General features: G+C 73.8%; 39 protein-coding genes, 1 tRNA gene and 1 pseudogene (1 of these 41 only partly in view). 18 read left to right on the top strand and 23 right to left on the bottom strand.

Features of this window, described 5'->3' with window-relative positions; all coding sequences use genetic code 11:
* Positions 1-263: 263 nt before the first annotated feature.
* Both ABZ404_RS19715 and ABZ404_RS19710 read left to right on the top strand, forming a co-directional pair.
* Complete coding sequence (locus ABZ404_RS19715) at positions 264-752, top strand: alpha/beta hydrolase (protein WP_358832190.1); 489 nt, start codon at positions 264-266, stop codon at positions 750-752.
* A 73-nt stretch (positions 753-825) separates the two neighbouring features.
* Positions 826-1,425, top strand: a complete 600-nt coding sequence (locus tag ABZ404_RS19710; RefSeq protein ID WP_358990627.1) for a hypothetical protein — start codon at positions 826-828, stop codon at positions 1,423-1,425.
* A gap of 808 nt (positions 1,426-2,233) precedes the next feature.
* Here ABZ404_RS19710 and ABZ404_RS19705 read toward each other — a convergent pair.
* A tRNA-Arg gene (locus ABZ404_RS19705) sits at positions 2,234-2,309 on the bottom strand.
* Between the two features lie 331 nt (positions 2,310-2,640).
* Here ABZ404_RS19705 and ABZ404_RS19700 point away from each other — a divergent pair.
* From ABZ404_RS19700 to ABZ404_RS19670, 7 genes are all read left to right on the top strand, one after another.
* Complete coding sequence (locus tag ABZ404_RS19700; RefSeq protein WP_358832192.1) at positions 2,641-4,239, top strand: dynamin family protein; 1,599 nt, start codon at positions 2,641-2,643, stop codon at positions 4,237-4,239.
* 1,457 nt (positions 4,240-5,696) lie between these two features.
* Positions 5,697-7,769 carry a GTPase gene (locus tag ABZ404_RS19695; protein WP_358832200.1) on the top strand — a complete coding sequence of 691 codons (2,073 nt, stop codon included), beginning with the start codon at positions 5,697-5,699 and terminating at the stop codon, positions 7,767-7,769.
* 396 nt (positions 7,770-8,165) lie between these two features.
* The gene (locus ABZ404_RS19690) at positions 8,166-8,777 is read left to right on the top strand and encodes a single-stranded DNA-binding protein (protein WP_358832193.1); all 612 of its coding nucleotides are present in this window, start codon (positions 8,166-8,168) and stop codon (positions 8,775-8,777) included.
* A 273-nt stretch (positions 8,778-9,050) separates the two neighbouring features.
* On the top strand, positions 9,051-10,451 hold the full coding sequence (locus tag ABZ404_RS19685) for an LAETG motif-containing sortase-dependent surface protein (RefSeq protein WP_358832194.1): 1,401 nt from the start codon (positions 9,051-9,053) through the stop codon (positions 10,449-10,451).
* 188 nt (positions 10,452-10,639) lie between these two features.
* Entirely contained in the window at positions 10,640-12,304 is a 1,665-nt protein-coding gene (gene ettA / locus ABZ404_RS19680) for an energy-dependent translational throttle protein EttA (protein ID WP_358832195.1), read from the top strand.
* Between the two features lie 5 nt (positions 12,305-12,309).
* Positions 12,310-12,798 carry a thioesterase family protein gene (locus ABZ404_RS19675; RefSeq protein WP_358832196.1) on the top strand — a complete coding sequence of 163 codons (489 nt, stop codon included), beginning with the start codon at positions 12,310-12,312 and terminating at the stop codon, positions 12,796-12,798.
* Positions 12,795-13,493, top strand: a complete 699-nt coding sequence (locus ABZ404_RS19670) for a hypothetical protein (RefSeq protein WP_358832197.1) — start codon at positions 12,795-12,797, stop codon at positions 13,491-13,493. Before ABZ404_RS19675 ends, ABZ404_RS19670 begins: the two co-directional genes overlap by 4 nt.
* A 466-nt stretch (positions 13,494-13,959) precedes the next feature.
* Here the strand turns inward: ABZ404_RS19670 and ABZ404_RS19665 are convergent, their stop codons facing one another.
* The 4 genes from ABZ404_RS19665 to ABZ404_RS19650 all read right to left on the bottom strand — a co-directional run bounded on the left by ABZ404_RS19665 (position 13,960) and on the right by ABZ404_RS19650 (position 21,628).
* The gene (locus ABZ404_RS19665; protein WP_358832198.1) at positions 13,960-14,898 is read right to left on the bottom strand and encodes an ABC transporter ATP-binding protein; all 939 of its coding nucleotides are present in this window, start codon (positions 14,896-14,898) and stop codon (positions 13,960-13,962) included.
* A gap of 113 nt (positions 14,899-15,011) precedes the next feature.
* Entirely contained in the window at positions 15,012-17,747 is a 2,736-nt protein-coding gene (locus ABZ404_RS19660; RefSeq protein WP_358990610.1) for an FtsX-like permease family protein, read from the bottom strand.
* A gap of 1 nt (position 17,748) precedes the next feature.
* Positions 17,749-21,057 carry an FtsX-like permease family protein gene (locus tag ABZ404_RS19655; RefSeq protein WP_358990607.1) on the bottom strand — a complete coding sequence of 1,103 codons (3,309 nt, stop codon included), beginning with the start codon at positions 21,055-21,057 and terminating at the stop codon, positions 17,749-17,751.
* 166 nt (positions 21,058-21,223) lie between these two features.
* Entirely contained in the window at positions 21,224-21,628 is a 405-nt protein-coding gene (locus ABZ404_RS19650) for a globin (RefSeq protein ID WP_358836506.1), read from the bottom strand.
* A gap of 117 nt (positions 21,629-21,745) precedes the next feature.
* Between ABZ404_RS19650 and ABZ404_RS19645 the strand changes: the two genes are divergently transcribed.
* Positions 21,746-22,726 carry a methyltransferase domain-containing protein gene (locus ABZ404_RS19645; protein ID WP_358836507.1) on the top strand — a complete coding sequence of 327 codons (981 nt, stop codon included), beginning with the start codon at positions 21,746-21,748 and terminating at the stop codon, positions 22,724-22,726.
* A 13-nt stretch (positions 22,727-22,739) separates the two neighbouring features.
* On the opposite strand, the gene ABZ404_RS19640 is transcribed toward ABZ404_RS19645, so the two are convergent.
* The 14 genes from ABZ404_RS19640 to ABZ404_RS19575 all read right to left on the bottom strand — a co-directional run bounded on the left by ABZ404_RS19640 (position 22,740) and on the right by ABZ404_RS19575 (position 41,680).
* Complete coding sequence (locus ABZ404_RS19640; RefSeq protein ID WP_358836508.1) at positions 22,740-23,918, bottom strand: FHA domain-containing protein; 1,179 nt, start codon at positions 23,916-23,918, stop codon at positions 22,740-22,742.
* Positions 23,919-24,036: 118 nt separating this feature from the next.
* Positions 24,037-25,395, bottom strand: coding sequence for a VWA domain-containing protein (locus ABZ404_RS19635; RefSeq protein WP_358836509.1), 1,359 nt, complete (start codon positions 25,393-25,395; stop codon positions 24,037-24,039).
* 66 nt (positions 25,396-25,461) lie between these two features.
* Positions 25,462-26,778, bottom strand: a complete 1,317-nt coding sequence (locus tag ABZ404_RS19630; protein ID WP_358836510.1) for a PP2C family serine/threonine-protein phosphatase — start codon at positions 26,776-26,778, stop codon at positions 25,462-25,464.
* A 3-nt stretch (positions 26,779-26,781) separates the two neighbouring features.
* Positions 26,782-29,448, bottom strand: a complete 2,667-nt coding sequence (locus ABZ404_RS19625) for a tetratricopeptide repeat protein (protein WP_358990624.1) — start codon at positions 29,446-29,448, stop codon at positions 26,782-26,784.
* Between the two features lie 50 nt (positions 29,449-29,498).
* The gene (locus ABZ404_RS19620; RefSeq protein ID WP_358831487.1) at positions 29,499-30,827 is read right to left on the bottom strand and encodes a hypothetical protein; all 1,329 of its coding nucleotides are present in this window, start codon (positions 30,825-30,827) and stop codon (positions 29,499-29,501) included.
* Between the two features lie 58 nt (positions 30,828-30,885).
* Positions 30,886-31,863, bottom strand: coding sequence for a glutamate ABC transporter substrate-binding protein (locus tag ABZ404_RS19615; protein ID WP_358831486.1), 978 nt, complete (start codon positions 31,861-31,863; stop codon positions 30,886-30,888).
* Between the two features lie 61 nt (positions 31,864-31,924).
* Positions 31,925-33,337 carry a hypothetical protein gene (locus ABZ404_RS19610; RefSeq protein ID WP_358990604.1) on the bottom strand — a complete coding sequence of 471 codons (1,413 nt, stop codon included), beginning with the start codon at positions 33,335-33,337 and terminating at the stop codon, positions 31,925-31,927.
* Positions 33,338-33,616: 279 nt separating this feature from the next.
* Positions 33,617-34,603: a BadF/BadG/BcrA/BcrD ATPase family protein gene (locus ABZ404_RS19605; RefSeq protein ID WP_358831484.1), complete on the bottom strand. Its 987-nt coding sequence runs from the start codon at positions 34,601-34,603 to the stop codon at positions 33,617-33,619.
* On the bottom strand, positions 34,594-35,859 hold the full coding sequence (locus ABZ404_RS19600) for a 6-phospho-beta-glucosidase (protein ID WP_358831483.1): 1,266 nt from the start codon (positions 35,857-35,859) through the stop codon (positions 34,594-34,596). The genes ABZ404_RS19605 and ABZ404_RS19600 overlap by 10 nt, the downstream gene beginning before the upstream one ends.
* Before the next feature lie 4 nt (positions 35,860-35,863).
* Positions 35,864-36,754, bottom strand: a complete 891-nt coding sequence (locus ABZ404_RS19595) for a carbohydrate ABC transporter permease (protein WP_358831482.1) — start codon at positions 36,752-36,754, stop codon at positions 35,864-35,866.
* A gap of 3 nt (positions 36,755-36,757) precedes the next feature.
* A complete protein-coding gene (locus ABZ404_RS19590; RefSeq protein WP_358831481.1) occupies positions 36,758-37,699 on the bottom strand; it encodes a sugar ABC transporter permease in 942 nt (313 codons plus the stop codon).
* Between the two features lie 31 nt (positions 37,700-37,730).
* The gene (locus tag ABZ404_RS19585; protein ID WP_358831480.1) at positions 37,731-39,077 is read right to left on the bottom strand and encodes an ABC transporter substrate-binding protein; all 1,347 of its coding nucleotides are present in this window, start codon (positions 39,075-39,077) and stop codon (positions 37,731-37,733) included.
* Between the two features lie 99 nt (positions 39,078-39,176).
* Positions 39,177-40,394 carry an ROK family transcriptional regulator gene (locus ABZ404_RS19580; RefSeq protein ID WP_358831479.1) on the bottom strand — a complete coding sequence of 406 codons (1,218 nt, stop codon included), beginning with the start codon at positions 40,392-40,394 and terminating at the stop codon, positions 39,177-39,179.
* Between the two features lie 224 nt (positions 40,395-40,618).
* Positions 40,619-41,680: a mechanosensitive ion channel family protein gene (locus ABZ404_RS19575; protein WP_358831489.1), complete on the bottom strand. Its 1,062-nt coding sequence runs from the start codon at positions 41,678-41,680 to the stop codon at positions 40,619-40,621.
* A gap of 272 nt (positions 41,681-41,952) precedes the next feature.
* On the opposite strand from ABZ404_RS19575, the gene ABZ404_RS19570 reads away from it, so the two are divergent.
* Positions 41,953-42,489, top strand: a complete 537-nt coding sequence (locus ABZ404_RS19570) for an HNH endonuclease (RefSeq protein ID WP_283143448.1) — start codon at positions 41,953-41,955, stop codon at positions 42,487-42,489.
* A gap of 68 nt (positions 42,490-42,557) precedes the next feature.
* On the opposite strand, the gene ABZ404_RS19565 is transcribed toward ABZ404_RS19570, so the two are convergent.
* On the bottom strand, positions 42,558-45,638 hold the full coding sequence (locus ABZ404_RS19565) for a beta-N-acetylglucosaminidase domain-containing protein (RefSeq protein ID WP_358831478.1): 3,081 nt from the start codon (positions 45,636-45,638) through the stop codon (positions 42,558-42,560).
* Positions 45,639-45,907: 269 nt separating this feature from the next.
* Here ABZ404_RS19565 and ABZ404_RS19560 point away from each other — a divergent pair, with 269 nt between their 5' ends.
* The 3 genes from ABZ404_RS19560 to ABZ404_RS19550 are packed head-to-tail and all read left to right on the top strand — an operon-like array spanning position 45,908 to position 48,421.
* Positions 45,908-46,051 (top strand): hypothetical protein, encoded by a 144-nt coding sequence (locus tag ABZ404_RS19560; protein ID WP_358831491.1) that lies wholly within the window; start codon positions 45,908-45,910, stop codon positions 46,049-46,051.
* Between the two features lie 4 nt (positions 46,052-46,055).
* Positions 46,056-48,173, top strand: a complete 2,118-nt coding sequence (gene malQ, locus ABZ404_RS19555; RefSeq protein WP_358831477.1) for a 4-alpha-glucanotransferase — start codon at positions 46,056-46,058, stop codon at positions 48,171-48,173.
* 20 nt (positions 48,174-48,193) lie between these two features.
* Positions 48,194-48,421 (top strand): hypothetical protein, encoded by a 228-nt coding sequence (locus ABZ404_RS19550; RefSeq protein ID WP_101388341.1) that lies wholly within the window; start codon positions 48,194-48,196, stop codon positions 48,419-48,421.
* A gap of 90 nt (positions 48,422-48,511) precedes the next feature.
* Here ABZ404_RS19550 and ABZ404_RS19545 read toward each other — a convergent pair whose 3' ends face one another.
* Positions 48,512-49,009 carry a MarR family transcriptional regulator gene (locus ABZ404_RS19545; protein ID WP_358831476.1) on the bottom strand — a complete coding sequence of 166 codons (498 nt, stop codon included), beginning with the start codon at positions 49,007-49,009 and terminating at the stop codon, positions 48,512-48,514.
* A 79-nt stretch (positions 49,010-49,088) separates the two neighbouring features.
* Here ABZ404_RS19545 and ABZ404_RS19540 point away from each other — a divergent pair, with 79 nt between their 5' ends.
* Together ABZ404_RS19540 and ABZ404_RS19535 are read left to right on the top strand one after the other, a co-directional pair.
* Positions 49,089-50,087, top strand: coding sequence for an EamA family transporter (locus ABZ404_RS19540; protein ID WP_358831475.1), 999 nt, complete (start codon positions 49,089-49,091; stop codon positions 50,085-50,087).
* A gap of 76 nt (positions 50,088-50,163) precedes the next feature.
* Positions 50,164-50,424, top strand: a pseudogene (locus ABZ404_RS19535) (EamA family transporter); the annotation flags it as partial.
* Between the two features lie 425 nt (positions 50,425-50,849).
* On the opposite strand, the gene pepN reads toward ABZ404_RS19535, so the two are convergent.
* A complete protein-coding gene (gene pepN / locus ABZ404_RS19530; RefSeq protein ID WP_358831474.1) occupies positions 50,850-53,417 on the bottom strand; it encodes an aminopeptidase N in 2,568 nt (855 codons plus the stop codon).
* A gap of 223 nt (positions 53,418-53,640) precedes the next feature.
* Between pepN and ABZ404_RS19525 the strand changes: the two genes are divergently transcribed.
* Entirely contained in the window at positions 53,641-54,171 is a 531-nt protein-coding gene (locus ABZ404_RS19525) for a DUF1203 domain-containing protein (RefSeq protein WP_358831488.1), read from the top strand.
* An 833-nt stretch (positions 54,172-55,004) separates the two neighbouring features.
* Here ABZ404_RS19525 and ABZ404_RS19520 read toward each other — a convergent pair.
* Positions 55,005-56,033 (bottom strand): aspartate-semialdehyde dehydrogenase, encoded by a 1,029-nt coding sequence (locus ABZ404_RS19520; protein WP_358831473.1) that lies wholly within the window; start codon positions 56,031-56,033, stop codon positions 55,005-55,007.
* Positions 56,034-56,300: 267 nt separating this feature from the next.
* Between ABZ404_RS19520 and ABZ404_RS19515 the strand changes: the two genes are divergently transcribed.
* Positions 56,301-57,671: the 5' portion of a M28 family peptidase gene (locus ABZ404_RS19515; protein WP_358831472.1), read on the top strand. Its footprint extends 120 nt past the window's final position; only the first 1,371 of its 1,491 coding nucleotides appear in the window; it begins with the start codon at positions 56,301-56,303; the stop codon falls past the right edge of the window.

Below are 57,671 nucleotides of genomic sequence, written 5' to 3'. Positions count from 1 at the left end.
CGCGTACTCATGGCCGAGGTCGAGCCGCCCGGTAGCCTGCCGCGAGGAAGATCAGCGAGTGAGGGGACGGCGGTATGTCCACGCCGGTCGGCGGCGGTACGCGGGGGTTCCGGACCGGACCGGGTGACGTCCGGCGGGCGGGAGAAGCTGCGCGCAACGTGGCTCGAGACATGGACTCCTGTACGCCGGGCGTAGCCGCCCCATCCGGCCCGTACGCTGCGGGGGCACCCCTTCCGTTCGACGTGAACGGGGGGCGCTGACGCATGCGGGTCGCGCAACTTCGTGACGCCAAGCCGCTGCTGCTCACGGACGCCGCCAAACTCGCGCACCGGAACTACCCCGACACCACCACGGCGTCCATCGCCTGGCTCGGCTACGACGCACCCCAGCTCGACGGCTTCACGTGGTCGGCCACCGACGTCATGAGGGACGACGACGCCAAGGCGGGTGCCCCGGCGTACAACCGTTTCCTGAGCGGCATCCGGGTCACCCACGAGTCAGGTTCCCCGCATGTGACGGCCATCGGGCATTCCTACGGCTCCTTGACCCTGGGCCAGGCCACCCAGCGGCCCGGTGGCATCCCGGCCGACCACGTGGTGCTCGTCGGCAGCCCGGGAACCGGCGTCGACAAGGCCTCCGACCTCGGCGTGGGCGCCGACCACGTCTGGCGGGGCTCGTCACCGGAGACCTTCCGGCCCATTCGCTCTACTTCGATCCTCGTGAGGGTGGAGATTCCCTGGAGTACATCGTGAAGGTCGTCGCCGGTCGGGGCAACAAGATCACAAAGGCGGCGCCGCGATGAGGCGCCGACGCCGGGCAGTGCGGATGCTGACCGGGATGCTCCTGGTGGCATCGCTTGCCGGCTGCGGGGCCGTTGGCGGGCAGAGCGGCACGAAGGACCAGGGGAAGAAGGAAGAGAAGGTACCGACGATGGACATGCAACGGGCCGGTGAGCGCGCGGAGGCGATCCTCGACGCCACGCTGGCGGCCATTCAGCCGCCCGTGAAATGGTCCTACGGCTATCCCATGCGGGAGGCCTGCAGCAACGGCCTCAACGAGCCGACCGGCACTACGACCATCAACCGCACCCGTCATGTCCTCACCGTGATCTCAGCGCAACGGCGCGGGAACCTGCTGGGCGTCGTACAGCGCTACTGGGAACAGCAGGGCTTCACCGTCGAAAGCGTCAACCCCGACAAGGACATGCCCTCCATCCGGGCCAAGAGCCCCGACGGGTTCGGAGTCGACCTGGGCGTCGGCAGCATCGGCAACGTCCATATCAGCGCGGGCTTCGGCTGCGCCAAGGACTCGGCGATGACATACCCGCCGGGAACACCGGGGCAGCCGGGCGGACCGAAGGAAGAGGAACTCAGGCCACGGGATCACTCGGATTTCTGGTCCTCCACCGAGCCGCTCCAGCAGTAGGCGTTCGCCTGCGGCCCCGGCTCTCCATTTGCGGTACTTCACGTGGCATAAACGGGGCAACTGCATAAAGAAGCATGTTCGCCATGAGGTATTCGGTACGTGCTTCGAGGGCGGGTGAACTTATCGGCTCAAAGTCAGCCACACCCCCTGACGTGCAAATAAATGCATCCCATTTCTGCGACAATTGCGGCCTCGCTTCTCGCTCGCCGGATGCGCTTGACATCTGTTCGTTCCAGGCGGCGTACCGCCTCCTCTGTGCTTGGGGGTGGGCGCAGTTGGCTCAGTTGGGTGGCGTCTTACCTCAACAGGTAAAACGTTGTGAGAGCCTCTTCTGCCCTTGCTCGGCGGGCGTCTTTTTCCTGTCCGCTCATGAGTGAAGCGGCTTTGTCCGCCTTTCGTTTTGGGCGGTCCATAATGATCGGCAAATCGCGCGATGATCTCGGCAGCAGTAAGTGCGCCGAGAACTGCCTCGTATGCCGAGCGCCCTCGTCGACTGGCCATAGCCATTGGCTGAGCCGACGCGTAACCATCCCCGTGAAGGGTGGATCTTGAGCCGTGTCCGCGCCCGAGATGTTGCCGCCGATCGGGGGCCAGTGCGCCGAGGGATGAGGGCGATATTCGTTGGACTGGGGCCGGTTGCGGGCACGCGGCCACTTGAGAACCCGGGGACGGCGGTGCGGCCGACGCCGGGACGCCTCGGGCCGGCTGCTGCCGAAGGGGGCTTACGCGGCCTGTACGGCCCCCTCGCTACGGTGCTGCCGAGCAGCAAAAAGGCCCTCCCGGAGGAGGGCCCGACACCGCACAGCAGTGGCGCCCCCGGCAGGACTCGAACCTGCGGCCAAGCGCTTAGAAGGCGCCTGCTCTATCCACTGAGCTACGGGGGCCGGATGGCCTGGAGCCCCCGGGCGGGCAAGGCTGTGATCCGGAGTTCGGCTCCGGGCCGTGACCTTGCCGGGGACAAGGATAGGGCTCCTCTCACCTCGCCCCGGTTGCTTCACCTGCGTGGCACGATGTGGAGGTTCGGTGAAGCGAACCGATAATCGCAGGCGAGCGCGGAACATGCAGCGCTTTTGACGCTCGCGGGGCCGGGTGTTGTGCACTCGTTATGCCTGCGTCCCACTCCTCCCGTCTGTCCCATGTGTCCGATCGGCGCGCGAAGGCCTCCATACGCTTCAAAAAGCCGCCAAAATTGGGCATTCTTCGCATGTGGTGACCTTGGACGTACGGCCTCAGCTGATTGACGCACTCTCCGCCCTGCGCGACAGGGTCGCGGCCGTGCGTCTTCCGCTGCCCCTCCCGGGGGCGGCGCGCGCACGGCAGACCCGGGGCGAACTCCTCGCACAGCTCGACGACTATCTGCTGCCCCGGCTCAGAGATCCCGAGGCGCCGCTGCTCGCCGTCGTCGGCGGGTCCACCGGCGCCGGAAAGTCCACCCTCGTCAACTCCCTTGTGGGGCGACGGGTCAGCGAGGCCGGTGTGCTGCGGCCTACGACCCGCACCCCCGTACTCGTCTGCCACCCCGACGACCACCACTGGTTCACCGAGATCCGCGTCCTGCCCCAGCTCACCCGCGTCTGGCTGCCCCAGCAGAACGACGAGGCGGACATCGACGAGGGCATCGGGGGCAACGACGAGGAGAACTCGCTGCGCGTCGAGACCTCGCGGAACCTGCCCGTCGGGCTCGCTCTGCTCGACGCGCCCGACATCGACTCACTGATCGTCAGCAACCGTCTGCTCGCGGCCCGGCTGATCTGCGCCGCCGACATCTGGGTGATGGTCACGACCGCCTCGCGGTACGCGGACGCCGTCCCGTGGCACCTGCTGCGGACCGCCAAGGAGTACGACGCCATGCTGATCACCGTCCTCGACCGGGTGCCGCACCAGGTCATCGGCGAGGTGTCCCGGCAGTACGCGGCGCTCCTGACCAAGGCCGGGCTCGGTGACGTGCCCCGCTTCACCATCCCCGAGCTGCCCGAATCGGCCGGGGGCGGGAGTGGATTGCTGCCCGCTACGGCGGTGGCCGCGCTCGGCCAGTGGCTCGCCCACCGGGCTCAGGACCCGGCCGCCCGCCAGCAGGCCGTCTTCCGTACCGCCGTCGGGGTCATCGACTCGCTCAACGCCCGTATGCCCGAGCTCGCCTCCGCCGTCGCCGCCCAGTACGCCGCCGCCGTACGGATGACGAGCGCGGTGGAGGAGGCGTACGAGCGGGAAGGGGCGCGCGTGCGGCGCAGGCTCCAGGCGGGGGGAGTGCTCGCCGGGGACGCGCTGACCCGCTGGCGGGCGTACCCCCGGGACGCCAGCTCCGTCGAGCTCCTCGACGCCCTCTGCGAGAGCCTCACCGAACTCCTCACCTGCGCGGCAGCCGCCGCCGACGAACGGGTGCGCGAGGCCTGGGGCCGTGAACCGGCCGCCGCCGAGCTGGTCCGGCGCGTACGGGACCGGGAGGCCGGGGACCGCATCGGGCTCGCCCTACGGCGCTGGCGGCGGGTCCTGGAGGAGCTGGCCGAGGAAGAGGTACGGGAGATGGACCGTGCCGTCGCCCCCTCCGCCGAGGCCGTGGCGGCCCTGCTGGCGGCCTCGCTCCTCGGCGGACGCCGCGCCCGCAGGGCCGGGGAACGGCTGGCCGAACGCATCGGCGCCAAGCGCGCGCTGCGCCTGCGCGACCAGGGCGGAGAGCTCGTCACCTCGTACATCGACCGCGTCCTGCACGCCGAACGCGACCGCCGGCTCGCCCCGCTGGACGCGCTCCGGGTGACCCCGGAGCCCCAGGCCGCGCTGATCGCCGCGCTGTCCCTACTGCAGAAGGAGAGGTGAGCGGGGTGACCGCTCTGACGGACCGGCAGGGGGCCGACCAGCCCGAGTCCGGGGGGCCGGAACCGGACGCGGCGGAGTCGCGGGCCGGTGCCGACGCCAAGGCCGGGTCTTCTGCTCCTGTGAACTCTGTGGCTTCTGCGGACTCTGTGACCTCTGAGGCCTCTGAGACCCCTAAGGCCACTGAGAAAGTCGCAGCGGAGGGGGAGGGGGCGTCCGGCGAGGGGCACGGGGACGGGCCCGCCCCGGTGGTGCCGGTCGCGTCCGTGACGGTCGAGGTCCGCATCCCCGGGAGGTCGCCGAGCGGCGGGCTGGAGACCGTCCGGCCCACCTCCGGGTGGCTCGGCTTCGACCGTCCGTGGGCCGAACGGCCGCCTTCCCGCAGGTCGGAGCCGGGTGAGAACACGGCGGGGGCCAAGGGGTCTCCCGCTGGGGAGTCGGGGAAGGAAGTGCCCGCCGAGGAAGCCGACACGCCCGACGCCGACACAATCGGAGGAACTCCGTCCGGCGGCGGTACGCCCCCGGCCGAGGTGTCGACGTCGAAGCGGGGCACTCCTGCTCCTGGGCCCGACCAGCCCAAGCCGGTCGGGCTGGAGCCCGAGAAGTCCAGGCCGGCCGGGCGGGAGTCCGAGAAGTCCAAGCCGGTCGCGGCCCGGGCTGACGAGTCCGAGCGTGTCGTGCCGGAGGCCCACAAGCCCGGGCGCGTCGCGCCCAAGCAGGAGAAGTCCAGGCCGGGAGTGGCGAAGCCGGAGGCTTCCAGGCCGGTCGCGACCAAGGCCGATGCGCCCACGGCGGACGCCACCAAGCCCGACAAGTCCGGGCCGGTGAAACCCGAGCAGGACGAACCCAAGACGGTGACGCCGCAACGCGAGGGTTCGGAGCCGGTCGGGGCCAAGCCCGACGCACCCAAGGCGGATCCCGTCCAGGCTGGCAAGTCCGGGCCGGTCACGCCGCCCGAGCAGGGCAAGCCTGAGCCGGACGCGCCCCGACCCGATGCTTCCAGGCCGATCGCCGCCCATCCCGGCAAGCCCGAGCCAGTCGCGTCCGAGCAGGCCAAGCCCAAGCCGGACGCGCAGCAACCCGGAACATCCCAGCCGGGCACGCCCGAACAGGGCAACCCCAAGCCGGACGCGCCCCAACCCGACGCGTCCAAGCCGGTCGCGCCCGAGCAGGGCAAGCCCCAGCCGGTCGCGGCCGGACCCGATGCGGCCAAGCCGGTCACGCCTCAACCCGGCGCCTCCAAGCCCAGCACCGCCAAATCCGACAAGCCCAGCCCCGCCTCTCCCAAGCCGCCGACCCCCAAGCCGATCGTTCCTTTGCCGGAGAAGCCCAGGCCAGGGGTGTCCAGGCCGCTCGCCTCGACGCCGATCGTGTCCCGGCCCGTCACGTTCAAGTCCGTCACCTTCAAGCCCGCCACCCCCAGATCCGACACGCCCGGGCCCAAAACGACAGAAGTCGATATGTCGACCGCCAGCACCGCCGGCTCTGCCCGCACCGCCAGCACCGCCAGTACCGCAATGACGCAACCCGCCGAGGCTCCCAGGAACCCCCGCCCCGCCCGGGACATCCCCAGCAGCGCCCGCACCAAGACACCCCCGCGTCCCGAGACACCCCCGAAGACCTCGACGCAGACCCCCGCCCGAAAGGCACCCGCGCCCACACTCGCGCCCGCGCCCGCCCCGCCCCGGGCGAGCCGCCTCCCGTACCGCCGCGCCCGGGCCAACTCGGCGCAAGCCGCACAAGCCGCGCAGGTCGCACAACCCGCACAGGCCTCGCGGGCCGTCCTCGCCGCGGAGTCGGAGTCGGAGTCGGAGCTCGGCTGGGACGACGGGCTGATCGCTCGACGGGTCAACGAAGCGGCCGAGGACGAGGTTCCCGTGGAGGAGCCCGAGCCGGTCGAGGCGTACGTACCCATCGGCGGGCCCTACGGAGCCGAGCTGCGCGGGCGGCTGGAGGCGCTGCGGGAGCTCGTGGGGCTGTCGCGGACGCGGCTCGACGGGAAGACGCTCGCCGAGGCGGGCCGCGTGCTCGACGAGGCCGCCGCACGGCAGCGGCTGTCCGCGCGGCACACGGTCGTCGCCATCGCCGGGGCCACCGGCAGCGGCAAGTCGACCCTGTTCAACGCCCTCGCCGGTACGCACATCTCGGAGACCGGGCTGCGCCGCCCCACCACCGCCGCGCCCATCGCGTGCAGTTGGACCGACGGCGCCGCGGGCCTGCTGGACCGGCTCGGGCTGCCGGGCAGGCTGCGCCGCAGGCCCCTGCCCACCGACCCGCACGCCGAGGCCCTCCAGGGGCTGGTCCTCGTCGACCTGCCGGACCTCGACTCGGCGCTCGTCGAACACCGGCGCCAGGCCGACCGGGTCCTGGCGCTCGTCGACGCGGTCGTCTGGGTCGTCGACCCGGAGAAGTACGCGGACGCCGTGCTCCACGAGCGGTACCTGCGGCCGCTGGCCGGGCACGCCGAGGTCACCTTCGTCGTACTGAACCAGGTCGACCGGCTCCCCGGCGACGCCGCCGACCAGGTGCTCGACGATCTGCGCCGCCTTCTCGACGAGGACGGCATGGCGCTCGGCGAGCACGGCGAACCCGGCGCCACCGTCGTCTCCCTCTCCGCCCTCACCGGCCAGGGGGTCGGCGAACTGCGCGACCTGCTCAGCCGGTTCGTGCAGGAACGCGGCGCTCCGGAACGCCGCGTCTCGGCCGACCTGGACGCCGCCGCCGCCGAACTGCGGCCGGTGTACGTCGCGGACGGCCGTACGGGGCTCGACGAGCGGGCCCGCGAGGCGTTCACCGACCGCCTCGCGGCCGCCGTGGGCGCCGCCGCCGCGGGGGAGGCCGCCGAGCGGGAGTGGCGGCGCAACGCGGGCCGCGCCTGCGGTACCCCCTGGCTGCGGCTCTGGCGCTGGTACGAGGGGTTGCGCGTCCCGGGCCGGGAGTCGCCGCAGCCCGCTCCTCCTCCGGAGGAGGAGGTGACGGCGCGCCAGCGGGTCGAACAGGCGGTACGCCTGGTCGCGGAGGAGGCGGCCACCGGACTGCCCGCCCCCTGGGCGCAGGCGGTACGGGAGGCGGCGGTGCGCGGCGCCGAGGGGCTGCCGGAGGCCCTGGACGAACTCGCGGTACGGGCCGAGCTGGAACGGGGCACCTCGCCCCGCCCCGCGTGGTGGCCCGCGGCGGTCGTGGTGCAGGCGGCCATGACGCTGGTGCAGATCGTGGGCGGTGTGTGGCTCGCCGGGCAGATCGTGGGGGTGTTCCCGCCCGGGCTGCTGGTGCCGGCGCTGGTGATGCTGGCCGGGATCGTCGGGGGTCCGCTGGTCGAGTGGGCCTGCGGGGTCGCGGCGCGCGGACCCGGCCGGCGGTACGGGCAGGAGGCCGAGCGGCGGTTGCGGGAAGCGGCGGCCGGGTGCGGCCGGGCGCAGGTCCTGGACCCGGTCGCGGCGGAGCTGATGCGCTATCGCGAGGTGCGCGAGCAGTACGTGGCGGTGCGCGGGGGGACGGCGGCGGGGTCGGGGGTGCGGGTCGGGGTGTCGTGACGGGCTGTGGTGGCGGGGGCGGGCCCCCGGCTCGCCGAGCACCGCACGGACGCCCCGACACCACCCTCCACCCGCTGCCCTCCACCCGCTGCCCTCCACCCGCTGCCCTCCACCCGCTGCCCACCACCCGCTGCCCACCACCCGCCGCCCTCCACCCTGCGTCCTCCCCCCCACCGACCCCGCCTCCGCCCGACCCCGACAACCCCCGTTCGGGTGACGAGGTTTTCCACAATCGCCGGGTGGTCCACAGGCCCCGGCACAAGGTCCTCCGTCCGGTCCAGCATGGTCATCGACAGCGCAAGGGTTCGATCGGCCGACTGGGCCGGACGGAGCCGCGACGGGGACGCCGTGGGCGCGACGGGCGCGCACGGCAGGCAGGACGGGGGAGTGGTGGGGATGAACGACACGCTGGTGACACTGGTGGGGAACGCCGCGACGCGGGTGGAGTTCCGGGAGACGGCGACGGGCGGGGTGGCCCGGTTCCGGCTCGCGGTGACCCCGCGCCGGTTCGACCGGCAGAAGAACGCCTGGGTGGACGGGCACTCCAGTTTCTACACGGTCTGGGCCTGGCGGACGCTGGGCCTGAACCTGGCGAGTTCGGTCGCCGTGGGCGAACCACTCGTGGTGCACGGCAGGTTGCGGGTGCGTGACGAGGACCTGGACGGCCAGCGCCGGTTCTCGGCGGATGTCGAGGCAATCGCGGTGGGCCACGATCTGACGCGGGGGACGTCCGCGTTCCGGCGCGTGGTGAAAGCGGACCCCCCGCTGACCGGGCCGCCCAAGGACCCTGCGGGAGAAGCCGGTTCGGGAGCTCCGGGCGCGTGGAAACCGGACCCGCAACCGGTTTCCGCGGCCTCTCCGCCCTGGACGGGAACGGGCGGTGCGGAAGTGGTCGCTGGGGGTGACGAGGCGGTTGGGGAGCGCGCCGGGCAAGTTGGGGAAAGCGCAGGTGGGGGGGGTGTTGAGGCTTCCGTGAGGGCTGTCGAGGAGGCCGTCGCGGCGCCCTGAAAGTCCGTTTCCGCACTGGAGATTTGTCGATAACCCCAGGTGGGGACGGGTAACGGCGATAACGATTCCGATTCGGAATGGTTATCTGATCGCATGACAGGGGATCAGGCGGCCCGATCTCCATAGGATTTCCGTTACTCACGGGGCACTTGAGTCAGCAGGCGAGGCACTTCCCCCACGCGCACGTACGCGAAAGCTCCTCGCCCGAAGGGGAATTCTGTGTTTTCAGTCGTTCACGGGCTTTCTGTACCCAAGTCTGTACGCAAGCGCGGCGTGGCACGCCTCGCTGCCGCCGTCGCGGTCTCGGGTCTGGTCGCCGGCGGCGCCATAGCCGGGGCGGGCACGGCGGTCGCCGACACGCCCGGTCAGCAGCACCAGGGTGGCGCGGTCGCCACCATCAAGGGCCTGGACCCGGACGCCTCCGGCAAGGCCGTCATCCACCAGCAGGGCGGCGACCGCCCGGTCTCGGCCGGCCTCTTCCAGATGGTCGTCGACGGCGGCGGCACCCTGCGTACGTACTGCATCGACATCCACAACCCGACGCAGCCCGCCGCGAAGTACCAGGAGACCCCCTGGAGCGGCACGTCGCTCAGCGGCAACCCGGACGCGGGCAAGATCCGCTGGATCCTCGAGCACTCGTACCCGCAGGTGAACGACCTGACGGCGCTCGCCAAGTCGGCCGGCCTCAAGGGCCAGCTGACCAATGGCACGGCTGCCGCGGCCACCCAGGTCGCCATCTGGCGCTACTCCGACCACGCCCAGGTCGACGCGGTGGACGCGCAGGCCAAGGACCTCGCGGACTGGCTGACCAAGTCCGCGAAGAACGTCGCCGAGCCCAAGGCGTCCCTGACCCTCGACAACGCGGCCGTCTCCGGCAAGGCGGGCTCCAAGCTCGGCCCGGTGACCGTCCACACCAACGCCGACAAGGTCACGGTGACCCCGTCCGAGGAGCTCAAGGCCGCGGGCGTCAAGGTCCTCGACAAGGGCGGCAAGGCCGCCGCGGTCGCCAGGAACGGCACCCAGCTCTACTTCGACGTGCCCGCGGGCGCCCAGCCGGGCTCCGGCTCGCTGACCGTCCAGGCCACCACCCAGGTGCCGGTCGGCCGCGCGTTCGCCAGTGAGTCCAAGAGCCAGACGCAGATCCTCGCCGGCTCCAGCGACTCCACGGTGACCGCCGTCGCCAAGGCGACCTGGGCCAAGCAGGGCGCCATTCCGGCCCTGACGGCCGCGAAGAACTGCGCCAAGGGCGGCGTGGACGTCACGGCGACCAACAAGGGCGACGAGGCGTTCACCTTCAAGCTCGCCGGCCTCTCGTACACGATCGACGCCGGCAAGTCGAAGACCATCACGGTGCCGGTCGCCGAGGACCAGGCCTACGACTTCGTGATCACCGGGCCGAACGGCTTCAAGCAGGAGTTCAAGGGCGTCCTGGACTGCAAGACCGCCGGCACCCCCAGCACCACCAAGCCGTCGTCGCAGCCCAGCCCCGCCTCCGCGGGCGGCACCTCGTCGGGCTCCTCGTCCGGCGGCTCCACCACCGGTGGTGACCTCGCCGAGACGGGTTCCTCCAGCTCCACGCCGATGATCGCGGGCGTCGCTGTCGCCCTGGTCGCCATAGGCGGCGGCGCGGTGTTCTTCCTCCGCCGCAAGAAGGCCGGGACCGCCGGGCACTGACCCAGCGGCTCCGATCCACCAAACCGTGGACTCGGAGTGACCACCTCGTGACAGTGGCCCCGGTGAGCGCAGGCGCACCGGGGCCACTGGCGTCCCCCGGGAAGTACCCGTTTCCGCCAGGGGGTGGCGGTACGGCAAGATGGGGTGTATCTGCCCACAGCCCGATTCACACTGCCGGACGGTTTCTCTTGGCTGAGTACATCTACACCATGCGCAAGACGCGCAAGGCGCACGGCGACAAGGTGATCCTTGACGACGTCACGCTGAGCTTCCTGCCCGGCGCGAAGATCGGTGTGGTCGGTCCCAACGGTGCCGGTAAGTCCACCGTTCTCAAGATCATGGCGGGCCTCGAGCAGCCCTCCAACGGCGACGCGTTCCTGTCGCCGGGCTACAGCGTCGGCATCCTCATGCAGGAGCCGCAGCTGGACGAGTCGAAGACGGTCCTGGAGAACGTCCAGGACGGCGCCGCCGAGATCATGGGCAAGCTCAAGCGCTTCAACGAGGTCGCCGAGCTCATGGCGACCGACTACTCGGACGCGCTCCTCGAGGAGATGGGCAAGCTCCAGGAGGACCTCGACCACGCCAACGCCTGGGACCTCGACGCCCAGCTGGAGCAGGCCATGGACGCGCTGGGCTGCCCGCCCGGCGACTGGCCCGTGGTCAACCTCTCCGGTGGCGAGAAGCGCCGGGTGGCGCTCTGCAAGCTGCTGATCGAGGCGCCCGACCTGCTCCTCCTCGACGAGCCCACCAACCACCTCGACGCCGAGTCGGTGAACTGGCTGGAGCAGCACCTCTCGAAGTACGCGGGCGCCGTGGTCGCCGTCACCCACGACCGGTACTTCCTGAACAACGTCGCCGAGTGGATCCTGGAGCTCGACCGCGGCCGGGCGATCCCGTACGAGGGCAACTACTCCACGTACCTGGACAAGAAGGCGTCCCGCCTCAAGGTCGAGGGCCGCAAGGACGAGAAGCGCGCCAAGCGCCTCAAGGAAGAACTGGAGTGGGTCCGCTCCAACGCCAAGGGCCGGCAGACCAAGTCCAAGGCGCGCCTCGCCCGTTACGAGGAGATGGCCGCCGAGGCCGACAAGATGCGGAAGCTGGACTTCGAGGAGATCCAGATCCCGCCGGGCCCGCGTCTGGGCTCGATCGTCGTCGAGGTCGAGAACCTCTCCAAGGCCTTCGGCGACAAGGTCCTCATCGACGACCTGTCCTTCACGCTGCCGCGCAACGGCATCGTGGGCGTCATCGGTCCGAACGGCGCGGGCAAGACCACGCTGTTCAAGATGATCCAGGGCCTGGAGACCCCCGACACGGGCTCCATCCGCGTCGGCGAGACCGTCAAGATCTCGTACGTCGACCAGAGCCGCGCCAACATCGACCCCAAGAAGACCCTCTGGGCGGTCGTGTCGGACGAGCTGGACTACATCAACGTCGGCCAGGTCGAGATGCCCTCGCGCGCTTACGTCAGCGCGTTCGGCTTCAAGGGCCCGGACCAGCAGAAGCCGGCCGGGGTGCTCTCCGGTGGTGAGCGCAACCGCCTCAACCTGGCCCTGACGCTCAAGGAGGGCGGCAACCTGCTGCTCCTCGACGAGCCCACCAACGACCTCGACGTCGAGACGCTCTCCTCGCTGGAGAACGCGCTCCTGGAGTTCCCGGGTGCCGCTGTCGTGATCTCCCACGACCGCTGGTTCCTGGACCGGGTCGCGACGCACATCCTGGCGTACGAGGGCGACTCGAAGTGGTACTGGTTCGAGGGCAACTTCGAGTCGTACGAGAAGAACAAGATCGAGCGGCTCGGGGCCGACGCGGCGCGTCCGCACCGCGCCACCTACAAGAAGCTCACCCGGGGCTGATCTTCTTGGCTCGCCACATCTACAGCTGCCCGCTCCGCTGGTCGGACATGGACGCCTTCGGGCACGTCAACAACGTGGTCTTCCTCCGCTATCTGGAGGAGGCCCGGATCGACTTCATGTTCCGGCTGGCGCCGGGGGACGGCTCGCCGTCGTTCTCGGGCGGGTCCGTCGTGGCCCGGCACGAGATCGACTACGTACGGCCGCTGGTGCACCGCCACGAGCCGGTGACCGTCGAGTCGTGGGTCACGAAGATCGGCGCGGCGTCGCTGACGATCGCGTACGAGATCAAGGACCCCGAGCAGGTGTATGTGCGGGCGTCCACGGTCGTGGTGCCGTACGACCTGGCGGCGGGGCGGCCCCGGCGGATCTCCGCGGAGGAGAAGGCGTTCCTCCAGGAGTACGTCGAGGGCCCGGCCGGTGCGGGCGGTGCTGCGCGCGGCGCTGCGGGCGGCGGTGCGGGGAAGCCCGCGGGGTCGGAGCGGGCCGCGGCATGACCGTGAAGCTGGGCTTCGCCGACGCCGGGGAGGTGGCGGATCTCGCCGCCTTCCTGGCCCGGCTGATCCACTACGACCGGTCGGCGGCCGTGCGGCTGCAGGCCGGGGCCGGGGCGCTGGCGGTGTTCGGGCGCCCGCCGGCGTTCGAGGTGCTGGCGATTCGTACGGTGCGGCTGGACGCGGTGGTGGAGCTCGACGTCACCGTGTCGGCGGGTGAGCTCCTGGAGGCCCTCGACGAGCCCGCGTCGGCGGTGGTGGTCCCGGCCGCGGTGACCGGGCCGCCGTGGGCCGGAGTGCTCCCGCCGCGCGGCGGCTGGCGCCGGCTGCCCGGGCTGCCCTCGCCCGAGGAGATGCGGGGCGCGGTCGCGGCCGCGGTGGCGGAGTTCCGTGCGCGGGACGAGGCGCTGCCGGAGGAGTCGCGTACGCGGGCCGAGCGGGAGCGGATCGGGCGGGAGATCTGGTCGCGGACGCTGGGGGAGACCGGGGTGCCGCTGCGGGTGGTGCATGCGGCGCAGTCCCTGGGGTTCCTGCGGGCCGGTGCGTCCTCATCCTCGTCCTCGTCCTCGTCCCCGTCCGGGGGTGGGGCGGAGGTGGCCTTGCTGGGGGCGGGGCCGTGGTTGCGGCTTCGTACGGCGTATGGGTCTGTGGCGGTTCGGAGGGCGGGGGTCGGGGCCCTGCCGTTGTCCCCGCGCTGACGTTTCCCCGGGGCTGGGCTCCGCGCCGGGCCCTGTCCCACGTTTCCCCGAGGGCTTCGCCCCCGGGCCCCGTCCTTTGTCAGCGGACCGTGCTGGGCCACTCGCGCAGTTCCCCGCGCCCCTTATTGGGCCGGGACTTCGGCTGCGGGCCGGTGGTGGGTTGCTCGCGCAGTTCCCCGCGCCCCTCAAGAACTGGGGCTGAGCCGGCTGTTCCGCGTGCCTTCGGACCCCTTGGGGGCGCGGGGAACTGCGCGCTCAGCCCAAGTCAACCGGCAGCCGAACTCCGGGCCTTGAAGGGGCGCGGGGAACTGCGCGACCAGCCCACGACAACCGGCAGCCGGACACCGAACCGATCAGGGGCGCGGGGAACTGCGCGCTCAGTCACAGTCAGCCCGCAGACGCGCTCCGGGCCGCAACCCGCACCCCCGCACACGCGCCCCACCCCGCACCCGCACCCCCGCACTCTTTACTCCCCACCCCCGTCCGGCCACACCTGGATGTGGTCCTGTTCCAGTTCCAGGAGTACTCGGCGTTCCATCGCCAGTGCTTCCGTGTACTCCGCGGGGAGTTGGAGGCGGCCCGCTCGGTCGAGCATCGCGTATTCGCGGGAGATCACGGACTCCTCGCCCGTCTGCTCGTTCAGGTGCGTGCGGCGCAGGACCTCCGTCGAGGTGCGGCCGTCGCGGATCGCCACCGTGCGGCGGACCTCCGTCGCGACCGTCTGGTCGTGGGTGACGATGACGATCGTCGTGCCCAGCTCCTCGTTGGCCGTGCGGAACGCCGCGAAGATCTGTTCCGCCGTGGCGGAGTCGAGTTCGCCCGTCGGCTCGTCCGCCAGCAGGACCGCCGGGTTGTTGGCGAGGGCGACGGCGATCGCCACCCGCTGCTGTTCGCCGCCGGACATCTGGTGGGGGCGGCGGTCGCGGCAGTGGGCCACGTCCAGGAGCGTGAGGAGGTCGTCCGCGCGCGTCGACCTGTTCTTCGCGCGGCGGCCGCGCAGCTGGAGCGGGAGGGAGACGTTCTGGGCCGCCGTCAGATACGGCAGGAGGTTCCTCGCCGTCTGCTGCCAGACGAAGCCGACCACCTCCCTGCGGTAGTCCAGCCTCGCCTTCGCGTCCATCGACAGCAGGTCCCGGCCCGCCACCTTCGCCTGGCCCGCGGTGGGCACGTCCAGGCCGGCCAGGATGTTCATCAGCGTGGACTTCCCGCTGCCGGACGCCCCCACCAGGGCCATCAGCTCGCCCTCGGCGACCAGCAGGTCCAGACCCTGCAACGCCTGGACCTCCACGCCGTCCGTGGTGAAGATCCGGACCAGGCGGTCGCAGGCGATCAGGGCGTCATGGCCGTACGCGGGGCGGTCGCGCCGCGCCGCCGCCCGCTCCTCCAGCTCCGACAGCGTGCGCACCCGCGACCCGGACCCCGCCCGCGGTCCCGGCCCCGCACCCGGCCCGGACCCCGGCCCCGCGCCCGGTCCCGCACCCGCCCCGGCGCCCTCGCTCGTCTCCGTCTCCGGCCCCGTCATCTCGCGTCTCCCGCCCTCAGCTCCGTGACCGAGCCACGCCGGCTCGTCCACCACGCCTGTGCCGCCGCCACTCCCGCCGCCAGTGCCACCACGCACACCGCCGGGACCAGGAGCGACAGCGGATCCGTGCGCAGTCCGCCCCCGGCCGCGGCCGCCGCCGCCGACGGCGACGCCGCCAGGGCCAGGCCGGTCAGGTCCACGCCGGGGGCCAGCAGCTCCGTCGCCGCCCAGCCGGTGAGCGCGCCGCCGAGCGCGGCCAGGGCCGCCTGCGGCAGCGCCTCCAGGATCAGCAGCCGGCGGCCCTGGCGGCGGGTGAGACCCATCGTCCGCAGCCTCGCGAGCAGCGCCGACCGTTCCGGCGCGCCCCGCAGCAGCGAGAGCAGCAGCGCCAGCACCGCGTACCCGGCGCCCGCCGCCACCGCCGCCCCGTAGACGCCTTCCGCCCCCGACTGGAGCGGGGAGTCGACCAGCTTGTGCCGGGCCTCCGAGCGGAGCTGGACCGTGGGGGCGTCGGCGGCGCGGGAGGGCTCGACCGTGCGGCGCAGGGCCGCCGCGTCCAGGCCCGTCCCCGCCACCAGCAGCGTCGTCGGCTCCCGCGCGCCCAGTCCCGCCAGGTCCACCAGCAGGTAGTCGCCGCGCGGGACGGCCGGGGTGCGCTCGCGCACCGCGACCACCTCGACCTGGAGGCGGTAGCCCGCCACCCGCACCTCGCGCGGCCCCCGGCCCAGGTCGGCGGCCACCTTCGGTGAGGCGATCGCCGCCAGCGCCCCGCCGTGGCGGGTCCTGAGGTCGTCGGCCCGGATCGCGCCGAGGCCGGTGCCCGCGGTGAGACGGGCGTACGGGGACGGGTCCGCGCCGATCACCGCGGCCTTGTCGCCGGACGGCAGCCCCACGCCGTACTCGACGCGCGCCGCGGCCACCCGTGCCACCCCGCCGACCTTGGCGACCCGGTCCGCGAGGCCCGGCGGCAGCGGTCCCTGGCTGTCGATCCGCGCGTCCGCGCCCGTCGTGTAGAGCGCCGCCCGGTCGCGCGCGTCCGCCACCCCGGCGAGCACCGAGCCGCCGAACGCGGCCGTGGTCAGCGCGGTGAGCAGGGCGAGCAGCGGGAGGACCCCGCCGCCGGGGGCGCGGCCCGCGCGGGCCAGCGAGAGGAAGCCGACCGTGCCGCGCAGCCGTGCGGCCGGGCGGGCCGCCCAGCGCAGGGGCAGCGGATACAGCCGGACGAGGAGCAGCGCCGCCATCACGCCGATCAGCACCGGCGCCGAGCTGACCAGTGTGTCGGAGCCCGCCGCCGTGCTGCGCCGGCGCAGGGCGTACACCGCGCCCGCGGCCAGGACCAGCAGCGTCAGTTCGGCCACCGTGCGGCGCCGGGAGGGTCTGGCGCGTACCAGGTCGTCGCGGTCGGCGGCGGTGCGGACCGTACGGTGGGCGGCCATCGCCCGTACCGGCAGGGCCAGACACGCCACCGCCGCCACCGCGGCCGCGGCGAGCAGCGCGGGGCCGAGCCGTCCGCCGCGTACGGTCAGGACCGCCAGGGCCAGGCCCAGGGCCGCCGACGGGAGCGCCACCACCGCCGTCTCGGCGGCCAGCCGGGCGCCGATGCCGGGCAGTGAGCCGCCCCGGGCGCGCAGCAGGGTGAGTTCGGTGGTGCGGCGGGCCGCCGCGAGGCCGCCCGCCATCAGCAGGACCACCGCGGCGACCGTTCCCGTGCCGAAGGTGGCGACGGCGACGACCGGGGTGATCGAGTCGCGTACGGAGGCGTACTGCGTGAGGACCGCGTCGAGTTCGGTGGCGACCGTGGTGCCGGGGCCGGCCGACTGGCGCAGCGCGGCGAGCGCCGGGCCGCCCTCCAGGGAAGCCACCGAGGTGGACAGGCCGGGGAGGCGGCGGGCGTTCATGGCGGCGGCGGCCGGGGCGATGTCCGTGTACAGCTCGGCGTTTCCGTCCGCGCCGAGGAGCACGGGCGCCGAGCCGTCGCCGAGCAGCAGTCCCGCGTACCAGTAGTGCGGCGCGTCCGGCTCCGGGGACATGGGGGTGAACGCGGGGTCGCGCAGGACCGACGCGGTGGCCCAGTAGCTCGCCTCCGGCTTCAGCGGCCGCACGATCCCGGTGATCCGGATCGCCAGCGGTTCGCTCCCGGCGCCGGGCACGTGGACGACCGAACCGGGGGAGATGTGCAGCGCCTTGGCGGTCGTGACGGTCACCGCGGCCTCCGCCGTGACGGAGCCCGCCTTCGCCGTCGCGGTGGGCAGCCGTCCGGCGACCAGGCGGCCGTGGTCGGCCAGGGAGGACCGGGAGGCGATCAGCAGCCGTACCGGCAGGCTCTCGGGCCGGGGCAGCCACGGGTCCAGCCGGGGGTCCGTGACCACCTTCTGGGTGGTGCGCACCCCGTACGCCGTCTGGGCCTCGTCCGGCCGCAGCGGTGCCGGGACCGCCGCCATCCGCTCGCGGAAGCCGCGCTCCATGGCCCGCGGACCGAGCGCGGTGCCGGGGTCGGGGTGCTCGGGGTCGTTGGTGACGGGCAGCGCGCCGGCCAGCCGCAGCACCGTGTTCTCCGGGGCGGCCGACGCGACCGCGTGGCGCAGGCCCCGGTCCTCGTACCCGTCGACGCCGCGCGGCAGCGCGCCCGCGAGGAACGCGGTGAGCGCCACCAGCAGGGCGAGCGCGCCCGCGGCGCCCGGCGCGGTCCGCAGCCGGGTGCGCACCCAGGGGGCAACGGCCTTGGTCCTCACGTCAGTTGTCCCCCTGGTGGCGCAGCGAGACCGCCGGGTCGGTGCGCCGCAGCGCCAGGGTCGCGACGATCAGCAGTGGTACGGCGGCGACTCCCGCGAAGAGCACGGCGAGCCGCCCGGCGGGCAGCTCCACCAGCACCTTCGGTACCGGCTGGGTGGCCTGCCCGGTCAGCACGATCAGCGGCACCACCGCGCGGGTGAGCACCTCGCCGAGCGCCAGGCCCACCAGCAGCGCCAGTGCGATCAGCACCCCCTGCTCGGCCGCGATCAGCCGGGCCAGCTGGCGGCGCGGGGTGCCCAGGGCCCGCAGCACGGCGAACTCGGCGCCGCGTTCGCGCAGCGAGCCCGCCGCGCTCACGCCGAAGCCGACCGCCGCCAGGGCAGCCGCCGCGATCGCGGCGGCGATGAGCGCGGCCTGCGGGCCCGCGCCCAGCGGGTCGTCGCGCAACCGCTCGGCGACCTCGGCGCGCACCACCACCTGCTGCGGGTCCATGTCGGGCCGGGCCCGCAGCGCGGCGGCGGCGCGGGCCTCGTCGCCGGGGGCGGTGGTGAGCCACCACTCGGTCGGGGCCAGGCTGTCGCCGGTGCCGGCGAGCGCCTGGTTGACGGCGCGCAGGTCGAGCACGAGCGCGCCGCCGTCGCGGCCGTCCCCGGCGGTGCTCCGCGCCCCGGACCCGGTGGTGGGGAACTCGGCCATCCGGTCGACGACCTTCGCGCGCAGGGTCTGACCGGCCAGGACGGTGGTGACGGTCTGGCCGACCCGGGTGCCGCTGGAGGCCAGGAACCGGTCGGTGGCGATCGCGGTCAGCGCGGGGGCGGCGGGCCGTACGGCGGCGAGCCGGACGGTACGGCTGGGAACCGACGTCGAGAAGGGGCCGGCCGGCGGGCTCGATCCCGTGGTGTACGGCACGCCGAGGCCCTGCCCGTCGGTCCTCGGGGTCAGGGCGACCACGCCGACGGGGCGGGTGGCGACCTCCATGGAGGTGGCCCGCCAGCCGTCGGCGGCGGGAACGGGGACGGCGGTGGTGCGTCCGTCCCGCGCCACGCTCTTCAGCTCGCGCACGGTGAACCGCTGCCTCTCGTCGTTCTCCGGCACGCTGAACTCCAGGTCGAGCCTGGTGAGGGCGAGCGGCGCGGCCGGGTGCCCCACCGGGGCGCCGGCCGCGAGGTCGAGGGAGAGCCGGCGCTCGGCCGCCCGCCCGTCGGCCTCCAGGGTCCCGGCCGGGAGGCGGTACTGGATGCCGAAGCGGTCCTCGACCACCGCCGTCAGGTTCAGGGTGAGCGGGTCGGAGGAGGCCCCGCCCGGGGCGCCCTCGGTGTCGATCCGCAGGCCGAGGACGAGCTCGGCGGCGTCCGCCGGCAGCGGCACCCCGCTGCGGGCCGCCGGGCGCGGGGTGAGTTCGGCCAGCAGCGCGCGGGCCGGGCGGTCGCCGAGGCCGGGGCGCAGCAGCAGGCCGTCCGCGTGCGCGGTGTCCAGGGCCAGCAGCGTCCCGGAGCGCCCGCCGGAGAGCTCCAGCGAGGAGCGGGACGCCGGGGCCACCGTCGTCACGCCGGGGATCTTGTCGTACGAACCGGCCTGGCCGAAGCCGTTCAGGCTCGACCCGGAGACCCGGAGCGGGGTGCCCGCGCGGAAGTCCGCCTGGTCCTCCTGCGAGCGGTCCCAGGACGCGGACTGGCCGATCGCCAGCATGCCCATGGCGACCGCGAGCACCAGCAGCAGCACCGGGCCCGCGCCGCGCAGCGGGCGGCGGCTGAACTGCCAGCCCGCGAGCGCCGCCGAAAGCCCGCGCCCGCCGGCGGCCCGCCGCTCGGCGAGCTTGGCGGCGGGCGGCAGCAGCCGCAGGGTCAGTACGGTCCCGGCGAGCAGGGCGAGGGCGGGGGCGGCCACCAGGAGCGGGTCGATGCCGAGGCCGCCGCCGCCGGTGTCGCTGAGCGCCCCGGAGCCGGAGGTCTGGCGGTCCAGTTGCCAGTAGGCGACCCCGGCGATCACCAGGAGCCCGACATCGGCCCCGGCGCGCACGGAGGCGGGCAGGGTGGCGGCCCGGCCGCGGGTGGTCCGCCCGGCCGACAGGGCCGGGGCCACCACGGCGGCCGCGCACCCCAGCGCGACCAGCGTCGCGACCAGCCACACCGTGCCGGTGGGGGCGGTCTCCAGATGGACGCCGCTGCGGGCGAGCGGGCCGTGGCCCGCGAGGAGGCGGGTGAGCGGCCCGGCGAGCAGCGGGGCGCCGATCGCCGCCGGGACGGCGAGCAGCAGCGCCTCGGTGGCGGAGAGCCCGAGGAGGCGGGCGCGGGAGCCGCCGCGGGCCCGCAGCAGCTCGGTCTCGCCGGTGCGCTCGCTGCTGAGCAGCCGGGCCACGAGCAGCAGCGCGTACCCGGCGAGCAGCACCAGTTGCAGGGCCACGATGAGCAGGGTGGAGCGGGAGACGAGCAGGGAGCGCTCGGCCCCGTCGAGTACGTCGGGCAGTCCGGTGGTGGCGGTCGCGTCGCCCGCGAACACCCCGCCGCCCACCAGGGACTTGGGCCCCGCCTCGGCCGCCGTGCGCAGGGCGGCGATGCGGTCGGTGGTCAGGCCGGAGAAGTCGGCGGTGGCCAGCCAGGACCGCTGGCCGGCGCTGAGCCGTCCGCCGGTGAGCGCGGCGGGGTCGGTGAGCAGGGGTCCGTAGGTGGTGAAGTTGACCCGGCGCGAGCCGCGGCCGCCGAGGTCGTCCAGCTGCCAGTACGCGTCGGTGATGTCGACGGGCCGGTAGACGCCGGTGATCCGGACCTGGACGGCCGGGCCGTTCAGCCGGTCGGTGAGGGGCAGCACGGTGGGCCAGTGGCGCAGGCCGAGCTGGGCCGCGGCGCTCTCGGGGAGCGCGGCCTGGATCTCGCGGCCGGTGCCCGGCGGCCCGGGCCAGCCGCCGCCGGTCAGTCTGACGCGGGCGCGGTCGACGGCGGCGAAGAGCGTGAGGTCCGGCTCGTCGCCCTTGCGGGCGTCGGGGGACTGGAGGGTGCGCGGCAGGGCGTACGGCCCGGACTGCGTCAACGTGGCTGTGGTGACGGGGAGCCGGTCGAAGGTGCGGCTGGCGCCCGCCCGTACGGCGGCGTCGGCGGCCTGCCGTTTCGCCTCGGGGACGGACGCCTTGACGACCAGCGCGGCGGGGGCCGCGGACCGGGTGGTCAGGGTGTGGCGCAGGGCCGCGTCCCCGATGGAGCCGGAGAACGCGGTCAGGGCGGCCAGTACCGAGGTGGTGAGCACGACCGCGAGCAGCGCGGCGGCGAGCAGCAGCCGGTGCGCGCGCACCCGCAGAAACACGAACCCCGTCACACGGCCCCCATGGTCCCGCCCCGCCCCCGAAAGTCTGTACGGATGCTTTCAGAGGGGGCGGGGCGGTGGAAACCGCTTGCGGGGTCACCTTGACCGGATCGTGACCGGAATGCGCTCCCGGAGACCCGCATTCCGGGGCCGGGCCTGCGGAAGGTGAAGTTCCGCTCTACTCCGCCGTGTTGACCATGGAGGCGGCCGCGTACGTCAGGTAGTTCCAGAGCGTCGTCTCGTGCTCCGGGGAGAGCCCCAGCTCGTCCACGGCCTCCCGCATGTGGGTCAGCCAGGCGTCGTGCGCGGCGCGGTCGACGGTGAACGGCGCGTGGCGCATCCGCAGCCGGGGGTGGCCGCGGTGGTCGCTGTAGGTGCGCGGGCCGCCCCAGTACTGGATCAGGAAGAGGACGAGCCGCTCCTCGGCCGGGCCCAGATCGCCCTCCGGATACATCGGCCGCAGCAGCGGGTCCTCGGCGACGCCCCGGTAGAACCGGTGGACCAGGCGCCGGAAGGTCTCCTCGCCGCCGACCTGCTCGTAGAAAGTCTGCTCCTGAAGCGTGCCGCGCGGAATCTCATTCACGTGTCCATGGTCTCAGACGGGGCGGCCGAGGACCGGGGGCCTAGGACCACCCGCCCCCGGGCCCGCGGCGGCGTACGACCGCTCGCCTCCCGGGCCCCGGCGCAGCACAGTGGACCTATGGGCGCATACCGGGATCCGGCCGCCGAGGCGCGGGCGGCCCTCGTCGCGCGGATCGCGGCCGGGGGCGAGCTCGCCGACCCGGCCTGGCGGGCAGCCTTCGAGGAGGTGCCGCGCCACCTCTTCGTGCCGTACTACTTCGTCGGGCGGCCCGGCGGCTACGAGCGGCTGTGGGGCGAGGACCCGGACCCGCGGCGCCGGGCGCGCTGGCTGGAGGGGGTCTACACCGACATCCCGCTGGCCACCCGGCTGCGCGACGGGGAGCTGCTCTCCTCCAGCAGCCAGCCGTCGCTGATGGCGCGGATGCTGGAGGTCCTGGACGTCCGGGACGGGCACACGGTCCTGGAGATCGGCGCCGGGACCGGCTACAACGCGGCGCTGCTCAGCCACCGGCTGGGCGAGGAGCGGGTCACCACCGTCGACCTGGAACCGGAGATCACCGAGTCGGCCCGGACGCATCTGACGGCCGCGGGCTTCCACCCCGCGGTGGTGACCGGCGACGGGGCACGCGGCTGCCCGTCCCGGGCGCCCTTCGACCGGATCATCGCCACCTGCACCCTGCCGTCGGTCCCGGCCGGATGGCTGGCGCAGTGCACGCCCGGCGCGCTGATCGAGGCCCCGCTGGCGACCGGCCTGATCCTGCTGAGGGTGCGCGACGCGGGGCACGCCGAGGGGCACTTCCTGGACACCCCGGCCTACTTCGTCCCGCTGCGCGGCACCGTGCCCGCGCCCGAGGCCCGGGAGCGCGGCCCGCTGACCCGCCCGGGTCTGGAGAACGAGCTCTTCCGCTTCCTGCTGGTGCTGACCGCGGACAGCCTGGACCCGTACGAGGCGTACGCGCTGTGGCAGCGCGAGGGGCGGCCCCGGCGCGAGCGGTTCGGCGTGACGGTCAGCGGCGAGCGGCAGTGGGCCTGGCTGGACGACCCGCAGGGACCGCACACCTGGCCCCTGCGGGACGCCGCGCCGAGGGACGCGCCCTAGGGCGCGTCGCGCCCTAGCCCCGCCGGACGGTCAGCGTCGTCCAGGCGCCCACGTGCACCCGGTCGCCGTCCTGGAGCGGGACCGGCACATAGGGCTGGATGGGCTCCTCGGCGCCGTTGACGGTGGTGCCGTTGGTGGAGTTCTGGTCGACCACCGCCCAGCTGCCGTCGGGCTGCTGGACCAGGACCGCGTGCTGGTGCGAGACGCCCGGGTCCTCCGGCGGCACGGCCAGGTCGATGTCGGGCGCCTCGCCGGTGGAGTGGCGGCGGCGGCCGATGGTGAGCTGGTTGCCGGTGAGGCGGCGCTGCTGCTCGGGGGAGTACGCGGGCAGGTTGAGCCCGGCGGCCTCGGGCCCGCTGCGCTGCATCATCGCCATGAAGTACTCGCGGTCCGGGCCGATGGTCACCGTCCAGCCGGCCTGCTGGGGCGGCGGGGCCTGGAACTGCTGCTGCGGCGGCTGGGGCTGCTGCGGAGCCTGGTGGGCCTGCGGCGCCTGGGTGTGCTGCTGCGGCGGCTGCGACTGGGACGGCGGCTGGATCATCCAGTCGTCGTCCTCCGCACGGGCCGGCGGCCGGAACGCCGGGGGCGCGGGCGGCCCCGCCTGCTGGAAGGCGGGCGGGGGCGGCGGCCCCTGCTGGAAGTGCGGCGGCGGGCCCTGCCGCGGGGACGGGTCCCCGTTCGGCGGCGGCGGCGGTCCCTGGCGGAACGCCTGCGGCGGCCCCTGCTGCTGCGAGGGGTCGCCGGTGAGCGGCTCCGCGGGCCGGTTGACCTGCGAGGGCCGCGAGCTCTGGTACTCGAACGGGTCGCGCTGCTGCTGGGCCGGGGGCGCCGGGGGCGCCTGGGTGTGGCGCGGCGGCGACTGGAACCCGGGCGGCAGGTTGAGGCCCTCGCCCCGCCCGGGGGAGGGCTGGGGCGCCAGCGGCGTGTACGAGGTCGCCGTCCGGGTGAGGTAGTTCCAGCGGCACTCCTCGCAGAAGGGCGTGTTGCCCTCCCGGGGCGTGCGGCACTGCGGGCAGAGCTCCGCCGGGGTGGCGGGCGCCTCGGCACCGGGATAGCCGTAGCCGCCCTGCGGGGGCGGTCCGGGGAAGGCCGGCGGGGGCGGGGGAGGCGGCGGCACGGCGCCCATGCGATGGCCGCAGACCTCGCACCAGTCGTCGGAACCCGACTGGTGTCCGTTCGGGCAGGTCGGCATGGAGTCGCTTCCCCCTCTCCTCGTCCGGCCCCTCGGGCCGAGGCACTCACGTCGTCTCGCTACCGCGCACCGCTGCGTGCGGCGCGCCCCCGGGCCGGTGCCCGGGTCGTTCCCGTCGTCACTTCTTCACGCGTACGGTCTTCGTCGAGCGGGTTTCGAGAGTCATCTCGTCCGCCTCCGCGACCTTCGCCTTCAGTCGCACAGTACCCGTCGCCTCGTCGACGACGTCCACCACCTTCGCGAGCAGCTTGGCCGTATCGGCGTTCCCGGAGGCGGCGGCGAGCTGGACGGCCCGGCCGAGTTTGGCGGTGGCGCCGTCGATATCGCCCGACTTGCGGGCATCCAGGCCCTGTTGGATGACCTGGGCGAGTTCGGCCTGACCCGTGTAGTGGGCGACCTGGGGGTTGATCGCGGTCGAGGCGGCCATGTCCTCGGTCCACACCGCCCGGACCAGCCCTTGCGAGAGGGTCTGCGGGGTGCCGCCCGCCGGGTCGGGCAGGATCAGCGAGACCCGGGCGGCGAGCATCTCCTGGCCGATTCCGGCCTCCGGGACCAGCACGCACACGTGGTAGTCGCGCGACTCGTCGCCCCACGAGCCCGTCGGGTAGTCCCCGGCGCGCGGCCCCGCCTCGGTGCGGCGGCCGGTCAGGTCCTCGACGGCGGGCGCGACCTGCTTGACGAATCTGATCTCCACGCCGACCGGTGTCCACAGCCGCAGCGCGACGTCCGCGACCTCCTTGCCCATCGCGTTCTCCATCATCCGCGTGAAGTCCGCGGCCAGGCCCGAGGGGTCGGCCACGATGTCGGCGGTGCCGAGCAGCGCGGAGGCGATCGCGGTGACCTCCTTGACCTCCCAGTCGGTGCCGACCCCGCGCGCGTCGCAGGTGAAGCGGCCCGCGCAGGCCTCCAGGGCCGCCTGGAGCGCGGCCGGCGACTCGTGTTCGTTGCGGCCGTCGGTGAGCAGGATGCCGTGCCGGATCGGTGCGTCGGCCGAGCTCAGCAGCCGGTCGGCGAGCCGCAGCCAGGTGCCGATGGCGGTGCCGCCGCCCGCGCTGAGCTTGCGCAGGGCCTCCTTGGCCTCGGCGCGGGTGTGCGGGCCGGCGGTGGCCAGGCGGCCGCCGCCGGGGTAGACCTCCTCGGCCCGGTGGGTGCCCGCGACCACCGCGAACGTCACGCCGTCGCGCAGGGTGTCGATCGCGGCGGCCGTCGCGTCGCGCGCGTTGCGCATCTTCGTCGGCGGGTAGTCCATCGACCCCGAGCAGTCGACCATGATCACCACAGCGGCACCCGGCGCCTGCCCCGGCACGGCCGAGGGCGAGAGCGCGGCCCCGGTCAGGGCGGTCCCGCCCACCGTCCCGCCACCCATGGACGTCACGGTGACGATCGCGTTGACCTCGCGGCCGCCCTCCGGCAGGTACTCGTTCTGGTAGACCTCGACGGAGAACCGGGGGGCGGGCGGCTTGGAGAAGTTGGCCATCTGTGGGGCTCCTTGAGGCTCGCGGGCCTGAAGAGACGAGAATGCGGGGAAAACAGGTGGCACGGCCTAGTTGTAGGCGGATCCTGCCCCGGGCCGGGGGACCGCGAACGGCACCACGGCCACTGTTACGTTGTCGTGGCCCCCGCCGTCCAGGGCGTGGCCGACCAGCACCTGGGCGCTGTGCAGCGGCCGTTCGGCGGCGTCCGCCGGCACGGCGCCGGCCATCTCCTCGGCGCCCTCCGCGTAGTTCCACAGCCCGTCGGTGCAGACCACGACCACGCCGGAGCGGTCCGGCTTGAACGCGGCGGTGTGCGGCTCCAGTTCGTAGGCGTCGGCGCCGAGCCAGCCCGTGATGGCGTGTGCCCGCTCGTCCGCGTACGCGTCGGCCTCGCTCATCAGGCCCGCCGCCACCATCTGCGCGGCCCAGGAGTCGTCCTCGGTGAGCCGGGCGGGCGGGGTCGTACGGTCGTCGGGCACCCAGTAGGCGCGGCTGTCGCCGACCCAGCCGACCACCAGGAGGCCGCCCGCGGCGATGGCGCCGACCAGGGTGCAGGCCGGGGCGTTCTGGTGGCGCTGCGGGTCGTGGTCGGGCGCCGGAGCCAGCGGGCCGGCCAGGGAGTTGACCGCCTCGGCCGCGGCCACGATCGCCTCGTGCATGGCCTGCTGGGGGTGCGTGCCCTGGGGCAGCGCCTGGAGCAGCGACTCGTTGGCGCGGGCCGCCGCGGCCGCCGAGGCCTCGTCGGGGCGGGTCGCGGAGGAGACGCCGTCGCAGACGATCGCGACCACGGCGGGCGAGCCGTCGGGCAGCGCGGTGGTGGACACCGCGAACGCGTCCTCGTTGCGGTGGTGGCGCAGGCCCCGGTCGCTGACCGCCGCCACCGGGCCGAGCTCCTGCTCCATGTGGTCGCGCTCGCGCGGCTGGGCGTGGCCGCAGTTCTCGCAGTACCCGTCGTCGTCGACCCGCCCGGCCCGGCAGGCCACACAGACCTTCAGGGGCGTGCTGACGTGGGTGGCCCGGCCCCCGAGGGCGGAGGGGTCGGCCGCGCGGGGGTCGGGCGCCTGGAGCGGGTACTCCGCGGCCTCGGCCGCGCCGCCGGGCTCGTCGTGCCGTGCGGGACCGGGCAGCGGGGAGCCGCCCGAGTCGGTGCCGGGCAGATCGGTGGGCAGGTGCACCGCGGCCGCCGCCGGGCCCTCCGCGGCGCGGGCGGCCGGCCATGCCTCACCCGCCACGGGGGTGCCCAGGACCACCGTCGGGCTGTCCACCGCGGCCGCGGGCACGGCCGACAGGTCGTACCCGCAGGCCCCGCAGTACCGGTCGCCCGACTCCAGCGGCTCGTGGCAGCCGGGGCACGTCCCGGTTGCCGGCCGGTGCATCTGCGCCATCAATCACACCCACGTCCGGGGGCGGAAGCGGTTGGCCCGCTCCACCAGTTCGATCCGCTCCTCGCCGCTGCCGGCGAGCCGGGCGAGCACCCGGTACGAACGCTCCAGGCCGAACCGCAGGCCTCGTTCGTCCAGCTCGCTGCCCAGCAGTATGGCCCCGCCGCCCGGGCCGTCGCCGGGCCGCCCGCCCTCACCGGGGCTGCCCCGGCTTCCGGAGAGTACCCAGTCGAGCGCGGTGCCGAGGACCTCGGCGGCCAGCCGCTCGCGGCGCACCGCGTCCAGACCGAGGTGCTGGAGCGCCTCCACCTGGTCCGCCGCGGCCCGCAGATCGGCCGGCAGGGCGTCGCCCGGGTCGCGCCGGCGCAGCCTCGCCCGCACGGCGGCGACCCGGGCCGCCGTGTAGTGGATCGAGGCCTCCGGCACCGACTCCAGGGTGGCCACGGCCGCCTCGCGCTCCCCGGCGGCCAGCTGCACCCGGGCCAGGCCGAACGCGGCACTGACGTAACCGGGGTCCGTCGTCCACACCAGCCGGTAGTACTCGGCGGCGTTGTCGAGCTGGCCCAGCACCTCCGCGCACACGCCGAGAGCCAGCTTGGGCGTCGGCTCGCCCGGGAACGCGTCGTAGACGGCGTCGAAGGAGAGCGCGGCGTTCTCGTGGTCGCCGGAGACCAGCGAGGCCACGCCCCGGTACCACACCACCCGCCAGTCGTCGGGGTGGTCGGCCTCCAGGGACTCAAGGCCCCGGGCCGCGGAGAGGAGTTCGCCGAGGTCGAGCCGGGCGCGCAGCTCGCGCAGCCGCTTCTCCACCGAGTCGGCGGGCGCGGTGCGCAGCGCGGCGATGAGTTCGGCGGGCGCGGCGCCCATCAGACCGGCCAGGAAACCGGCGTTGGGGTCGCCCGGGTCCACGTGCGGCACCGGCAGCGCCAGCGCGGTGGCGGGCGCGTCGAGGGGCCGCAGATAGCCGTCGCCGTCGGCTCTCCCGCCGTACGGGGCGGGGGCGCCGCCGGCGCGGGGCGTGGGGACGAGGGCGGTGTGCGCGGGCGCGCCGCCCGGCACCGCGGCGCCCGTGCCGGGGGCGGGGTGCGGCGCGGCGGTGACGGTGGGCCCGGCCACGGCGACGGGCACCGCGCCCCCGCCCGTGTGGACCACGGCGGAGGGGGCGCCGGGCGCGGGTGAGCCGTTCGCGGCGGAGCGCGCCGCGCGTCTGCGTGTCCACCGGCTCTCGGGCACGGGCCGGGCCCCGAGCGCCGACACGTCACCGGTGAGCTCCGCGAACAACGTCGTGTCGGTGACCCGCAGTTCGGTGCCGAACAGGGTGGACAGGGCGGGGCGCGGCCGGCCGGTCTGGAGCGCCACGACCTCCCGCAGCACCCCGGTCAGCTGCTCGGCCATCTCCTGCGCGGAGGCGAACCGGCGCGCGGGGTCGGGGTCGGTGGCCCGGACGAGGAACCGGTAGAACGACTCGTACGTACGGAAGACCTCGATGTGGTCGGGGTCCGGCAGGCTGTCCGCGAAGACGTTGGTGTAGCCCTGGAAGTCGAAGGTGAGCACCGCCAGCGTGCGCGCGACCGTGTACAGGTCGGAGGCGACCGAGGGGCCCGCCTCGGCGACCTCGGGGGCCTGGTAGCCGACCGTGCCGTAGATGGCCGACTCGTCGTCGTCCATCCGGCGCACCGCGCCCATGTCGATGAGCTTGAGCTGGTCCTCGGTCTGGATGGCGTTGTCGACCTTGAAGTCGCAGTAGAGCAGGTTGCGGCTGTGCAGATGACCGAGCGCCTCCAGCGCCTCGATCCCGTACGCGCAGGCCTGTTCGACGGGGAGCGGGTCGCGCTTGCCGTCCGGGCCGCGCCGCTCGTTGGCGATCTCCTTGAGCGACTTGCCGCCCACGTACTCCATGACGATGTAGCCGTCCATGGAGCCGGTGCGCTGGTCGAGGTGCTCCACGAAGTTGTAGATGCGCACGATGTTGGAGTGCTCGATCTCGGCGAGGAAGCGGCGCTCGGAGATCGCGGCCGCCATCGCGTCCTGGTCGCCGGTGTCGAGCAGGCCCTTGAGGACCACCCAGCGGTCGGAGACCGCGCGGTCCACGGCGAGGTAGACCCAGCCGAGGCCGCCGTGCGCCAGACAGCCCGCCACCTCGTACTGGCCGTGCACGATGTCGCCCTGGTGCAGCTTGGGGACGAACGAGTACGGGTGGCCGCACTTGGTGCAGAAGCCCTCGGTGCGCCCGGGCCGCTCCCCACGCGAGCGGCCGACCGGCGCCCCGCAGTCCGCACGCGAGCAGAAACGCTTCCGCTCGGGGACCTCCGGGTGCTCCATCACGGCCGTCGCCGGATTGGGGCGCGGCACGCCCGGCACGGTCACCAGACCGGCCCCGAGCCTGCTGCGGCCGGAGGTGCCGGTCGCCGGGCCCGAGCTGCGCACCGAGACCGAGCGCGCGCTGCCCGCCCCCGTCAGCGAGCGCGACAGGCGGCCCGAGACCGACCGCCGGGAGGTGGCGGAGCGCGAGGAGCGGGAGGAGGCGGAGGAGCGCCCGGAGCGGGCGGAGGAGGAGCCGCTGCCCTTGCGGGCGCCCGCGGTGATCCCCGTCGGGGCCGGCGCGATGGCGCCGCTCAGCGACACCACCGGCGCCAGGCCGCAGGTGTCGCAGTACAGCTCGCCGCCGCCCATGTCCTCGTAGGAGCCCTCGCAGCCGGGGCGCTGGCACTGCTTCTGGTCGCTCACGATTCCCCCCTCTGGTCGACGGGGCCCGGCTGTCCGGCAACCAGCGCCTCCGCCGCCGCCTGCTGGTACCGGAGCACCGCCTGCTCGGCGACGCGCAGGTCGCAGGGCGCGGACCACAGCATCCGGCGCGCCGCGTCGTACCGTTCCATGAGCAGCGGGTCCTCGGCCAGGCCGTGCCGGGCGACCTTCGCCTTGTACGCGTCGAGCCGGCCGCGCAGCTCCGCGCGGACCGCCAGCGGCGCGGTGACGGCCGTCAGGGACTCCCGCGCGCGCAGCAGTTCGTCCTCCGCCTCGCGCTCCAGGGACTCCAGGAGCGGGGAGAGCCGGTGCCACTGGGCGTGTCTGCGGTACTCGGCGGCGGCCACCAGGCGCTCCTGGAGCCGGGTCGGCGGGCCGCTCACCGCGGGCACCTCGGACGCGGCGATCTTCGCCAGCACCTCGCCGCGCGCCGCCCGCGCCTCGGTGAGCGTGCGGTCCGCCCGGGAGAGCACGTCCCGCAGCCGCACCAGCCGCATCTCGGCGTCCTGACGGACCGTCAGCACGGCGTCGATCTCCCGGCGTACGTCGTCCAGGGCGCGGGCGGCCCGGTCGTAGCGCTCGGTGTCCGGGCGGCCGCCGCCGGGGGCGGAGCTGCCCGGCGCGGGTAGCCAGAACGCCAGCGGGTCCGACACCACCTGCGCCCGCAGCGATACCAGCTCCTCGGTGATCGACTCCAGGTCGTCGCCGGCCGGATGCTCCCCTGGGCGCACGCCCACCGAGTGGGCCAGGCTCCGGGTGCGGTGCAGCTCCGCCGCCAGGAGGTCTATCCGGGCGGGCAGCGCCGACCACACCGCGTCGGCGGCCACGACCAGGTCGAGCGAGCGCGCGTACAGCTCGTTCATCCGGTTGACCAGCTGCTCCAGGGTGAACCGCTCGGCCAGCCGGGCGGGGCCGGCCGGCGCGGCGGCCTGGGAGGCGGCGCCCGCGACGGTCACCGACTCGCCGCGCAGCCGCTCGGTCAGCTCCACCAGGTCCTCGCGGGAGGGCCAGCGGCGCCGCTCGCGCAGCTCACGGGCGTCGTCCAGGGCCGCCTTGTAGGCGTCGAAGTACGCCCACAGCACGGTGATCGACTGCTCGGCCGTCGCCCAGCGCTCCCGGGTGACCCCGGTCAGTTCGGCGCCCTCCAGCAGGCGTCTTCCCGCGTGGTCCTGGAGGGCGAGCAGCGAGGTCTCGATGGCCTCGTGCTCGGCGTCGAGCCGGGTCAGCGCGCGGTCCACCTCGTCCCGGTCGAGCACCGGCCGGACGGGCCTCCCCGAGGAGGAGCCGGGGAAGGATCCCGCGCCCATCGATCACCTCTCTGCTCTGCGTGTCTGTGCGGTCGTGCCGGGCGGGTCAAGCCGGGCGCTAGGAACGGTACTTGGGCTCGGGCGGGCCCGTTATCCCGGGCAGGTCGGCGGCGAGCCAGTCGCGGTAGGCCTTCATCCACGGGCTGTTGTCGCCGCCGCTGCGGTAGTCCACCAGGACGTGGTTGATCCGGCGGACCAGATCGGTGTTCTCCAGCTTGGTCGCCACCCCGTAGTACTCCTTGGTGAACGGGTCGCCCTTGAGCTGGACCGCCGGGTCCTGGGCGGCCTGGCTGGCGGCGAGCGCGCTGTCGGTGACCACCGCGTCGGCCTGGCCGAGCTGGAGGCGCACCAGGCAGTCCAGCTGGCTGGGCACGGTCAGGTCCTTGTAGACGGCCCCGTACGACTCCTTCTCCAGCGCGTCGAACGCGGTCGAGCCGGCCGCCACGCAGACCTTCTTGCCCTTCAGCGTGGCGTTGTAGCCGGTGATCGCCGACTCCTTGGGGGCGAGCACCTGCTGGCCCGCCTGGAAGTACGCGGAGGAGAAGGCGACCTGGCCGATCCGCTTGCAGTTGATGGTCATCGTCCGCACGACCACGTCGACCTGGTCGTTCTGGAGGGCCGGGATGCGCCGGCTGGTGGGGATGGCGCGGTAGACGACCGCGTCCGGGTCGCCCAGGATGTCCTTGGCGATCGCCCGCACCAGCTCGATGTCGAACCCTTCGAGCTTTCCGTTCGCCGGGTTGCGGTACCCCCAGCGGAAGCTGTTCTGGTCGACGCCCGCCACCAGCTTGCCGGCCTTCTTGATCTTCTCGATGCTCGGTCCGCCGGCGTCCGAGGCCGGCAGGCTCGCCTCCGGGTCGGTGCAGGTGTCGGCCTTGGCCTGGACGCCCCGCCCCACACCGGGGCCGCCGGTCCGCGCGGTGTCCGCGCCCGTCTCGTGCCGCGAGAGCGGGACCAGCAGGGACGCGGCGGCGGCGCAGGCGAGCGCCATCCCGCCGACGCCGCCCCACCCGCGGAGCCTGCCGTACCGGTTCATCGCGCCTCCTCCCAGGGCCGTCGCGCCTCTCGGGCCGGTGTTTCCCTGAATCCCACGGTGCTCACCTGTACTCCGCGAGCCTGCGGCTGACGCCGACGCCCGCCGCCGCCGCGCCCAGCACCGCCAGCACCGCGGCGCCCAGCGGAAGCCCGGTCAGCGCGCCCCTGCCGTCGGAGGCGGCCCGGGTGAACTCGCGCTGCTCGTGCCCGATCGCCTTCTCCAGGGCCGCGTCGACCCGGTCGAAGGACTGGCCGGTGGAGCCGGACGCGCCGATGACCTGCTCCAGGGCGCCTTCGTAGTCGCCGTCGGTGTCGGTCCGGTGCGCCTGGTCGTGCCGCTGCCGCCACTCGGTGACACTGCCGCGCGCCTCCTCGACCGGGGTGCGCCCCGCGCTGTCGTCGGCGAGATCCCCGGCCGAGCCGAGCTGGTCCACGAGCTCTTTCATCTCCGCCTTGTAGTCCGCGTCGTACTTGTCCTCCTTGCCGTCCTCGGTCAGGACGGCCCCGCGCGCCACCAGCGTCAGGTTCTCGTTGGCGCGGGCCTGGAGGGAGTTGATCCGGGCGTCGTTGAGCACCTTCAGCGACTCCTGGCCGTGGGTACGCGAGTCCGACAGGTCCGCGGCGGCCACCGCGTGCCCGGCGACCAGCCACAGCAGGACGACCGCCGAGGCCGCGGTGCCCGCGAGCAGCCCGTGGTTGAGGACCCGGTTGGTGCGCCGGTAGGTGCGCCGCTGGGCCCAGAACAGGGCGCCCAGCGCCACCGCGCCCACGGCCAGCGCCGCGTACGGCCAGGTCTCGGCCTGGTCGTAGTCGTCGTAGAGGCGGCCGGTCTCCGCCTCGTAGAGGTCCTGGGCGGCGGGCAGCAGGTGCTTGGTCATCTGCTCGTTCGCGTACCGCAGATAGGCGCCGCCGACCGGGAAGCCCTGGCGGTTGTTGGCGCGGGCCTGCTCGATCAGGCCGTTGTAGACCGGCAGTTGCTCGTTGAGCGAGGCGATCGCGCGCCCGGAGTCGGAGGCGCCGGTGGTGTTGGCCGCGGCCTTCACCAGCAGGCGGGAGGCGGTCGCGATGTCCGCCTCGTACCGCACGCGGACGGCGCGGGGCTCCTTGGCGCCCGCCAGGAAGCCACTGGCGGCCGCGGTGTCCGCGTCCGCCAGCGAGCGGTAGATGGAGGCCGCGTCGGCGCTCAGCGGCTGGCTGCGGCTCACCACGTCGTCGGCGGCGGCCGCCCGGTCGGTGACCTGCCAGGCCGTCACCGCGCCGAACGCCACCACCAGCAGCGCGACCACCGTGCCGATGATCCACAGCCGCCCCGGCTCGGTCGTCGCGGCGGCGCGCACCCGCTCCCGGGCCGTCGCCCAGCCGCCCCGGCGGGCCGCGGGCGCGGGCCGGGCCCCCGTGACAGGCGCGGCCGGCGGTGCCGGATCCGGCGCCGCCACGGGTGTCCGTGGTGCCTGTGTGCTCGGCGGGTGTGCCACTTGACCTCCCCCTGGGTCACCGAGTGCCTGGCCAGCAGTATGGACGCAGGGACCGACCACCACACAAGGGTTGACCTGATCTTGTTACCCGCTTGCTCCGCCCCGGCCCCCGATGCCTCCCCACCATGTATACGCCGCAGGCCGCGGATCGGTTCCCGTCGGTGCGACCGGAAGCGACGGCACCGCTTGCGCGTCCGCGCGCACCACCCCCGCCCCTGAGCGCACGCCCCCCGCCGCGCCCGCGCGCCGGCCGTCCGGAAGGGCGCCGCCGGCCCGTCCTCACGCCCCCGGGTACTGCCCGCGCAGCCGCTCGAACACCTCCGCCGAGGCCCCCACCTCGTCCAGCCCGAGCAGCCCCGCCCCCAGCACCGGCGAGGCCGCCACCACCAGCGGGACCGCCTTGGGTGCCCGCGCGGCGAGCAAGGTGACGACCCCGTCGTCCAGTTGGGGATGGCGGGCCGCCAGCACGCTGCCGCCGAGCAGGACCGGTGTCTCCTCGTCGAGCAGGTCCAGGCGCTCCAGGGCGACCACGGCCAGCGCCACGATCTCCTCGGCCTGACGGTCCACCAGCGACCGGGCCACCGGGTCCCCGTCCGCCGCCACCGCGAAGAGCACCGGCGCCAGTTCGTGGCGGCGGGCGGGCGCCACGTGCTCCAGATGGAGCGCCTCGATCAGCGCGTACACGGACTCCAGACCGAAGTGCTCCGGCAGCGCCCGGGCCAGCGCGGTCGGTGCGCCCCGCCCGTCCTCGGCGCGCGCGGCGAACCACAGGGCCTCGTCGGCCAGGCCGCCGCCCCCGCCCCAGTCCCCGGAGATCTTGCCGAGCGCGGGGAAGCGGGCGGTGCGGCCGTCCGGGGTCATACCGACGCAGTTGATCCCCGCCCCGCACACCACCGCGACCCCGCGCGGCTCGGCGCCGCGGGGCAGTCCGGCCCGCAGGATCGCGAAGGTGTCGTTGTAGACCCTGACCGTGCCGCCCCAGCCGCGGGCGGCCAGCGCCCGGGCCAACTGGCGCTCCTCCACGGGCAGGTCGGCGTTGGCCAGGCACGCCGAGACGTGGTCGACCGCGGCCGGTCCGGTGTTCCCCGCCGCCGCCCAGGCCCGGTCCACCGCGTCCGCCAGCGCGTCCACCGCCGTCCGGACCCCCACGGCCGGCGGGCGGAAGCCGCCGCCCCGGGCGGTCCCCAGGACCGTGCCGTCGGGGCCGATCAGGGCGACGTCGGTCTTGCTGTTGCCGGCGTCGATCGCCAGCACGCTCATGCCCACGCGAGGTGCTCCCGGTTGTGCGCGATCAGCCGGTCGGTGAGGCCGTCCGCCAGCGCGTACTGGCCGACCAGCGGATGGGCGAGCAGCGCCCGGAACACCCGCTCGCGCCCCCCGCGCAACGCCGCCTCCAGGGCCAGGTCCTCGTACGCCGTGACGTGCGCGATCAGCCCCGCGTACAGCGGGTCGAGCTCCGGCACCGCCAGGGGCACCGGGCCGTCCGCGTCCACCCGCGCCTGCACCTCGATCACCGCGTCGTCGGGGAGGAAGGGCAGGGTGCCGTTGTTGCGGGCGTTGACCACCTGCACCGGGCTGCCGCCGTTGCCGAGCAGGGAGGCGGCCAGGTCCACGGCCGCCTCCGAGTAGAAGGCGCCGCCGCGCCGGGCCAGCAGCTCCGGCTTCTCGTCGAGCGCCGGGTCCCCGTACATCGTCAGCAACTGCCGTTCCATCTCGGCGACCTCGGACGCCCGGGACGGCTTGGTGCCCAGCTCCCGTACGACCTCGTCGTGGGCGTAGTAGTAGCGCAGATAGTACGAGGGGACGACGCCGAGCCGGTCCAGGGCCCGCCGGGGCAGGCGCAGGTCGTCCGCCACCGCGTCCCCGTGCTCGGCGAGCAGCTTGGGCAGCACGTTCTCCCCGTCGGGGCCGCCAAGACGCACCCCCAGCTCCCAGGTGAGGTGGTTCAGGCCCACGTGGTCCAGGTGGACCTGGCCGGGCGTGACGCCGAGCAGCGCGGCGAACTTGCGCTGGAAGCCGATGGCCACGTTGCAGAGCCCGACCGCCTTGTGGCCGGCCTGGAGCAGCGCGCGCGTGACGATGCCCACCGGGTTGGTGAAGTCGATGATCCAGGCGTCCGGGTTGGCGCGCCGCACCCGCTCGGCGATGTCCAGGACCACCGGGACGGTCCGCAGCGCCTTGGCGAGTCCGCCTGCCCCGGTCGTCTCCTGGCCCACGCAGCCGCACTCCAGGGGCCAGGTCTCGTCCTGCTCGCGGGCGGCCTGGCCGCCGACGCGCAGCTGGAGCAGGACCGCGTCGGCGCCCTCGACGCCCGCGTCCAGGTCGGAGGTGGTGGTGATGGTGCCCGGGTGGCCCTGCCGGGCGAAGATGCGCCGGGCGAGGCCGCCGACCAGCTCAAGGCGGCCGGCCGCCGGGTCGACCAGGACCAGCTCCTCGATGGGCAGAGTGTCCCGCAACCGGGCGAATCCGTCGATGAGTTCGGGGGTGTAGGTCGATCCTCCGCCGACCACGGTGAGCTTCATTTCTCTAGCCCTTCACTCCGGTGAGCGTGACACCCTCGACGAACGCCTTCTGCGCGAAGAAGAACACGAGGATCACGGGGGCCATGACCAGCACGGTCGCGGCCATGGTCAGGTTCCAGTCGGTGTGGTGCGCGCCCTTGAAGGACTCCAGGCCGTAACTGAGCGTCCAGGCGCCGGGGTTCTCCGAGGCGTAGATCTGCGGCCCGAAGTAGTCGTTCCAGGCGTAGAAGAACTGGAAGAGCGCGACGGCGGCGATGCCGGGCTTCGCCATCGGCAGCACGACCCGCAGCAGGGTCCGCAGCTCTCCGCAGCCGTCGACCTTGGCCGCGTCCAGGTACTCGTCCGGGATGGTCATCAGGAACTGCCGCAGCAGGAAGATGGAGAACGCGTCGCCGAACGCCATGGGGACGATCAGCGGCCACAGCGTGCCGGAGAGGTCGAGCTGCTTCGCCCAGAACAGGTACATCGGGATGATGATCACCTGGGGCGGCAGCATCATCATCGAGATGACCAGCATCATCGACAGATTGCGGCCGCGGAAGCGGAACTTGGCGAGGGCGTAGGCGACGGGCACCGAGGACACCACGGTCAGGACGGTGCCGAGTCCCGCGTAGACCAGGGTGTTGCGCCACCAGGTCAGGAAACCCGGGGTGTTCCACACCTTCCTGTAGTTGGACCACTGCCAGTGGTCGGGGACCAGGTCGCGGGTGAGCGTCTGCTGGTTGTCCATCAGCGAGGTGAGCACGATGAAGACGAACGGCAGCACGAAGAAGAGGGCCGCCGCGATCCCGAGGGCGTGCACCCCGATCCAGTGCAGGAGCGCCTTGCGGCGGGCCGTACGGGCCGCCGGGGTCGTCGCCACGGGCGCGTCGAGTGGGTACGTCAGGTCGGCCATCGGCTAGTCACCTGCCTGGATCAGTCCGCCGCGGCGCCGCATGAGCAGGGCGGTGAAGGCCATGGAGAGGGCGAAGAGGACCAGGGCGACCACACAGGCGGAGCCGTAGTCGAAGCGCTGGAAACCGAGGTTGTACACCAGCTGGGGAAGGGTCAGCGTCGACTGGTCCGGGTATCCGGGCTCGAACGGCTGACCGGAGCTGCCGATGATCCCCGAGGCGACCTTTCCGGCCACCAGCGGCTGGGTGTAGTACTGCATGGTCTGGATGATCCCGGTGACCACCGCGAACATCACGATGGGCGAGATGTTCGGCAGCGTCACGAACCGGAACCGCTGCCAGGCCGAGGCCCCGTCCAGCTCGGCCGCCTCGTACTGCTCCCTCGGCACGTCCAGCAGCGCGGCCATGAAGATCACCATCAGGTCGCCGACGCCCCACACCGCCAGCATGGTCAGCGCCGGCTTGGACCAGGTGGGGTCGGTGAACCAGGCCGGAGCCGGGACGCCGAGGTCGGACAGGACCGAGTTGACCGGTCCCGTACCGGGGTTGAGCAGGAAGACGAAGGCGAGCGTGGCGGCGACGGGCGGGGCGAGGTAGGGCAGGTAGAACAGCGTCCTGAAGACCCCGGTGCCCGTCTTGATCCTGGTGATGAGCAGCCCGATGCCGAGCCCGAAGACGACCCGGCAGGCCACCATGACCACCACCAGCCACAGCGTGTTGCGCAGCGCGGGCCAGAACAGCGGGTAGTCGTGGAAGACGTACGACCAGTTCTCGATCCCGTTGAAGGTGGGGTCGGCGAAGCCGTCGTAGTGGGTGAAGGAGAAGTAGACGGTGGAGATCAGCGGGTAGGCGAAGAAGACGCCGAAACCGATCAGCCAGGGGGACATGAAGGCGGCCGTCCGCAGGGCCGCCCGGCGGCGCTTGGCGCGCAGGGTGTACGTGGTCATGGAGTGCTCCGCGGCGCTCGTCGGACCCGGCCTACTTGGCCTGGTCGATCGCCGTGTCGATCTCCTTGGCGGTCTTCTCCAGACCGGCCCTGATGTCGCTCTGCCTGCCCTTCTCCACGTCGTAGCCGAGGTTCTGGATCGACACCAGGTACTGGCCGCCGTTGACCGAGGCCGGGCTGGTCGTGGAGGCCGGGTTCTGCGCGATGTCCAGGAACGTCTTGAAGCGCGGGTCGTACTTCAGGTGCGGCGACTTGAGCGCCGCCGTCGTGGAGGGCACGTTGTGGATGGCGTTGGCGAAGTTCACCACCGCCTCGGTGTCGGTGGTCATGTACTTCACCAGCTCCCAGGCGGCGTTCTGCTTGCCGGAGGTGGCGGCGATCCCGGCGATGGTGCCGGTGATGTACCCCTTGCCGTAAGTGGCGGCCTGGTCGTCCGGCACGGGCAGCGGGGCGACCCCGATCTCGAACGCCGGCTTGGCGTCCTCGGCCATCCCCAGCCGCCACTCGCCGTCCATCTGCATGGCGACCTGCCCCAGGTGGAAGGGGTGCTTGGCGCCGAACTCGTCACCGAAGCCCGAGCGGAACCTCTCCAGCTTCTGGAACCCGCCCAGGTCTTCCACCAGTTGCCTCTGGAAGGCGAGCCCCTGGGCGAAGGCCGGGTCCTTGGCGATGTTCGACCTGCCGCTGGAGTCGAAGTACGTGGGCGACCACTGCGCGATGTAGTGCTCGGTCGTCGACTCGTAGCCGTGGTAGTCGGGCATGAACCCGAGCTGCTCGTACGAGTCCCCCTTGGCCTTCGTCAGCTTCTTGGCGTCGGCGGCGAACTCGCTCCACGTCCTGGGGGGCGTGGTGATCCCGGCGGCCTTGAAGGCGTCCTTGTTGTAGTACAGCGCGTAGGCGTCGCCGAGCAGCGGGAGCGTGCACCGCTTGCCCTCGAACTGCGTGTACTCGTTCATCGCCTTCGGGAAGGTCTTCGCGGGGTCGATCCCGTCCTTCTTCAGGAAGGGCGCGAGGTCGACGAAGGCGCGGGAGGAGCAGAACTTGCCGACGTTGTTGGTGCTGAAGGAGGAGACCACGTCCGGGGCGTTCGAACCGCCCGCGCGCAGCGCTTGGTTGATCTTGTCGTCGTTGATGTTGCCGACGACCTTCACATGGATGTTGGGGTGCGCCTTCTGGAAGGCGTCCACGTTGGCCTGGATCGCCTTGACCTCCTCGGGCGCGCTCCACCCGTGCCAGAAGGTGATCGTCGTCTCCTTGGAGGCGTCGTCCTCGGCGGAGGAGGAGCTCTGGCCCGTACAGGCGGAGGCGAACAGGGCGATGGAGGCGGTCACGGCGAGGGCGGCGGCCGACTTCCGGCGGCTCGGGCTGTTTCCGGACATGGCGAAGTCTCCCGGGGCAGGGGCTGGGGCTGGGGCTGGGACGGGGATGAGGAAGGGGTGGGCGGGGCCGTACGGAGGTGCGTTGGGGGCGGCTGGGGGTCAGCGCGAGGTGTCGAAGACCTCGTCGCGGGTGGCGGCGAGCGCGCTCTCCAGCGCGCCGCGCAGGACGGGGTGGTCGCGCACCTCGCCGATGACGAGCCGGGGCCGGGAGGCGGCGAGCTCGCCCAGCTCCTGCTGGACCAGCGCGCGCAGCGGCTCGCCCCCGGCGGTGATCAGGGCGCCGGAGAGGACCACGAGCTCGGGGTCGAGCACGGCGACCATGGAGGCGAGGCCGGTGGCCAGACCGGTGGCGAAGGTCTCCAGGAGCGTGCGGTAGGAGCCGCTCTCCCGCTCCCGTACGGCCTCGGCGGCCCGGGCGATCAGCGCGGCGGCGGCCTCGGTGGACGAGCCGCCGGGGATGTCGGCGACCCCCAGCTCCCGGGCCAGGCGCGGCACCGCCTGACCGCCGGCCAGCTCCTGGAAGCCGCCCGAGTTCGCCTTGGTGACGTGCCGGACGAGCGGGGCGCCCGGCACCGGCAGGAAGCCCACCTCGCCCGCGCCGCCGGTGAAACCGCGGTGCAGCCGGCCGCCGATGACGAGGGCCGCGCCGAGACCGCCCTCGTTCCACAGCAGCACGAAGTCGTCGTGGCCGCGGGCGGCGCCGAGCCGCTGCTCGGCGATGGCCGCGAGGTTGACGTCGTTCTCGTACTCGACCGGCATCGGCAGCGCCGCCGCGAGCTCGTCGAGCAGGGCGGGGGAGTGCCAGCCGGGCAGGTGCGAGGCGTACCGCAGCCGCCCGGTGCCGGGGTCGAAGGCGCCGGGCGTGCCGATGACGACGCGGTGCAGATCGGCCCGGACCAGGTCGGCGGCCTTCACGGCCCCGTCCAGGGCGTCGGTGACCTGCCGCACCACCGACTCGCCGGCCCGGCGCCCCGGGGTGCGCACCGCGAACTCCCCGACCACGGCCCCGGTGACGTCCGCGACGGCGGCGCGGATGCGCTCGGGGGTGACGTCGAGCCCGGCGACGTGCGCGGCGCGCGCGTTGACCGCGTACAGCTGGGCGTTGGGACCGGGCCGGCCCTCGGTGGTCCCGGTCGCCACGACGAGCCCGGCCGCCTCCAGCCGCGCCAGGAGCTGCGAGGCGGTCGGCTTGGAGAGCCCGGTGAGCTTGCCGATGCGGGTGCGGGACAGGGGGCCGTGCTCCAGCAGCAGATCGAGGGCGGCACGGTCGTTCATGGCGCGGAGTACGCGCGGTGTTCCCGGGGTAGTACCGGCCACGAGGCTGCACCTGCCCTTCCCAGCACTGTTAGGAAAGTTTCCTATCGGATGCAGTGAAGGTAGGGGGCGTTCAGCGGGGCGTCAATGGTGCGGGCCCGGGGGTCTACCAAAGCGTTACGTGACGCACGACGGCCCCGGCGCACTGAGCACCGGGGCCGGGCCGCACCCCCGAAGGGGCGCGGGGAGCCGCGCGACCAGCCGCAACGGACCCGCAGCCGAACGAACTACTTCGCGAGCCCCGGGGGGATCGGCGTCGTGGCCAGCGACTGCGGGGAAGTCGGGTTGTTGAGGGCCGACGGGGCGGCCACCGCGGCGGACGGGTCCGGGGCCGACGCGTCCGGGTCCACCGGCGCCGTACCCCCCACGATCCGTATCCCGGCCGCGTCCAGCGACCGCTTGATGCGCCAGCGCAGCTCGCGCTCCACGCCCAGCGCCTTGCCCGGCATCGTCTTCGCCGAGACGCGGATCACCATCGAGTCCAGCAGCACCTCGTTGAGGCCGAGGACCTCCACCGGCCCCCACAGCCGCTCGTTCCACGGCTCGTCCTTGGCCATGGACTCGGCCGCCTCCGTGATGGCGGCCCGGACGCGGTCCAGGTCCTCCGTCGGGCGGACCTGGACGTCGACGGCGGCCGTCGCCCATCCCTGGCTGAGGTTGCCGATGCGCTTGATCTCGCCGTTGCGCACGTACCAGATCTCGCCGTTGTCGCCGCGCAGCTTCGTCACCCGCAGCCCGACCTCGACCACCTCGCCGGAGGCCACGCCCGCGTCGATCGAGTCGCCGACGCCGTACTGGTCCTCCAGGATCATGAAGACGCCGGAGAGGAAGTCGGTGACGAGGTTGCGCGCGCCGAAACCGATCGCCACACCCGCGACACCCGCCGAGGCGAGGAGCGGCGCCAGGTCGATGTTGAGGACGCCCAGGACCATCAGGGCCGCGGTGCCCAGGATCAGGAAGGACGCCACCGAGCGCAGCACCGAGCCGATGGCCTCCGAGCGCTGGCGGCGGCGCTCGGCGTTGACCAGGAGGCCGCCGAGCGCGGTGCCTTCCACCGCTTGGGCGCTGCGGTTCATCCGGTCGATGAGCTTGGTCAGCGCGCGGCGCACCAGCACCCGCAGCACCGACGCGATGATCACGATGAGCAGGATCCGCAGGCCGATGGCGAGCCAGGTCGACCAGTTCTCCTCCACCCAGCCGGCGGCCTCGGTGGCCTGCTTCTGGGCGTCGTCGAGGGTGACCGGGGCGGTCGTCGGGCCGGTGGGATCGGACGGGGATCCGGCGGCCAGTACGGCGGGCCAGTGCACGGCGGGAACCTCCAGGCATTGCGCTGCCGACAGTGCGACGGCAGACCAACCACACTAACGGGGCAAGCCATGTGCTTCGTTGCCGTGCGCGGAGCGGGCGCGAGGGCGGGCCCGGGACGCGGGGGAGTGTGGTCGAAAACACTTCAGGGCCGTTACCCGGACGTGGTGGCGCTCCGACCGGCCCTGAGGAGAGACTGAAGGCAGATCGTCCCGGCGCGAGCCACGCGCCGCCGGCGTACAAGGAGGCATCCACCGTGCCGCACGTCCTGGTCCTCAACGCGTCGTACGAGCCCCTCGGCGTCGTACCGCTCCGCCGCGCGCTCGTCCTCGTGCTCGAAAACAAGGCAGTCTGCCTAGAGGAATCCGGCGCCTTCATGCACAGCGCGACCCGGGTCGTCCCCGCTCCCAGCGTGGTCCGGCTCAAGAGATTCGTACGGGTCCCCTACCGGGGGCCCGTCCCACTGACCCGCCGTGCGCTCTTCGCCCGTGACGGCGGGCGCTGTATGTACTGCGGTGGCGTCGCAACCAGCGTCGACCACGTGATCCCGCGCAGCCGCGGCGGTCAGCACGTCTGGGACAACGTGGTGGCGGCCTGCCGCCGCTGCAACCACGTCAAGGCCGACCGGCACCTGCTGGAGCTCGGCTGGCGCCTGCGCCACCAGCCCGCACCGCCCAGCGGTCTGGCGTGGCGCATCATCGGCACGGGGCACCGGGACCCACGCTGGCTCCCGTACCTCCAACCGTTCGGCGCTGACGACGCCCTGGCCCGGATCGACGGCATCTCCGCCTGAGTCCGGGCCTCCGTCGTCCCCGGGGGCCGGCCCGCCGGCCCCCGGCCCCGGCGTGTCCGCGCCCCGCCTCACTGGCCCCGCGCGGCCACGCCGTACGCCTCCACCGACCACAGCGAGTACCCGTACGGCGTCGCCCGCGTCACCCCCTGCACCCGCAGGAACCGCACGCCGCGCGCGTCCATGCGCACCGCCTCCCGGCCGCCCCTGCCCTCCCGCACGGTCGCGGCCGTGTGCCAGGTCCGCCCGTCCGGCGAGACCTGCACGGTGTAGCTGCTCGCATACGCGTCCTGCCAGGTCAGCACGACCAGACCGACCCGGCTCGGGGCCGGGAGCTCCGCCTGCCACCAGGCGTCGTCCCGCGCCGGGGAGGACCAGCGCGTCGCGGGGTCGCCGTCGGCGGCCGCGCGCGCGGGGAACGCGGGCGTCTCGTCGCCGGAGGAGGTGGCCGCGGCCCCCGCGACCAGATCGGGCCCGGCCGTGCGCGGATACGCCCGTACGGTCAGGACGCGCTCCTGCCCGGAGAAGGCGACCGGCACCCGGTACTCGCCCGCCGGGGTGCCCGGCGCCACCGTCACCTCCACCGGCACGCTCACCGAGGCGCCGCGCGGGACCGTGACCGCCCCCGGGACCCGCACGGCCAGGCCCCGCGGGGCCTTCGCGCCGAGCGTGCCCGCCACGTCCGCGGGCCGGGTCGAGGTCAGCACGGCCGTCACCACCTGCGGCTTCCCGCCGATCTCGGCGTCGGCCACGTCCCGGGCGAGCTCCAGGCGGGCCCGCGGCTCGTCGGCGAACCACGGGACCAGATGGCGTACGGACCGTACGGCGGCGGTCGGGCCCGTCACGCGGACGGCGTCGGCGCGCACGCCCCGCGCGGCGCTCTGCGTCCAGCCGTCCGGCGACAGCGGTCCCAGGCTGCGCCAGCCCACACCGGGCAGATGCGCCTGCACCAGCGCCCCGCCCTCGGCCCAGGCGACCCGGCCGGGACCCGGGCCCGGGCCCCAGGCGGCGTCCGGCACGGGCCGCGCGCCCGCGGTGGCCCAGGCGGGCGGGCCCGAGCCGGGGCCCACCGACGGGCCCGGCCCGATGCCGGAGTCGTCCATCACGGTGACCGCCTCCACCGGGCGGACCCGGCCCAGGCGCACGGTGTAGGCGTCCGGCGAGAGGGTGACCTCGCCGGGCGGCCGGTCCGCGCCCGTCCAGGTGGCCGAGGCCCGCGCCGCGCGGGTCAGGAACGCGTCCAGGACGCCCTTGCCGACGGTGACCGGGCCGGTGGCGGCGTCCCGGCGCAGCGGCTCCAGGTCGAGCGCGGCCCGCCAGGCGCCCGCGCCGTCGCCGTGGGCCTGCGCCTGGAGCATGTCCACGGCCTTCTCCCCGGCCCGGCCGTAGCGGGCGAGCCGGTCCGCCCAGGGGCGCAGCTCGTCGGCGAGCGAGCCGCTGCCCGCGAGGCGCTCGGGGGTCAGCCGCATCACGGTGAACGCCGCGCGCAGCCGCGCCGCCGCCCGGTCCCGTACCGCCGCGTCCGCCGCGCCGCGCGAGCTCCAGAACGTGTCGAGCAGCGGGCGCAGATAGGCCGACTCGGCGCTGCTGAGGACCGAGGAGGAGTCGTTGCCCGCCAGCGCCGTGAGCGCCTCGCGCAGGTGGGCGTCGCCGCCCGCGAGGTCCGCGACAGCCGCCCGCCAGGACTCCTCCGGCTCGTACCCCTGCGGGTTCCAGGCGTAGTCGGCCGCCGTGAACAGCGGGATCCGGGAGGCCGAGGCCTGGACCATGGCGTTGGCGAGCAGGGCGGCGGAGCCGGTGGCGACCGCGGGCTCGCGGCCCGTGTAGGGGCCAAGGAAGATCCGGCCCGGCGCCCAGTCGTTCACCGGGTAGTTGTCCATCGTCACCAGCGGGTGCCCGAACGCGTCCCGCGCGCCCGCCAGTTCGTGGCCGGTGATGGTGCGCGGCACCACCCCGACGCCCGTCCAGGCGACCTGCACGCGCGCGTCCAGCCCGTCCGCGAGCGCGTCCCGGTAGGCGGTGGCGCCGTCCTGGTAGTACTCGGTCGGCATCAGCGACAGCGGCCGCGCGCCCGGATGGCGCTCGGCCAGGTGCGCGGCGACGGCGTTCGCCACGCGCGCGTGGGCGCGGGCGGCGGCGGCCGGCCCCCGGCCGAAGGTGTGCGCGTCCTGCCCGCAGTGCCACTCGCTGTAGCTGACGTCCTGGAACTGGAGCTGGAAGGCGCGCACGCCCAGCGCCCACATCGCGTCGAGCTTGCGCAGCAGCGCCTTGAGGTCCTTGTCCGAGGACAGGCACATCTCCTGGCCGGGCGCCACGGCCCAGGCGAGGGTGACGTGGTTGGCGGCGGCGCGGGCGGCGAGCGCCCGGAAGTCCGCGCGCCGGTCGGCCGGGTACGGGTCGCGCCAGCGGGCCAGGCGGTACGGGTCGTCGCCGGGCGCGTAGAGGTACCGGTTCTGCTTGGTGCGGCCCATGAAGTCGAGGTGCTCCAGGCGCTGTTCGCGCGTCCAGGGCTGCCCGTAGAAGCCTTCCGTCGTGCCGCGCACGGCCGTGGCGGGCCAGTCCCGCACCCGGACGCCGGGCAGCGTGGCGCGGCCGCGCCGGTCCTGGACCAGGAGCTGACGCAGCGTCTGCACGGCGTGGAAGAGCCCGTCCTCGCCGACCCCGTCGAGCGCGACCGTGTCCCGCCCGGCGACCCGGCCCACCCCGATCCGGTAGCCGCCCGGCGGCAGGTCCCCGCGCTCGGCGAGCCGCAGGGCGCGCAGCGCGTCCTGCGCGCCGCTGCCGCCGACGCGGAACACCGGGCCGTGGCCGCCCGGTTCGTGGTGCAGCGTGGTGACGCCGGCCCGGCCGAGGACGTCCCCGAGCGCGGCCACCGCGTACGGATCGGCGTCCGGGTCCGCGAGCAGCACGGCCTCCGAGCCGAGGCGCAGCGCCGGGCCCGCGTGCCGGACGGACTGGGGCCGGGGCCAGACGGCGGGGGCGTCGTCCCGTGCCGCCTCCCTCGCCGTCGCCGTGGACGCGCCCTCGGTGGTGGGCTGTTCGGGTGCCGGGGGATCCACGGGGGCGCCGAGGGCGCCGGGCGCCGCGCCGAGCAGTCCGCCGATGACGGCGACCGCGACGGCCGCCGCCCGCTTCCCGCGCCCGAACTGCACACCGTCTCCTCGTCTGTGTGGACTTGTGGAGCTCCGGTCCTCTGGTGGCAGCCCCCGGCGGAGCGTCCCGCGCCGCGACCGGACCCGAGCCCACCACCCCCGTGGCGAAGGTGTCAACGCGCGTGACTGTTGTGCCGGAATTGCCCGTTCCGGTGACCTGGGTCACAGGACGGGGGTGACGAGCGCTACTCGCCCCGCGTTGTACGTCTGGGAGCCCGCCCGCTGGGTAGGGCTGCTGTGTCCCCGTCGCCGACCCCGTGGAGCCCTCCGTGGCCGTTTCCGCCCTTGAACAGCCCCTGACCAGCGAACCTCCGCTGGCCGACGCCGAACCGCTGACCAGCGAGCCGCCCCTGACCGAGGCCGCGCCCCTGACCAGCGAACCGACCCCGGTGGCCGCCCAAGCCGGAGCCTGACGCCATGACCCTCGCCCGGCTCGCCGCCCTGCACGGCGTCGCCACGTCCTACGCCCCGTCGGCCGACCGCACGGTCCCCGTCCCGGAGGCCACGGTCGTCGCCGTCCTCGCGGCCCTGGGCGTCGAGGCGGCGACACCGGAGGCGGTGGCGGCGTCCCTCGCCACCGCCGAACTGAGCGCGGCGGAGCGCCTGTTGCCCCCGACCGTGGTCCACTGGCGCACCCCGGACCCCGCCCCGCCCCCACCGCTCACCGCCCTGCCGCCCGGCACCCGCGTCCGGGTCGAGGCCGAGGACGGCACGGAGGCGGACTGGACGGCGCCGGACGCGCCCTGGCCCGTCCTCCCCCTCGGTGTCCACCGGGCCACCGCCCGCACCCCCGACGGCCGCACCGCCGCCGCCTGCCTCGTGGTCGCCCCCGAGCGCACCCCGCAGCCCCCCGAGCGCACCCACGGGTTCCTGGTGCAGCTCTACTCCCTGCTCTCCGCCCGCTCCTGGGGCATGGGCGACCTCGGGGACCTCGCCGAGCTCGCCGGCTGGGCCGGACGGTCCGTCGGCGCCGGATTCCTCCAGGTCAACCCGCTGCACGCGGCCGTCCCCGGCACCCCCACCGACCCGTCCCCCTACCGCCCCTCCTCCCGCCGCTTCCCCGACCCCGTCCACCTGCGGATCGAGGACGTCCCCGAGTACGCCTACGTCCGCGAGCGCAAGCGGCTGGACGAGCTGCTGACGGCGGCGGACGCGCTGCGCCGGTCGGTGCTCGACGACGGCGAACTGATCGACCGGGACGCGGTGTGGGCGCTGAAGCGCGAGGCCCTCGAAGCCCTGCACGCGGTACCACTGACGCCCGGGCGGCGGGAGGCGTACTGCGACTACCTGGCGCACCAGGGCCAGGCCCTGGAGGACCACGCCACCTGGTGCGCGCTGGCCGAGCGGTACGGATCCGACTGGACCCGCTGGCCCGGCGCCCTGCGCGACCCCCGCTCGCCCGCCACCGCCCGCGCCCGGCGCGAGCTCATCGACCGCGTCGACTTCCACACCCGCCTCGCCTGGCTCACCGACACCCAGCTCGCCGCCGCCCAGCGGGCCGCCAAGGACGCCGGGATGGCCGTCGGCCTCGTCCACGACCTCGCCGTCGGCGTGCACCCGGGCGGCGCCGACGCCTGGGCGCAGCAGCGCACCTTCGCCCAGGGCATGTCGGTGGGCGCGCCCCCCGACGCCTTCAACGCGCGCGGCCAGGACTGGGGGCTGCCGCCCTGGCGCCCCGACGTCCTCGCCGCCTCCGGCTACGCCCCCTACCGGGGCCTGCTGCGCAATCTGCTGCGGCACGCCGGGGCCCTGCGCATCGACCATGTGATGGGCCTGTTCCGGCTCTGGTGGATCCCCCGGGGACAGGAGCCCACGGCGGGCACCTACGTCCGCTACGACGCCGAGGCGATGCTCGCCGTGCTCGTCCTGGAGGCCCACCGCGCGGACGCGGCCGTCATAGGGGAGGACCTGGGCACGGTCGAGCCCGGGGTGCGCGAGGCCCTGAGCCGGCGCGGGGTGCTCGGCACCTCGGTGCTCTGGTTCGAGCGCGACTGGGAGGGCGCCGGCCGCCCGCTGCCCCCCGCCGACTGGCGCGAGGGCTGCGTGGCCACCGCCACCACCCACGACCTGCCCTCCACGGCTGCCCGCCTCACCGGCGAGCACGTCGGGCTGCGCCACCGCCTCGGACTGCTCACCCGGCCGCTCGCCGAGGAGCAGGCCGAGGACGCGGCCGAGGTGGGCGAGTGGCTGGCCTACCTCACCCGGCTCGGGCTGCTGCCCGAGGGCGCCCGGGGCGAGGAGGGCGCGGTGCGCGCGGTCTACCGGTTCCTGCTGCGCACCCCGGCCCGGATGGTCGGGGTGTGGCTGCCGGACGCGGTGGGCGACCGCCGTCCGCAGAATCTGCCGGGCACCTGGGACCAGTACCCCAACTGGCGCCTGCCGGTGGCCGGTCCCGACGGCCGCCCGCTCGCCCTAGAGGACGTGGTCGCCTCGCCCCGGCTGCACGGCCTGATGCGGGTGTTCGCGCCCGGCCCGGACACCCCGGCGCCGGGCGGGCGGTCCCGTACGGCACCCCCGGGCGCGCGCCCCGCTTAGGCGTTCGCTACGTTTGCACCGTGGACAAGAAGAACACCCTGCGCGCCGGCGCCGTGGCAGCCGGTACGACGCTGATGATGCTGCTCATGTCGGCCCCCGCCCTCGCGGTCACCCGCGACGACGGCGACGACCCGGGCTCCGGCCTGAGCGTGTTCGACACGATCGGCCTGTACGTGATCGCGCCCATCGCGCTGTTCGCGGTCATCGCCGGCCTGGTCATGGTCCTCGACAAGTCGAAGAAGGCCTGACCGGTCACGCCGTACGCCCTGTGAGGCGCTCCGCGGTACGAGTGGCACTCGTACCGCGGAGCGCCTTTGCGTTCTTCTCCTCCCGCGGGGTCAGTGCGCCGCGAGCAGCTTGCGCAGCAGCGCGTTCAGCTGCTCCGCCTCCGCCGCGTCGAGCACCCCGCCCAGCACCTCGTGCTGCATCTCCAGACCGGCCGTCACCGACGCGTCGACGATCTCGCGGCCCTTGTCGGAGAGGGTGACGCGCAGCCCGCGCCGGTCGTTCGGGTCCGGGCTGCGGCTGAGCAGCCCGGCCTTCTCCAGCTTGTCCAGACGTCCGGTCATCCCGCCGGTGGTGAGCATCGTGGTCGCCGAGAGCTGGCGCGGCGAGAGCGTGTACGGCTCGCCGGAGCGGCGCAGCGTCGCCAGGACGTCGAACTCGCCGCGCGAGATCCCGAACCGCCGGTACTCCTTCTCGATCCGGTCGCCCATGGCCTTGGCGACGCGGTAGATGCGCCCGTAGACGGCCATCGGCACGGTGTCGAGGTCGGGCCTGACCTCCGCCCACTGCGCGGTGATGGCGTCGACGGGGTCACGGGGGGTCGCAGTCATGGAACCAGTATCCGAGCCGTGTGGAACGGACGCAAGAAAGTTGCTTGACGAAAAGTAGCTTAGGAGTAAGCTACTTTCCATGAAGCGAACCCAGAGCCGTATCGCCACCGTCGCCCTCACCGCCCTCGCCCCCGTCTCGTGGGGCTCCACCTACGCCGTGACGACGGAGTTCCTCCCCGCCGACCGCCCGCTGTTCACCGGCATGATGCGGGCGCTGCCCGCCGGACTCGCGCTCATGCTCGCCACCCGGCGACTGCCACGGGGCTCGTGGTGGTGGAAGGCGGTGGTGCTGGGGGCGCTGAACATCGGGGCCTTCTTCCCGCTCCTCTTCCTCGCCGCCTACCGGCTGCCCGGCGGCATGGCCGCGGTGATCGGCTCGCTCGGACCGCTATGGGTGGCCGGACTCGCCGCGCTCTTCCTGGGGGAGCGGCCGTCGCTGCGGACCCTGCTCACCGGCATAGCGGCGGCCCTCGGGGTGAGTCTGGTCGTCCTGAAGGCCACCGGGGCGCTGGACGCCGTCGGGGTCGTGGCGGGAGTGGCCTCGTCCGTGTCGATGGCCGCGGGAACGGTCTTCACCAAGCGGTGGGGGCGCCCCGAGGGAGTCGGCCCGCTGGTGCTCACCGGCTGGCAGCTGACCGCGGGCGGACTGCTGATCGCGCCGGTCGCCTTCCTGGTCGAGGGCGCGCCGCCCGTGCTGGACGGCCGCAACCTCCTGGGCTACCTCTACCTCGCCCTGGTCAACACCGCCGTCGCCTACTGGCTCTGGTTCCGCGGCATCGGCCGCCTCACCGCCACCTCGGTGACCTTCCTCGGCCCGCTGTCGCCGCTGACCGCCGCCGTCATCGGCTGGGCCGCGCTCGGCCAGGCGCTCACCCCGCTCCAGCTGGCGGGTATGGCGGTCGCCTTCGGGGCGACGCTGGCGGGCCAGTACGTGCCGAGGGCCCGGCCCGCGGCGGCGACGACAGAGCCGGTGGCGGCGACCGGAACGGCGGCGGCCACCGCCGAAACGTTCACTTCAGCTGAACGGTCGGCTCGGAAAGATTCGATGGACGCGATGGCCGGGGCGGTGCGACGGTAATCCGGCACCCCCGCCGACCACCGAAGGAGCGCCCACCACCGTGGCAGTCCTGGAGCACGACCGGCACGACCGGACCATACGGACCCCCCAGAGGGCGAGCCGGGCCAACGGCCCCGGACTCGCCCTCGCGGGCGTCGCGACCCTCGTCTGGTCCGGCAGCTTCGTCGCCTCCCGGGCCCTGCACGACTCCGTGCCCCCGGTCCAGGCCGCCTTCTGGCGCTGGATCATCGCCCTCGTGGCGGTCGCGCCCCTCGGGGCCCGCGAGACCTGGCGCCAACGGGCCCTGATCCGCCGCCACTTCCGCTTCGTCCTTCTCGCCGCCCTGCTGGGCATCACGGCCCCCGGGGGCCTGGCCCCCGTCTCCGGCCCTGCCCCGGGTCTTTCGGCTGCGGTCCGTGGTGGGTTGCTCGCGCAGTTCCCCGCGCCCCTGGGTGGTCTGGGGTGCGGGGATTGCGGTTTCCGCTGCCCTGCCCCGGGTTTTTCGGCTGCGGATCGTGGTGGGTTGCTCGCGCAGTTCCCCGCGCTCCTGGGTGGTTAGGGGCGCGGGGAACTGCGCGGCCAGCCACAGACGGGCCGCAGCCGAGATACGTGCCAGCGGGGCACGGGGGCCGCAGGCCCCGCAAGCGGGGACCCGGGGCGCAGGTCCCGTAGAAGGCCCGGAGGCACCCCAAGTCCCGCAGGGACCGGGGGTGCCACCCCGGGCAAACCCGCCCCGCCCCACCCCCGGAGGGTTCAGGGAAGGGGCGGGGTGGGGGAGAAAACCTACGCCGCCGCGTCCGCCTCCTGCGCCCGCAGCGCCCGCTCGACCCCCGCCCGCGACTCCGAGATCAGCCGCCGCAGCGCCGCGCTCGGGGACGCCGACGCCAGCCACGCGTCCGTCGTGTCCAGCGTCGCCTGCGACACCTGGAGCGACGGGTACAGCCCTGTCGCGATCTGCTGCGCGATCTCGTGCGACCGCGACTCCCACACACCCTTGACCGCCGCGAAGAACTTCTCCGTGTACGGGGCGAGCAGCTCGCGCTGGTCGACCTGGACGAAGCCCCCGATGACCGCCTCCTGCACGGCGTTGGGCAGCGAGTCGCCCTCCACCACCGACGCCCACGCCTCGGCCTTCGCCTCGGCCGTGGGACGCGCGGCGCGCGCGGTGGCCGCGTGGCGCTCGCCCGCCGCCGTGCGGTCGCGCTCCAGCTCCGCCGCGATCACCTTCTCGTCCGCGCGCCCGGTCGCCGCGAGGCGCTCGACGAACGCCCAGCGCAGGTCGGTGTCGACGGCCAGGCCGTCCACCGCCTCGGTGCCGTCGAGGAGCCCCTGGAGCAGATCGAGCTGCTCACCGGTACGGGCGGTGGCCGCGAACGCCCGCGCCCACGCCAGTTGGTGGTCACTGCCGGGCGCCGACGCCCGCAGCTGCTCCAGCGTCGCCTCGGTCCAGCGGGCCAGACCCGTCTCGCGCCACTCGGGCGCCGCGTACAGCTCAAGGGCGAGCTTCACCTGGCGGTGCAGCGACTGCACCACACCGATGTCCGACTCCTTGGCGATGCCGGAGAGCACCAGCGCCAGGTAGTCGCGGGTCGCGAGCTCCCCGTCGCGCGTCATGTCCCAGGCCGAGGCCCAGCACAGCGCGCGCGGCAGCGACTCGGCGAAGTCCCCGAGGTGCGCGGTGACGACCTTCAGGGACTCCTCGTCGAGGCGCACCTTCGCGTAGCTGAGGTCGTCGTCGTTGAGGAGGACGACCGCCGGGCGGCGGGTGCCCGCCGGGAGCTCGACCGCCGTGCGCGCCCCCTCCACGTCCAGCTCGACGCGCTCGGTGCGCACCAGCTTGCCGGTCTCGTTCAGCTCGTAGAAGCCGATCGCGATCCGGTGCGGGCGCAGGGTCGGCTCGCCCTGGGCGCCGGCGGGCAGCGCCGGGGCCTCCTGGAGGACGGTGAAGGAGGTGATGACGCCCTCGCCGTCGACCTCGATCTCCGGACGCAGCACGTTGATGCCGGCCGTCTCCAGCCACGCCTTCGACCAGGTCTTCAGATCACGCCCGGAGGTCTTCTCCAGCGCGCCGAGCAGATCGGACAGGCGCGTGTTGCCGAAGGCGTGCGCCATGAAGTACGCCTGCACGCCCTGGAAGAACGCGTCCATGCCGACGTACGCGACGAGCTGCTTGAGCACCGACGCGCCCTTGGCGTACGTGATGCCGTCGAAGTTGACGAGCACGTCGTCGAGGTCGCGGATGTCCGCCATGATCGGGTGCGTCGACGGGAGCTGGTCCTGCCGGTACGCCCAGGTCTTCATGGAGTTGGCGAACGTGGTCCAGGCGTGCGGCCACTTGGAGCCCGGCGCGTACGCCTGGCAGGCGATCGAGGTGTACGTGGCGAACGACTCGTTCAGCCACAGGTCGTTCCACCACTCCATGGTGACGAGGTCGCCGAACCACATGTGGGCGAGCTCGTGCAGGATGGTCTCGGCCCGCACCTCGTAGGCGGCGTCGGTGACCTTGGACCGGAACACGTACTGGTCCCGGATCGTCACCGCGCCCGCGTTCTCCATCGCGCCCGCGTTGAACTCCGGCACGAAGAGCTGGTCGTACTTGGCGAACGGGTAGGCGTAGTCGAACTTCTCCTGGAACCAGTCGAAGCCCTGCCGGGTGACGTCGAAGATCTCGTCGGCGTCGAGGAACTCGGCGAGCGAGGGACGGCAGTAGATGCCCAGCGGCACGGACTGCCCGTCCTTCTCGTACGAGGAGTGGACGCTGTGGTACGGACCGACGATCAGCGCCGTGATGTAGCTGGAGATGCGGGGCGTCGGCTCGAAGACCCATACGTCGTCGGCCGGCTCGGGGGTCGGTGAGTTCGAGATCACGGTCCAGCCCGAGGGGGCCTTCACGGTGAACTGGAAGGTGGCCTTCAGGTCCGGCTGCTCGAAGGAGGCGAAGACGCGGCGGGCGTCCGGCACCTCGAACTGGGTGTAGAGGTACGCCTGGTCGTCGACCGGGTCGACGAAGCGGTGCAGGCCCTCGCCGGTGTTGGTGTACGCGCAGTCCGCGACGACCTTCAGCTCGTTCGCCCCCGCCCGCAGACCGGCGAGCGCGATGCGCGAGTCGGCGAACACGGCGGCCGGGTCGAGCGCGGTGCCGTTGAGGACGACCTCGTGCACGGTGGGCGCGACGAGGTCGATGAACGTCTGTGCGCCGTCCTCGGCGGAGTCGAAGCGCACGGTGGTCACGGACCTGTAGGTCCCGCCCTCCTGCGCGCCGCTCAGATCGAGCTCGATCGCGTACGAGTCGACGCTCAGCAGCTCCGCGCGCCGCTGGGCCTCTTCACGGGTCAGATTCGTGCCAGGCACCCGGCCATCTCCTTCAGGACTTCTCTACGGTTTCGGCCATCCTTGCACGAGACGTCCGCGGGGCGTACAGGGCTTTTGCCCGGCGGGTTCCAGGTCCGAATTCCGCCGGTGAGGGGGTGGGGGCGCCCGGCAGCCTGGACGCATGACCCAGCCAACTCAGCCAACCCAGCCAACTCAGCCAACCCAGATCACTCAGTCGACCCAGATGGCCCGGCCGACCCAGATGCCCCGGCCGACCGGTCCGATCCGGCCGACGGACGCACCGGCCTACTCGCCCCTGCCGATCCCGCCCTCCGCGCTGGCACAGCTTCGCGTCACGGACGACGCCGGGCGCGCCTTCGCTCCCTTCACCGACGAGGAGGGCGACGCCCCGCTCCGCTGCTGCCTGCGCCGCAGCGCGCCGGGCGAGCGGATCGCCCTCGTCTCCTACGCGCCGCTGCGCCGCTGGGCGGCCGCGACGGGGGTGGAGCCGGGGGCGTACGACGAGCAGGGCCCGGTGTTCGTCCACGCGGAGTGCGGGGGGCCGGGGGAGTGGGAGGGGTACCCGTTCGCGCGGGAGGGGGCGCTGCGGGTGGTGCGGCGGTACGACGCGGGGGGTCGGATCATCGGGGGCAGCCTGCTGGAACTCCCCTCCGACTCGACGGAGGCCTTCGAGACGGCCTTCGCGGAGGCCTTCGCGGATCCCCGGGTGGTGCTGGTCCATGTGCGGGCGGTGGACTACGGGTGCTTCCACTTCGAGGTGCGGAGGCGGTAGGCCGGGGGCGGGGCGGCCCGGGGTTCGTCTGCGGGTGGGTGGTCGGTTGCTCGCGCAGTTCCCCGCGCCCCCAGGGGGATGGGGGTGGGGTGCGTAGTGCCTGCGGCGGGGTTCGGGGGCTTTTGTCCGCAGGCCGTGGTGGGCTGGTCGCGCAGTTCCCCGCGCCCCTCAAGGCACCTCCGACCCGAGGGCAGTGGCGAGCCCTCCGTGGGTGCGGGCGCGATGTGGGTAGCCAGGGAGGGATCCAGGGGCGTAGCCCCGGGCTTTCAGGGGCGCGGGGAACTGCGCGAGGAACCCCCACCGGTCGGTGGACGAACGGGTGTCTGGGGGCGCGGGGAACTGCGCGAGCAACCCCCACCGGTCGGTGGACGAACGGGTGTCTGGGGGCGCGGGGAACTGCGCGAGCAACCCCCACCGGTCGGTGGACGAACGGGTACCCAGGGGCGCGGGGAACTGCGCGACCAGCCCCCACCGGTCGGTGGACGAACGGGTGCCCAGGGGCGCGGGGAACTGCGCGAGCAGCCCCCACCGGTCGGTGGACGAACGGGTGCCCAGGGGCGCGGGGAACTGCGCGAGCAACCCACCACCGGGCGGTAGGTGAACGCGTGCCCAAGGGCGCGGGGAACCCCGTACGGGCCGCAGGCGAACGTGAAGTCTGGGGCGGGGGCCGCGGGCCCTGCAAAGGGGGTGCAGGGGCGCAGCCCCGCCGGGGGGCCGGGGGCTGGGGCGCAGGCCCGCCCGGGGGCCCGGGGGTGGTGCCCCCGGGCAGCACACCTTCGCCCCCACCCACCCCCGGAGGGTCTAGGTGAAGGGGCGGGGTGGGGCGAAAAACGCTAGCCCCGCAGCTCCCGCGCCACCAGCTCCGCGATCTGCACCGCGTTCAACGCCGCCCCCTTGCGAAGGTTGTCGTTGGAAAGGAACAGCGCGAGCCCGTTCTCCACGGTCTCGTCCACCCGGATCCGCCCCACGTACGACGCGTCCTTCCCCGCGGCCTGAAGCGGCGTGGGAATCTCCGAGAGCTCCACCCCCGGCGCCGAGCCGAGCAGCTCGTACGCCCGCTCCACCCCGATCGGCCGCTCGAAGCGCGCGTTCACCTGGAGCGAGTGCCCGGAGAAGACCGGCACCCGGACGCACGTGCCGGAGACCTTCAGCTCCGGGATGCCCAGGATCTTGCGGGACTCGTTGCGCAGCTTCTGCTCCTCGTCCGTCTCGAACGACCCGTCGTCCACGATCGAGCCCGCCAGCGGCAGCACGTTGAAGGCGATCGGCCGCTTGTAGACGCCGGGCTCCGGGAAGGACACCGACTCCCCGTCGAAGGCGAGCTGGTCCGCCGTCTCGGCGACCGCGCACGCCTGGGTGTGCAGCTCCGCCACGCCCGCGAGGCCCGAGCCTGAGACCGCCTGGTAGGTGGTGGCGACCAGCGCGGTCAGCCCCGCCTCCTCGTGGAGGGGGCGCAGGACCGGCATCGCGGCCATCGTGGTGCAGTTCGGGTTGGCGATGATCCCCTTGGGGCGGTCCTTGATCGCCTCGGGGTTCACCTCGGAGACCACCAGCGGCACCTCGGGGTCGCGCCGCCAGGCGGAGGAGTTGTCGATCACGACGGCGCCCTGCCCGGCCACCTTCTCCGCCAACGCCCGCGAGGTCGCCCCGCCCGCCGAGAAGAGCACGATGTCCAGGCCGGTGTAGTCGGCCGTGGACGCGTCCTCGATGGTGATCTCCCGGCCCTCCCACGTGAGGGTGGAGCCCGCGGAGCGCGCGGAGGCGAACAGGCGCAGCTCGTCGACCGGGAACTTCCGCTCGGCGAGGATGCTCCGCATGACTCCGCCGACCTGTCCGGTGGCTCCGACGATTCCGACCCTCACGGTGACTCCTTCTGTAAGCGCAGGTACGCGCATATGCGGCGGGCGCTCCCATCATGCGTCGGCGCCCGGCGGACTTGTCCAATCCATTGTCCGGGGTGTGGGACGCCCCGGACGGCGTAAGCGGGAGACCCCTTCCCACTTGTGACGAGTTCATGGCGGCTCTGTTGCATCCGCCCGGGAATACCCCCACACGGCCCTTTCGCTGGTTACGGTCCTGCCGTCCGGACCGATAAACGATCACCGGCAACCGTATTCCGGAGGAGCCCCGTGCGCGCATCCCGCCGCAGCAAAGCCATAGCGTTCCTGGCCGCAGCCCCCGTACTCCTGGGCGCGGCCGGTCCCGCCGTCGCGAACCCGCACACCGGCAAGGACCCGCACCGCCAGGCCGAACGGCTCGCGAGAAAGCTGGTCGCCCAGGCCTCGGGGGAGAGCGCCTACCGCCACCTGGAGCAGTTCCAGAAGATCGCCGACGCCCACGGCGGCAACCGCGCCGCGGGCACGCCCGGCTTCGACGCCTCGGCCGCGTACGTCTACGGCCGGCTGAAGAAGGCCGGGTACGAGGTCGCGTACCAGGACTTCGACATCTACGAGTCGAAGACCCTGCGCGAGAAGCTCGCCGTCGTCACGCCCGAGCCGCGCGAGCTGAAGACCACCGCCTTCGACTTCAGCAAGGCGACCCCGGCCGGTGGCCTCACCGCCCAGGTGAAGGCGGCCCGCGTCGACGCCACCCCCGGCTGCGAGCTCGACGACTACGCGGCGGGCTCCTTCGCCGGGAAGATCGCCCTGGTCAAGCGCGGCAACTGCACCTTCGTACAGAAGGAGGCCGTCGCGGCCCAGGCGGGCGCGGCCGGGATCATCCTCTACAACCACTCCGGCGACACCCCCGTCCACGGCACCGTCAGCGACCCGGCCAACGCGCACATCCCGGCCGCCGGCATCTCCCTCGCCGACGGCGAGGCGCTGGCCGCGCAGGTCGCCAAGGGTGAGGTCACCGTCACCCTGGACGTCGCCACCGAGGCGGTAGCCCACAAGACCCGCAACGTCGTCGCGCAGACCAGGGGCGGCGACCCGTCCAGCGTGGTCGCGCTCGGCAGCCACCTCGACTCCGTCAAGGCCGGGCCCGGCATCAACGACAACGGCTCCGGGTCGGCCGGTCTGCTGGAGGTCGCGCTGAAGCTCGCCAAGGAGACCAAGCAGACCGGGAAGCACCCCAAGCCGCTCGCCAACAAGGTGCGGTTCGCCTGGTGGTCGGGCGAGGAGCTGGGCCTGCTGGGCTCCGAGCACTACGTCAAGTCCCTGACGGAGAAGCAGAAGCAGCAGATCAAGCTGTACCTCAACTTCGACATGATCGCCTCGCCCAACCCGGCCGAGCTCGTCTACGACGGCGACAACTCCGACAACACGGGCGCGGGCGCCGGCCCGGCCGGCTCCGCGCAGATCGAGCGGCTGATCAACGGCTACCTCGACAAGCGGCGCGTCGCGCACTGGGGCACCGACTTCGACGGCCGCTCCGACTACGGCCCGTTCATCGAGCAGGGCATCCCGGCGGGCGGCACGTTCACCGGCGCCGAGGGCCTCAAGACCGAGGAGCAGGCGGCCCGGGCGGGCGGCGCGGCGGGCAAGCCGTACGACGCCAAC

The organism is Streptomyces sp. NPDC005878 (assembly GCF_040629815.1).
Lineage (GTDB): Bacteria > Actinomycetota > Actinomycetes > Streptomycetales > Streptomycetaceae > Streptomyces.
The sequence above is the reverse complement of the archived record's forward strand: the minus strand, read 5'-3'. Positions and strand labels throughout refer to the sequence as shown.

Excerpts from the sequence above, each read along its gene's own strand:
- ABZ404_RS19715 (WP_358832190.1), top strand. The coding sequence starts at position 264 with ATGCGGGTCGCGCAACTTCGTGACGCCAAGCCGCTGCTGCTCACGGAC.
- ABZ404_RS19710 (WP_358990627.1), top strand. The coding sequence starts at position 826 with ATGCTGACCGGGATGCTCCTGGTGGCATCGCTTGCCGGCTGCGGGGCC.
- ABZ404_RS19695 (WP_358832200.1), top strand. The coding sequence starts at position 5,697 with ATGTCGACCGCCAGCACCGCCGGCTCTGCCCGCACCGCCAGCACCGCC.
- ABZ404_RS19690 (WP_358832193.1), top strand. The coding sequence starts at position 8,166 with ATGAACGACACGCTGGTGACACTGGTGGGGAACGCCGCGACGCGGGTG.
- ABZ404_RS19670 (WP_358832197.1), top strand. The coding sequence starts at position 12,795 with ATGACCGTGAAGCTGGGCTTCGCCGACGCCGGGGAGGTGGCGGATCTC.
- ABZ404_RS19645 (WP_358836507.1), top strand. The coding sequence starts at position 21,746 with ATGGGCGCATACCGGGATCCGGCCGCCGAGGCGCGGGCGGCCCTCGTC.
- ABZ404_RS19640 (WP_358836508.1), bottom strand. The coding sequence starts at position 23,918 with ATGCCGACCTGCCCGAACGGACACCAGTCGGGTTCCGACGACTGGTGC.
- ABZ404_RS19635 (WP_358836509.1), bottom strand. The coding sequence starts at position 25,395 with ATGGCCAACTTCTCCAAGCCGCCCGCCCCCCGGTTCTCCGTCGAGGTC.
- ABZ404_RS19630 (WP_358836510.1), bottom strand. The coding sequence starts at position 26,778 with ATGGCGCAGATGCACCGGCCGGCAACCGGGACGTGCCCCGGCTGCCAC.
- ABZ404_RS19625 (WP_358990624.1), bottom strand. The coding sequence starts at position 29,448 with ATGGGCGGCGGCGAGCTGTACTGCGACACCTGCGGCCTGGCGCCGGTG.
- ABZ404_RS19620 (WP_358831487.1), bottom strand. The coding sequence starts at position 30,827 with ATGGGCGCGGGATCCTTCCCCGGCTCCTCCTCGGGGAGGCCCGTCCGG.
- ABZ404_RS19615 (WP_358831486.1), bottom strand. The coding sequence starts at position 31,863 with ATGAACCGGTACGGCAGGCTCCGCGGGTGGGGCGGCGTCGGCGGGATG.
- ABZ404_RS19600 (WP_358831483.1), bottom strand. The coding sequence starts at position 35,859 with ATGAAGCTCACCGTGGTCGGCGGAGGATCGACCTACACCCCCGAACTC.
- ABZ404_RS19595 (WP_358831482.1), bottom strand. The coding sequence starts at position 36,754 with ATGGCCGACCTGACGTACCCACTCGACGCGCCCGTGGCGACGACCCCG.
- ABZ404_RS19590 (WP_358831481.1), bottom strand. The coding sequence starts at position 37,699 with ATGACCACGTACACCCTGCGCGCCAAGCGCCGCCGGGCGGCCCTGCGG.
- ABZ404_RS19585 (WP_358831480.1), bottom strand. The coding sequence starts at position 39,077 with ATGTCCGGAAACAGCCCGAGCCGCCGGAAGTCGGCCGCCGCCCTCGCC.
- malQ (WP_358831477.1), top strand. The coding sequence starts at position 46,056 with ATGACCCTCGCCCGGCTCGCCGCCCTGCACGGCGTCGCCACGTCCTAC.
- ABZ404_RS19545 (WP_358831476.1), bottom strand. The coding sequence starts at position 49,009 with ATGACTGCGACCCCCCGTGACCCCGTCGACGCCATCACCGCGCAGTGG.
- ABZ404_RS19540 (WP_358831475.1), top strand. The coding sequence starts at position 49,089 with ATGAAGCGAACCCAGAGCCGTATCGCCACCGTCGCCCTCACCGCCCTC.
- ABZ404_RS19525 (WP_358831488.1), top strand. The coding sequence starts at position 53,641 with ATGCCCCGGCCGACCGGTCCGATCCGGCCGACGGACGCACCGGCCTAC.